Annotated in this window: 54 protein-coding genes and 1 pseudogene (2 of these 55 cut by a window edge); 24 read left to right on the forward strand and 31 right to left on the reverse strand. The window is 34.7% G+C overall.

What is annotated here, in order from left to right:
- On the forward strand, positions 1 to 447 hold the 3' portion of the coding sequence (locus ACTF54_RS02710) for a trimeric intracellular cation channel family protein (RefSeq protein WP_347195534.1). The gene continues 177 nt to the left of window position 1, outside the view; the window shows 447 of its 624 coding nt (coding positions 178-624); its start codon lies beyond the left edge, outside the window; the stop codon is at positions 445 to 447.
- A 99-nt stretch (positions 448 to 546) separates the two neighbouring features.
- Here the strand turns inward: ACTF54_RS02710 and ACTF54_RS02715 are convergent, their stop codons facing one another.
- The 5 genes from ACTF54_RS02715 to ACTF54_RS02735 form a co-directional block, all read right to left on the reverse strand.
- Positions 547 to 1,449: a rhomboid family intramembrane serine protease gene (locus tag ACTF54_RS02715; RefSeq protein ID WP_438968688.1), complete on the reverse strand. Its 903-nt coding sequence runs from the start codon at positions 1,447 to 1,449 to the stop codon at positions 547 to 549.
- 2 nt (positions 1,450 to 1,451) lie between these two features.
- On the reverse strand, positions 1,452 to 2,114 hold the full coding sequence (locus tag ACTF54_RS02720; RefSeq protein WP_347195536.1) for a rhomboid family intramembrane serine protease: 663 nt from the start codon (positions 2,112 to 2,114) through the stop codon (positions 1,452 to 1,454).
- The gene (mutL, locus tag ACTF54_RS02725; protein ID WP_438968689.1) at positions 2,115 to 3,947 is read right to left on the reverse strand and encodes a DNA mismatch repair endonuclease MutL; all 1,833 of its coding nucleotides are present in this window, start codon (positions 3,945 to 3,947) and stop codon (positions 2,115 to 2,117) included.
- Between the two features lie 8 nt (positions 3,948 to 3,955).
- The gene (locus ACTF54_RS02730) at positions 3,956 to 4,237 is read right to left on the reverse strand and encodes a riboflavin synthase subunit beta (protein WP_347195538.1); all 282 of its coding nucleotides are present in this window, start codon (positions 4,235 to 4,237) and stop codon (positions 3,956 to 3,958) included.
- A gap of 207 nt (positions 4,238 to 4,444) precedes the next feature.
- Positions 4,445 to 6,064 carry an ABC-F family ATP-binding cassette domain-containing protein gene (locus ACTF54_RS02735; RefSeq protein WP_438968690.1) on the reverse strand — a complete coding sequence of 540 codons (1,620 nt, stop codon included), beginning with the start codon at positions 6,062 to 6,064 and terminating at the stop codon, positions 4,445 to 4,447.
- 140 nt (positions 6,065 to 6,204) lie between these two features.
- Here ACTF54_RS02735 and ACTF54_RS02740 point away from each other — a divergent pair, with 140 nt between their 5' ends.
- Entirely contained in the window at positions 6,205 to 7,665 is a 1,461-nt protein-coding gene (locus ACTF54_RS02740; RefSeq protein WP_347195540.1) for a TlpA family protein disulfide reductase, read from the forward strand.
- 77 nt (positions 7,666 to 7,742) lie between these two features.
- Here the strand turns inward: ACTF54_RS02740 and fsa are convergent, their stop codons facing one another.
- Entirely contained in the window at positions 7,743 to 8,399 is a 657-nt protein-coding gene (gene fsa, locus ACTF54_RS02745; protein WP_347195541.1) for a fructose-6-phosphate aldolase, read from the reverse strand.
- Positions 8,400 to 8,514: 115 nt separating this feature from the next.
- Between fsa and ACTF54_RS02750 the strand changes: the two genes are divergently transcribed.
- The 7 genes from ACTF54_RS02750 to ACTF54_RS02780 all read left to right on the forward strand — a co-directional run bounded on the left by ACTF54_RS02750 (position 8,515) and on the right by ACTF54_RS02780 (position 16,699).
- Positions 8,515 to 9,336, forward strand: coding sequence for an SUMF1/EgtB/PvdO family nonheme iron enzyme (locus ACTF54_RS02750; protein WP_438968691.1), 822 nt, complete (start codon positions 8,515 to 8,517; stop codon positions 9,334 to 9,336).
- A 226-nt stretch (positions 9,337 to 9,562) separates the two neighbouring features.
- On the forward strand, positions 9,563 to 10,096 hold the full coding sequence (locus ACTF54_RS02755; RefSeq protein ID WP_438968692.1) for a DUF421 domain-containing protein: 534 nt from the start codon (positions 9,563 to 9,565) through the stop codon (positions 10,094 to 10,096).
- A 340-nt stretch (positions 10,097 to 10,436) separates the two neighbouring features.
- Positions 10,437 to 11,126, forward strand: a complete 690-nt coding sequence (locus ACTF54_RS02760; RefSeq protein ID WP_347195544.1) for a DUF2490 domain-containing protein — start codon at positions 10,437 to 10,439, stop codon at positions 11,124 to 11,126.
- A gap of 18 nt (positions 11,127 to 11,144) precedes the next feature.
- Positions 11,145 to 11,945 carry a carbonic anhydrase family protein gene (locus ACTF54_RS02765; RefSeq protein WP_347195545.1) on the forward strand — a complete coding sequence of 267 codons (801 nt, stop codon included), beginning with the start codon at positions 11,145 to 11,147 and terminating at the stop codon, positions 11,943 to 11,945.
- Between the two features lie 147 nt (positions 11,946 to 12,092).
- Positions 12,093 to 13,043 carry a calcium/sodium antiporter gene (locus ACTF54_RS02770; RefSeq protein ID WP_347195546.1) on the forward strand — a complete coding sequence of 317 codons (951 nt, stop codon included), beginning with the start codon at positions 12,093 to 12,095 and terminating at the stop codon, positions 13,041 to 13,043.
- A gap of 121 nt (positions 13,044 to 13,164) precedes the next feature.
- The gene (locus tag ACTF54_RS02775; RefSeq protein WP_347202115.1) at positions 13,165 to 15,351 is read left to right on the forward strand and encodes a glutamine synthetase III family protein; all 2,187 of its coding nucleotides are present in this window, start codon (positions 13,165 to 13,167) and stop codon (positions 15,349 to 15,351) included.
- A gap of 169 nt (positions 15,352 to 15,520) precedes the next feature.
- Positions 15,521 to 16,699: an AIR synthase related protein gene (locus ACTF54_RS02780; protein WP_438968693.1), complete on the forward strand. Its 1,179-nt coding sequence runs from the start codon at positions 15,521 to 15,523 to the stop codon at positions 16,697 to 16,699.
- A 191-nt stretch (positions 16,700 to 16,890) separates the two neighbouring features.
- Here ACTF54_RS02780 and ACTF54_RS02785 read toward each other — a convergent pair whose 3' ends face one another.
- Together ACTF54_RS02785 and ACTF54_RS02790 are read right to left on the reverse strand one after the other, a co-directional pair.
- Complete coding sequence (locus tag ACTF54_RS02785) at positions 16,891 to 17,106, reverse strand: GIY-YIG nuclease family protein (RefSeq protein WP_438968694.1); 216 nt, start codon at positions 17,104 to 17,106, stop codon at positions 16,891 to 16,893.
- Positions 17,107 to 17,195: 89 nt separating this feature from the next.
- On the reverse strand, positions 17,196 to 17,666 hold the full coding sequence (locus ACTF54_RS02790) for a peptide-methionine (S)-S-oxide reductase (protein WP_438968695.1): 471 nt from the start codon (positions 17,664 to 17,666) through the stop codon (positions 17,196 to 17,198).
- A 63-nt stretch (positions 17,667 to 17,729) separates the two neighbouring features.
- Between ACTF54_RS02790 and prfA the strand changes: the two genes are divergently transcribed.
- The 3 genes from prfA (at position 17,730) to pyrF (ending at position 20,815) form a co-directional block, all read left to right on the forward strand.
- Complete coding sequence (gene prfA, locus ACTF54_RS02795; protein WP_438968696.1) at positions 17,730 to 18,806, forward strand: peptide chain release factor 1; 1,077 nt, start codon at positions 17,730 to 17,732, stop codon at positions 18,804 to 18,806.
- Between the two features lie 96 nt (positions 18,807 to 18,902).
- Positions 18,903 to 19,976 (forward strand): acyltransferase family protein, encoded by a 1,074-nt coding sequence (locus ACTF54_RS02800; RefSeq protein ID WP_438968697.1) that lies wholly within the window; start codon positions 18,903 to 18,905, stop codon positions 19,974 to 19,976.
- Between the two features lie 29 nt (positions 19,977 to 20,005).
- Positions 20,006 to 20,815 (forward strand): orotidine-5'-phosphate decarboxylase, encoded by an 810-nt coding sequence (pyrF, locus tag ACTF54_RS02805; RefSeq protein ID WP_347195741.1) that lies wholly within the window; start codon positions 20,006 to 20,008, stop codon positions 20,813 to 20,815.
- Positions 20,816 to 21,253: 438 nt separating this feature from the next.
- Here the strand turns inward: pyrF and ACTF54_RS02810 are convergent, their stop codons facing one another.
- Positions 21,254 to 22,054, reverse strand: a complete 801-nt coding sequence (locus ACTF54_RS02810) for an SAM-dependent methyltransferase (protein ID WP_347195742.1) — start codon at positions 22,052 to 22,054, stop codon at positions 21,254 to 21,256.
- Positions 22,055 to 22,116: 62 nt separating this feature from the next.
- Between ACTF54_RS02810 and ACTF54_RS02815 the strand changes: the two genes are divergently transcribed.
- Together ACTF54_RS02815 and ACTF54_RS02820 are read left to right on the forward strand one after the other, a co-directional pair.
- Positions 22,117 to 23,268: a THUMP domain-containing class I SAM-dependent RNA methyltransferase gene (locus ACTF54_RS02815; protein WP_347195743.1), complete on the forward strand. Its 1,152-nt coding sequence runs from the start codon at positions 22,117 to 22,119 to the stop codon at positions 23,266 to 23,268.
- Between the two features lie 295 nt (positions 23,269 to 23,563).
- A complete protein-coding gene (locus ACTF54_RS02820) occupies positions 23,564 to 24,256 on the forward strand; it encodes a ZIP family metal transporter (RefSeq protein ID WP_438968698.1) in 693 nt (230 codons plus the stop codon).
- 52 nt (positions 24,257 to 24,308) lie between these two features.
- Here ACTF54_RS02820 and ACTF54_RS02825 read toward each other — a convergent pair.
- From ACTF54_RS02825 to mnmA, 5 genes and pseudogenes are all read right to left on the reverse strand, one after another.
- Positions 24,309 to 24,491, reverse strand: a pseudogene (locus tag ACTF54_RS02825) (type I phosphomannose isomerase catalytic subunit); the annotation flags it as partial.
- A gap of 109 nt (positions 24,492 to 24,600) precedes the next feature.
- On the reverse strand, positions 24,601 to 25,233 hold the full coding sequence (trhA, locus tag ACTF54_RS02830; RefSeq protein WP_438968699.1) for a PAQR family membrane homeostasis protein TrhA: 633 nt from the start codon (positions 25,231 to 25,233) through the stop codon (positions 24,601 to 24,603).
- Entirely contained in the window at positions 25,226 to 26,182 is a 957-nt protein-coding gene (locus tag ACTF54_RS02835; RefSeq protein ID WP_347195746.1) for an NAD(P)H-dependent flavin oxidoreductase, read from the reverse strand. Before ACTF54_RS02835 ends, trhA begins: the two co-directional genes overlap by 8 nt.
- 268 nt (positions 26,183 to 26,450) lie before the next feature.
- Positions 26,451 to 28,040 (reverse strand): S8 family serine peptidase, encoded by a 1,590-nt coding sequence (locus ACTF54_RS02840; RefSeq protein WP_438968700.1) that lies wholly within the window; start codon positions 28,038 to 28,040, stop codon positions 26,451 to 26,453.
- Positions 28,041 to 28,283: 243 nt separating this feature from the next.
- Positions 28,284 to 29,480, reverse strand: coding sequence for a tRNA 2-thiouridine(34) synthase MnmA (mnmA, locus tag ACTF54_RS02845; protein WP_438968701.1), 1,197 nt, complete (start codon positions 29,478 to 29,480; stop codon positions 28,284 to 28,286).
- 171 nt (positions 29,481 to 29,651) lie between these two features.
- Here mnmA and ACTF54_RS02850 point away from each other — a divergent pair, with 171 nt between their 5' ends.
- The 4 genes from ACTF54_RS02850 to ACTF54_RS02865 all read left to right on the forward strand — a co-directional run bounded on the left by ACTF54_RS02850 (position 29,652) and on the right by ACTF54_RS02865 (position 32,839).
- On the forward strand, positions 29,652 to 30,620 hold the full coding sequence (locus ACTF54_RS02850) for a fasciclin domain-containing protein (RefSeq protein WP_438968702.1): 969 nt from the start codon (positions 29,652 to 29,654) through the stop codon (positions 30,618 to 30,620).
- Between the two features lie 211 nt (positions 30,621 to 30,831).
- On the forward strand, positions 30,832 to 31,797 hold the full coding sequence (locus ACTF54_RS02855; protein WP_347195750.1) for a fasciclin domain-containing protein: 966 nt from the start codon (positions 30,832 to 30,834) through the stop codon (positions 31,795 to 31,797).
- A gap of 94 nt (positions 31,798 to 31,891) precedes the next feature.
- Positions 31,892 to 32,371, forward strand: a complete 480-nt coding sequence (locus tag ACTF54_RS02860; RefSeq protein ID WP_438968703.1) for a transcription elongation factor — start codon at positions 31,892 to 31,894, stop codon at positions 32,369 to 32,371.
- 12 nt (positions 32,372 to 32,383) lie between these two features.
- Positions 32,384 to 32,839 carry a DinB family protein gene (locus tag ACTF54_RS02865; protein ID WP_347195752.1) on the forward strand — a complete coding sequence of 152 codons (456 nt, stop codon included), beginning with the start codon at positions 32,384 to 32,386 and terminating at the stop codon, positions 32,837 to 32,839.
- Positions 32,840 to 32,894: 55 nt separating this feature from the next.
- On the opposite strand, the gene ACTF54_RS02870 is transcribed toward ACTF54_RS02865, so the two are convergent.
- On the reverse strand, positions 32,895 to 33,260 hold the full coding sequence (locus tag ACTF54_RS02870) for a hypothetical protein (RefSeq protein WP_438968704.1): 366 nt from the start codon (positions 33,258 to 33,260) through the stop codon (positions 32,895 to 32,897).
- A 117-nt stretch (positions 33,261 to 33,377) separates the two neighbouring features.
- A complete protein-coding gene (locus ACTF54_RS02875) occupies positions 33,378 to 33,869 on the reverse strand; it encodes a hypothetical protein (protein WP_347195754.1) in 492 nt (163 codons plus the stop codon).
- A 146-nt stretch (positions 33,870 to 34,015) separates the two neighbouring features.
- Between ACTF54_RS02875 and rluF the strand changes: the two genes are divergently transcribed.
- Both rluF and ACTF54_RS02885 read left to right on the forward strand, forming a co-directional pair.
- Positions 34,016 to 34,759 (forward strand): 23S rRNA pseudouridine(2604) synthase RluF, encoded by a 744-nt coding sequence (gene rluF, locus ACTF54_RS02880; protein WP_438968705.1) that lies wholly within the window; start codon positions 34,016 to 34,018, stop codon positions 34,757 to 34,759.
- Between the two features lie 121 nt (positions 34,760 to 34,880).
- Complete coding sequence (locus ACTF54_RS02885) at positions 34,881 to 36,266, forward strand: serine hydrolase domain-containing protein (RefSeq protein WP_438968706.1); 1,386 nt, start codon at positions 34,881 to 34,883, stop codon at positions 36,264 to 36,266.
- Between the two features lie 34 nt (positions 36,267 to 36,300).
- Here ACTF54_RS02885 and ACTF54_RS02890 read toward each other — a convergent pair whose 3' ends face one another.
- From ACTF54_RS02890 to ACTF54_RS02910, 5 genes are all read right to left on the reverse strand, one after another.
- Entirely contained in the window at positions 36,301 to 37,767 is a 1,467-nt protein-coding gene (locus tag ACTF54_RS02890; protein WP_438968707.1) for a TolC family protein, read from the reverse strand.
- Complete coding sequence (locus ACTF54_RS02895) at positions 37,751 to 39,112, reverse strand: HlyD family secretion protein (protein ID WP_438968708.1); 1,362 nt, start codon at positions 39,110 to 39,112, stop codon at positions 37,751 to 37,753. The genes ACTF54_RS02890 and ACTF54_RS02895 overlap by 17 nt, the downstream gene beginning before the upstream one ends.
- A 2-nt stretch (positions 39,113 to 39,114) precedes the next feature.
- Complete coding sequence (locus ACTF54_RS02900; protein ID WP_438968709.1) at positions 39,115 to 40,788, reverse strand: peptidase domain-containing ABC transporter; 1,674 nt, start codon at positions 40,786 to 40,788, stop codon at positions 39,115 to 39,117.
- On the reverse strand, positions 40,775 to 41,461 hold the full coding sequence (locus ACTF54_RS02905; protein ID WP_347197164.1) for a TetR/AcrR family transcriptional regulator: 687 nt from the start codon (positions 41,459 to 41,461) through the stop codon (positions 40,775 to 40,777). Before ACTF54_RS02905 ends, ACTF54_RS02900 begins: the two co-directional genes overlap by 14 nt.
- Before the next feature lie 158 nt (positions 41,462 to 41,619).
- Positions 41,620 to 45,225, reverse strand: coding sequence for a T9SS type A sorting domain-containing protein (locus ACTF54_RS02910; RefSeq protein ID WP_438968710.1), 3,606 nt, complete (start codon positions 45,223 to 45,225; stop codon positions 41,620 to 41,622).
- 194 nt (positions 45,226 to 45,419) lie between these two features.
- Between ACTF54_RS02910 and ACTF54_RS02915 the strand changes: the two genes are divergently transcribed.
- Positions 45,420 to 46,097 (forward strand): M24 family metallopeptidase, encoded by a 678-nt coding sequence (locus tag ACTF54_RS02915; protein WP_347197162.1) that lies wholly within the window; start codon positions 45,420 to 45,422, stop codon positions 46,095 to 46,097.
- A gap of 93 nt (positions 46,098 to 46,190) precedes the next feature.
- Here ACTF54_RS02915 and ACTF54_RS02920 read toward each other — a convergent pair whose 3' ends face one another.
- From ACTF54_RS02920 to ACTF54_RS02960, 9 genes are all read right to left on the reverse strand, one after another.
- The gene (locus ACTF54_RS02920; protein WP_347197161.1) at positions 46,191 to 46,466 is read right to left on the reverse strand and encodes an ATP-dependent Clp protease adaptor ClpS; all 276 of its coding nucleotides are present in this window, start codon (positions 46,464 to 46,466) and stop codon (positions 46,191 to 46,193) included.
- A 58-nt stretch (positions 46,467 to 46,524) separates the two neighbouring features.
- Positions 46,525 to 47,376: a 50S ribosomal protein L11 methyltransferase gene (prmA, locus tag ACTF54_RS02925; RefSeq protein ID WP_438968711.1), complete on the reverse strand. Its 852-nt coding sequence runs from the start codon at positions 47,374 to 47,376 to the stop codon at positions 46,525 to 46,527.
- Positions 47,366 to 47,950 (reverse strand): DUF1287 domain-containing protein, encoded by a 585-nt coding sequence (locus ACTF54_RS02930; protein ID WP_438968712.1) that lies wholly within the window; start codon positions 47,948 to 47,950, stop codon positions 47,366 to 47,368. Before ACTF54_RS02930 ends, prmA begins: the two co-directional genes overlap by 11 nt.
- Positions 47,940 to 48,692: a triose-phosphate isomerase gene (gene tpiA, locus ACTF54_RS02935; protein ID WP_347197158.1), complete on the reverse strand. Its 753-nt coding sequence runs from the start codon at positions 48,690 to 48,692 to the stop codon at positions 47,940 to 47,942. Before tpiA ends, ACTF54_RS02930 begins: the two co-directional genes overlap by 11 nt.
- 134 nt (positions 48,693 to 48,826) lie before the next feature.
- A complete protein-coding gene (locus ACTF54_RS02940) occupies positions 48,827 to 49,087 on the reverse strand; it encodes a Txe/YoeB family addiction module toxin (RefSeq protein ID WP_347197157.1) in 261 nt (86 codons plus the stop codon).
- A complete protein-coding gene (locus ACTF54_RS02945; protein WP_347197156.1) occupies positions 49,088 to 49,336 on the reverse strand; it encodes a type II toxin-antitoxin system Phd/YefM family antitoxin in 249 nt (82 codons plus the stop codon). It lies immediately after the preceding gene.
- 388 nt (positions 49,337 to 49,724) lie between these two features.
- Complete coding sequence (locus ACTF54_RS02950) at positions 49,725 to 50,798, reverse strand: ABC transporter permease (RefSeq protein WP_347197155.1); 1,074 nt, start codon at positions 50,796 to 50,798, stop codon at positions 49,725 to 49,727.
- Positions 50,795 to 51,886, reverse strand: coding sequence for a BT_3928 family protein (locus tag ACTF54_RS02955; RefSeq protein ID WP_347197154.1), 1,092 nt, complete (start codon positions 51,884 to 51,886; stop codon positions 50,795 to 50,797). Before ACTF54_RS02955 ends, ACTF54_RS02950 begins: the two co-directional genes overlap by 4 nt.
- 357 nt (positions 51,887 to 52,243) lie before the next feature.
- On the reverse strand, positions 52,244 to 53,176 hold the full coding sequence (locus tag ACTF54_RS02960) for a peptidylprolyl isomerase (RefSeq protein WP_347197153.1): 933 nt from the start codon (positions 53,174 to 53,176) through the stop codon (positions 52,244 to 52,246).
- A 176-nt stretch (positions 53,177 to 53,352) separates the two neighbouring features.
- On the opposite strand from ACTF54_RS02960, the gene ACTF54_RS02965 reads away from it, so the two are divergent.
- Positions 53,353 to 53,973 carry a hypothetical protein gene (locus tag ACTF54_RS02965; protein WP_438968713.1) on the forward strand — a complete coding sequence of 207 codons (621 nt, stop codon included), beginning with the start codon at positions 53,353 to 53,355 and terminating at the stop codon, positions 53,971 to 53,973.
- A 231-nt stretch (positions 53,974 to 54,204) separates the two neighbouring features.
- On the opposite strand, the gene recQ is transcribed toward ACTF54_RS02965, so the two are convergent.
- Complete coding sequence (gene recQ / locus ACTF54_RS02970) at positions 54,205 to 56,397, reverse strand: DNA helicase RecQ (protein WP_347197151.1); 2,193 nt, start codon at positions 56,395 to 56,397, stop codon at positions 54,205 to 54,207.
- 85 nt (positions 56,398 to 56,482) lie between these two features.
- Between recQ and ACTF54_RS02975 the strand changes: the two genes are divergently transcribed.
- Both ACTF54_RS02975 and tatC read left to right on the forward strand, forming a co-directional pair.
- On the forward strand, positions 56,483 to 57,448 hold the full coding sequence (locus ACTF54_RS02975; protein ID WP_347197150.1) for a KpsF/GutQ family sugar-phosphate isomerase: 966 nt from the start codon (positions 56,483 to 56,485) through the stop codon (positions 57,446 to 57,448).
- 2 nt (positions 57,449 to 57,450) lie between these two features.
- A protein-coding gene (tatC, locus tag ACTF54_RS02980; RefSeq protein ID WP_347197149.1) for a twin-arginine translocase subunit TatC crosses the window boundary here: on the forward strand, positions 57,451 to 57,671 show its beginning. It continues 619 nt past the right edge of the window; the window shows 221 of its 840 coding nt (coding positions 1-221); it begins with the start codon at positions 57,451 to 57,453; its stop codon lies off the right edge, out of view.

Below are 57,671 nucleotides of genomic sequence, written 5' to 3' on the forward strand. Positions count from 1 at the left end.
ATGCGCAATATGAATACTATTTACATTATTCTTGCTTGCGTTATCATCACTTTTATTTTTAAAACCAAACTATTAAAACTACGTAAGACGTTATTTTTATTTGACGCTATTGGGATAGGTTTATATACTGTGGTTGGTTTAGAAATGGGAATTGTCGCAGGTTTAAACCCTTTTATATGTATCATACTTGGCTGTATGACAGCCTGTTTTGGTGGTGTGATACGTGATATTTTGATCAATGAAATTCCTGTAATTTTCAGAAAAAATATTTATGCTACTGCTTGCATTGCTGGTGGTATGATTTACTTTTTGCTTTTAGAATTTAATTTATCTAACAATATTGTTTTCATCGTTTCAGCTATAACAGTAATTGCAACACGTGTTTTGGCTGTTATTTTTAAATTAAAGCTTCCTTCTCCGTATAGTGATGAAATTATAAAAGAATAAATCATGTGTGTTTTCGCTTTCGCGAAAGCGAAACAAAACAGCTATCTATGATGATAATTAATATTGTGCTTAATTTTCTAGTACTTAAGTAAGAGTATCTTATTCCTTTCCTGCTTTAAAGAGGTAATCTTTCTCTGCTTTTGATAGAGATTCATAACCGCTAGAAGAAATCTTATCTAGAATCGCGTCAATCTTTACTTGATCTGTAGACTTAGCTGAAGTAGTTTTTCTTGTAGTCGTTTTACCTTTGTATACCGTTTTCATTTTTGCTTTACGCTGGGATTTAGGTTGTTTAGGACTAGACTTAAAAAGGTTTGCAATGTAGTCTCCTATTTTTGCAAATCCTTCTAAAATATCGATACCAGATTTCATGCGAGTTGCGGCATAATAACCTACGGCTGCACCAGCAAGATGTGCCAGATTACCGCCTGCATTAACACCTAAAGCTGCTCCTACTATATTTATAGCAAGAAAAAAATAAGCAAAGTATTTTAATTTGATATTAACTATAATCAGTCGATACTCAGATTCTGGGAAGTAAGTACATGCAAAAAAGATAAGCGCAAATACACCTGCGCTAGCACCTATTAAACTTGTGCCTTTGAAAAAACTAGGCAATAGGTTTGTAGCTAAAGCGAAAGAAATTGCTCCTGCAAATACTCCTAAAAAGAACAACGTTAGAAACTGCCTACCTTTAAATATGTTTAGAATATATCTTCCTGCGATAAAAATACCGAAGGCATTACCTATAAAATGAAGTATACCATCGTGTAAAAAACCATAAGTAATCCAGCTCCATGGTTTTAAAAGCAGTTCAACAAAGGAACGGTTTGTTAAATCCTCAAAGGTGTAACCATAGGAAAGAGCTAATTGATGATAAGCTGGAGCGTACAAAAAACTTAAAATCCAACCTAAAATAGTGGTTCCTAATAGTACAGTTATAAGCTTTGCACTTCTATCAAAAGTGGCATACTTTAATTTAAACTGATCCCAAACATTCATAATTAATAGATTCTATATTTATCCATGTCATTTCTTTTCCAGTACCAAATCATGATAAATCCGAATAATGCGCCACCTATATGAGCCAGGTGAGCAACATTAGCGCTACTACCAATAATTCCCAAGGTAGCAAGTAATTCTTTGATCATATAGAACCCTATCAAATATTTAACTTTTACAGGAATAGGAATAGGAAACAGAACCATAGTACGATTAGGAAACAGCCATATAAAAGCAGCCATAACACCATAAACAGCACCACTGGCTCCTACTGAAGGTCGATAATAACCATCACGCATAAAAGCATTTGTATCAAACAAAAAACTATAATAATCTACCGCTGTTACGGTCAGAAATGCGCCAATACCGCACATCAAATAAAAGAATAAAAATCTTTTAGATCCCATCCAGTTTTCAATCGATGGTCCTAGAAATACTAAAAACAGCATATTATAGAGTATGTGCGTATAGCCATCTAGACTATGCATAAACATGTGCGTTACAGGTTGCCAAACTTGAAAATTAGGATTATCTATAAACCACAATGCAAAAGTATCAAATAGAAAAGGGGCTAAATCTCTGGCTAGAAAAGCCATTCCTAAGTATATGACGACGTTAAGAATCAACAAATTCTTAACCATGGGTGATAAATTAAAATTGATCATTTAATTAAATTTTGAATTTAAACTGTCACCAGATAAATTGATAAAAATTCTCTTTCCTGCAGCGGTTATTTCAGGTTCTTTACAGGCAAATAACTCGTCTACTAAGTTCTCCATTGCTTCATTAGTCAATGATTCTCCAGTTTTAATAGACATATTGGCTGCCATGGTTTGCGCCAGTCTATCTGCCGGAGAGTATGCGTTTTCAGGTAGATCTTGTTGTTCTTTTGCGATCACAGCTTCTAGAACAGCAGGAACATCCTTTTCCTTAAGTTCTAAAGGAAGGCCTTCTATTTCTACGACGTTATTTTCTAAACTTTTGAATTGAAAACCAGTATGCTCGAGCTCTTCCTGTAAATTGACGAGAACCGCTACTTCTTCTACAGGCAAATTTATTTTTATAGGAAAAAGCAATTGTTGACTCACTCCATTTTGTACAGTAAGCTGTCTCAATAGCTTTTCATATAAAATACGTTCATGAGCACGTTGTTGATTTACGACTAACAAGCCACTTTTCAAAGTGCTTATGACAAACTTGCGCTGCAACTGAAAAATATTGCGTTGCTCTACTTCATGTTGTTGAAAAATAGAAGTAGTAGACTCTTCTTGATGTGTTTCATCAAAGATTTGCGAAGTTTCTTCTAAACCTGTATACAGTGCTTCCCAAGGCTGTGATGGTGGTTTTTGATAAGAGGTTGTTTGAAATGACTTGCTTGAATTACTTTCTTGCTGAAACGGATTAAAATCTGGATTCACCTCTATTTTAGGAGCCTGAGTTTGATTGTTTTTGGCCACATCATAAGGAACTTCATATTGCTTTTCCTGCTGAAAATCAATCGAGTTTACAGAAAACTGACCTAATGCATGCTTAACACTTGCTCTTAAAATAGCGTACAAACTATGCTCATCATCAAATTTAACCTCGGTTTTTGTTGGGTGTATATTTATATCGACGCTATCTGTAGGAACTGTGAGGTATAAGAAGTATGCTGGATTTGATTTATCTTTTAAAAGACCTTCAAAAGCACTGACCACTGCGTGATTCAAATAATTATGCTTAATAAATCTATCATTCACAAAAAAATATTGAAGACCTCGAGTTTTTCTTGCAAATTCTGGTTTACCGATATAACCTTTAATGGTCATTAACTCTGTTTCTTCTTCTACAGGAACTAGTTTTTCATTAGTCTTTGCACCCATTATACTAACGATGCGCTGTCTATGTGTACTTCTTATGAGATTAAATAATGAAGTATCGTTATGAGTAAAACTGATCGCTACTTCTGGATGCACCATGGCTACACGATGAAACTCGTCCGTGATATTTCTTAATTCTACTTGATCAGATTTTAAGAATTTTCTTCTGGCTGGAACATTGTAGAATAGATTGCGTACACTAATCATAGTTCCTGGAGAAGTTACCACAGGCTCTTGTCTTGTAACTTTACTTCCTTCTATTTCAAGTAAAGTTCCTAGATCGTCTTCCAGTCTCTTGGACTTTACAACAATCTGAGCAATAGCAGCTACAGAGGCGAGAGCTTCTCCTCTAAAACCTTTAGTATAAAGATTAAAAAGATCATCTGCCGTAGATATTTTTGATGTTGCATGACGTTCAAATGCCATACGCGCATCTGTCATACTCATTCCTTTACCATTATCAATGACTTGGATGAGCGTTTTACCGGCATCTTTTATGATTAACTGTATTTGAGTAGCACCAGCATCTATAGAATTTTCAAGAAGTTCTTTTACAACACTAGATGGTCGTTGCACAACTTCACCAGCTGCAATCTGGTTTGCAACATGATCTGGTAATAATTTTATAATATCTGACATGAAGTCGGTTAGAATCTAAAAATGGATAAATCAAAATCAATAATCCAAAGGAAAATCAAAACAAGAATAGCGATAATGATTAGAAGTCTTCTTTTCACTAAAGCATCAGTTCCTTGTTTAAGGTCTTGAATTGCATTACCAAATTTTCCTTTGATACCTACATTTTGTACGGTAGAACGTTGATCATCAAATTTGTGTTTGATTTGAAAAGGTTTATCACCAGAACTATTTTTATAGTATCGTGGCTCATAATCGTACTTTTTATTTTTTCTGCGACCTATTATTCCCATAACCCTTGGTATTTTACAAATTTAACGAATACTCGTTAGAGATTATGCAAAGACTGTTCCTAATAAAAAGTAAAATCAAGAGATGCCATAAAGAATGACCAAATCCCTGAGAAATTGAGAATATGATCAATTCAATCAATCACAACACTGTCATCCCATTTTTTTTTGGAATAAATAGAATGGTATGTTAGGTTTCAAAACTACCTACTATACCGTATACATTTTATTCCTTAACTCTTTAATTTTCTTATCGTCCATATACTCTTCAAAAGTAGTGTAGCGATCAATCACACCATTAGGTGTTAATTCAATCACGCGATTACCTACAGTTTGAGCAAACTCATGATCATGAGTAGTTAACATCACAGTCCCTTTAAAATTCTTTAAACTGTTATTTAAAGCTTGGATAGATTCTAGATCTAAGTGATTAGTAGGTTCATCAACAATAAGAACATTTGCTCTCTTCATCATCATTTTAGATAGCATACAACGTACTTTTTCTCCTCCAGAAAGAACACGAGCACTTTTCAAAGCCTCTTCACCAGAAAAAATCATCTTCCCTAAGAAACCTCTAATGTGTACCTCTTCTCTTTCTTCTTCAGTTTGCGCATATTGTCTTAACCAATCTACTAAGTTCAAGTCTACATCAAAAAACTCTGCATTATCAACTGGTAAATAACTTTGTTCTGTAGTAACACCCCAATTGTATTTTCCGGCATCTGCAGTCGCACGACCCATTATAATGTCGTAAAATAAGGAAGTAGCACGACTGTCTTTAGAAAACACCACAACTTTATCTCCTTTTGCAAGATTGATATCTACATCTTTAAAAAGGACTTCTCCATCTACAGAAGCTGCTAACTTTTCAACATTCAAAATTTGATCTCCAGCTTCACGATCGCGCTCAAATATAATAGCAGGATAACGTCTAGAAGATGGTTTGATCTCAGATATATCTAATTTATCAATCATCTTCTTACGAGAAGTTGCTTGTTTAGATTTTGCCACGTTTGCACTAAATCGAGCAATAAACTCTTGAAGCTCTTTTTTCTTCTCTTCGGCCTTTTTATTTGCCTGCTGGCGTTGTCTGGCTGCTAATTGAGAAGACTCATACCAGAAAGTGTAGTTACCAGTGTATTGATTAATTTTACCAAAGTCAATATCTGCAATATTAGTACATACCGCATCTAGAAAGTGTCTATCGTGCGATACAACAATAACCGTATTTTCATAGTTAGCAAGAAAGTGCTCTAACCACGCGATAGTTTCATAATCCAGATCGTTAGTAGGCTCATCCATAACTAATACATCTGGTGTGCCAAAAAGCGCTTGGGTAAGAAGGACACGCACTTTTAATTTATTATCCATATCACCCATCAACGTGTGATGATATTCTTCACCTATACCCAGATTAGATAGTAAGGAAGCGGCAGCGCTGTCTGCATTCCAGCCGTCCATTTCTTCAAATGCCACTTGCAACTCGCCTATTCTGTCTGCATTTTCATCACTATAATCTGCATAAAGAGCGTCAATTTCTGACTTTAATTTATACAAAGGCTTGTTCCCTTTAAGCACCGTTTCTAAAACAGTATCACCATCATGTGCATTGTGATCTTGCTCTAGAACAGACATTCTCTTCCCAGCCTCTAGATTCACATGACCACTAGTGGGTTCCATTTTGCCAGTAAGGATTTTTAAGAAGGTAGATTTTCCAGCACCATTAGCACCTATTATACCGTAGCAATTACTACCACCAAATTTTGCATTTACCTCATCAAATAATACACGCTTACCGAATTGTACCGATAAATTAGAAACCGTTAACATAAATTCATTTTTGAATTTGCAAAAATACTCAATCTGTAGAGTTTTAGTAGAACTCTTTGCCATCAATTTAACAGTGTATTAACTCGATTTTTAGATCATTAAGCCGTTTTTTGTTGTTATCTATTATTATTGTTAATTTTATGCTTTTTTATTCCTCGCTTTCGCGAAAGCGTAACTATTATACAGCCCATGTTATCGCCCTACTAACATGCCTACTGATCATTTGCTCTTGTGAAAAAAAAGATGATGATTCTACATCTCTTTATGTTACTGGAAAAATTATTAATCCAAAAGGGGATTATGTAATTATTAAAAATTATTCTGGAATCAACGATACACTTGCATTAGATAAAAAAGGCGTTTTTATCAAAGAATATAAAGAGCTAAAACCAGGTCTTTACACATTCACACATCCGACAGAGTATCAATCTATTTATTTAGGTCATGGCGATACTTTGCGTTTAAGATTAAACACAAAGGCATTTGATGAATCCCTTGCTTTTACTGGTGCAGCAGCAAAAGAAAATAATTATTTAATTAATTTATTTCTAGAGATCGAGGAACAAAATAGATCTCTTTTGAGCGAATATCAAAGAGAGCCTAGTGACTTTAAAAAAATGATTGATAGCATTAATGAAATTAGAGTTAAAAAACTTAACAAGTTAGCTTCGGCAAATAAATTTCAAGATGAATTTGTGAAAAGCGCTATGAAAATACTCAATTTCAATTCGTGGTCCCGACTAGAACGCTATGCATCTGCACATTATGGGAAAAATGAAATTCTAAAAAGTGATGTTCTTCCTTCTAATTTTTATTCCTACAGACGTGATTTAGAAATATGCAGTACAGATTTATTAAACAATTATGCTTACCGCCCTTACATAACAGCACATTTATCTAATCTTGCTCTTTATAATTGTGCTCTCAAACATGGAACTGGAAAAACGGTGGATCGCAATGGCCTTGAATACCGTAAAGAAAAACTGAATGTTATAGACAGTCTTTTTACAGACGAAGAGTTAAAAGGTCTTTTTGCAGGTATTGAAACTAGAAATTTCATAAGAAGCAGAAAAAACGCTGTTGAAATTAATCAACTGGTTGCAAAATTTCTAGAAATTTCTCAAGATGAAGAATTGAATAATGAAATCACAAAAATGGCTGCCACCTACATCGACCTAGATCCAGGCAATAAGCTCCCTGATTTTGACCTTTACAAATTTAATAAAGAAATTACCACACTTTCTTCTCAAGTGAAAGGATTGAGCGTTCTTTTTTACTGGTCCAATAAGAATGAATCCTATGCATTGAGAATTCATAGAAAAGTAAATGATTTAAGGATAAAATATCCAGAAATCAATTTTATAGGTGTTAATCTAGACGATCCAAAAAGTAATGTATGGAGTGAAACCAGCCAGAAATTTGGTTTCAAAAAATCATCAGAATTTCAATTAGTAGATAATCAATCTATAAGTAAACAGCTGGCGTTAAGAAATGACAATCGCAGTATGGTTATCGCGCCAGAACTAGTCATATTAGACCCAAACATTAATTTGTTTCATTATCAAATAGAAACCACACTATTAGGTTATTTAAGTAGATAGTGAGCTTAATAAAAAAGGTCTTGATAAAAATCAAGACCTTTTTTGTTTCTCATTTATTACTGATAAGTAATTAAACATTAAGAATTTCCTTTCTTATAGTCTTCAAGAAATTTAGCAAGTCCTATATCTGTTAAAGGGTGTTTTAATAATCCTTCAATAGAAGAAAGTGGTCCCGTCATTACATCTGCACCTAATTTTGCACAATCAATAACGTGCATAGTATGTCTTACAGATGCGGCAAGAATTTCTGTTTCAAAACCATAATTATCAAAAATCATTCTAATCTCTGCAATAAGGTTCAAACCGTCTGTGCTGATGTCGTCTAATCTTCCAATAAATGGAGATACATAAGTAGCACCTGCTTTTGCAGCTAATAACGCCTGACCTGCGCTAAAAACAAGAGTAACATTAGTCTTGATTCCTTTATCAGAAAAATACTTACAAGCTTTAACACCATCCTTAATCATTGGTAATTTTACTACGATCTGATCATTAAGTGCTGCTAGAGCTTCTCCTTCTCTAACCATACCTTCAAAATCTGTAGAAATCACCTCTGCACTTACATCACCTTCAACAAGGTCACAAATCTTCTTGTAGTGATTGATAATATTTTCTTCACCAGTAATGCCTTCTTTGGCCATAAGTGAAGGGTTTGTAGTAACGCCATCAAGAATACCCATATCCTGAGCATCTGCAATTTGATCTAGGTTTGCTGTGTCAATAAAAAATTTCATCGTTTTTTTCTTTAAGGTAATAGTTATAAATATCTGCAAAAATGGAGTTTACCTTTGTTAATTAAGTATTTTTGCTAACCTAAATATGATTATTTTTTAACAAATCACTTTAGTTATGAATAGAATTACAAAGTACTCTATTGTAGCTCTTACCATATTACTTATTACTAGCAGCTGTAGTTTATTTAAACCAGTCAGCTCTACTGACCCATTTATAATAGATCCATCTACTCCGCCAGGGACTATAAAGCTGACAAATGATCTTTATATAGATCGCGTCCCTGTTACAAATTTAATGTATAACGAGTTTTTAGAGAATATTGAAAACTACTGGTCTTTAGAAAAGCATGAAAAGATGAAGGAATATCCACGTTTTGGATTAGAAAAAGATAGTGTTTTCACTCCATGGACTGGGAACACTCGTTTGTATATGCAGGTAAATCATCAAAATCCAGAAGAGATGATCACTACAAAATTAAATATGGAAAACTATGCCAATAGTCCATTTTTTCAATGGCATCCCGTAGTAAACATTTCTAGAAAACAGGCAGAATTATATTGTTTATGGCGCACTGATCTAGCAAATGCAGTTTATGCAATGAAAAGTAAGAATGCTTCAAGACGTTCTATATTCCCATATCAAGTAAAATTTAGATTACCAACGCAAAAAGAAATGATAGCTGCTCAAAACAAATTAGAGCGTGAATATAAATTGACTAAGTATCAGGAACAAATTTATGCCTACACCGGTGACTTTGGACTTTTTAGAAGAATGCAAGACAATAAAGGCCAGATGACTATCTTAGAAATTAAAGAAATTGCAAAAGACACCGTATTTAACGCTATGTTAGATAGACGTTTATCTTATTACGAGCAAGAAGAGCTTAAGACAGGTTTTAGGTGTATCTGTGAGGTTACTAAGGAACAGAAAAATTAGTATATTATTTCGCTTTCGCGAAAGCGACACAACAAAATCCTATCAAATAGGTTGAGCAATTATTGATGTTTCATAAATAGTAGAAACCTAATTTTCCCATTTCAAACGAGATTATATAGTTGATCTATACTGGATAAATTCTAATTCTAGATTTCATTTTTTTATTAAAACATTCAGAATCTTAAGCCGTCAGTTGCTTATTAATTGTACCTTAAGTAAAAAATAAATGGAAGTAGCTTGGGATCACTTTACAAAAGACCTAAACATCATGCCCGAAGTAATCGTAGGAACGGTCGTTTTGTACTTAGGCATTATAGTATATACTCGTATTTTTGGCCTGAAAAGTTTCAGTAAAATGACTGGCTTTGATTTTTTAAATACCGTTGCTATCGGTAATCTACTTGCCATGAGTGTCGCTACCAGTTCTCCATCTCTTTTTGTAGGTGCGTTGCTCATAGGTTTATTATATCTATTAAATTATTTAGTGACGCTACTAACTTACAGAAGTAAAATTGCTGAAAAGTTAATGGACAACTCACCTATTCTTCTAATGGAAAACGGAAAAGTTCTATACAACAATCTTAAAAAAACTAAGGTTACTGAAAACGAACTAAGAGGAAAATTGAGAGAAGCTAATGTCATTAGACTTACTGAAGTCAAAGCGGTTATTCTTGAATCTACTGGCGATGTAAGCGTTATGCATACTTCAAAAAATGAAGAATTAGAAGACTATATTATGAAAGATGTGAAGAGAGATTGACTTTTTAAATGACTTTTTCACATCGTGTGACACAGCTTCATATATTAAACATAACCTGTTACCGTTATCAGTTTAAAAATTATTTTACCACTTTAATTTGATATTACTTACAAAATTTATAGTTAGCAGATTCTTTCCTAAAAAATTCTGAATTTTACTTTTAAACATGATCTATAATGATATAACCTGCTCTACAAGGCTACTTTACATGTTTTTATAATTTTCTATACTTGATTCAACCTTCTTTAGAATAACACGGTAAACATTAATATTTAATTGTGATAGCAATACTATTAAAAAAGAAAGTATTACTATACATTTGTGGTGTCAAATTACTATTATGTTAAAAAAAATAAGTATTGCTTTATTAATTTTATTGTCTACTAATGTTTTTGCTCAAGTTGAGTCCTCTCAAACGGGCGCGTGGTACATGTACTTTTTTAATAAGAAATTTGAAAATTCTAACTGGGGTTTTCAAGGTGACATACAATATCGTGACTGGCAAGGTATCGGTGATATGGAACAACTATTATTAAGATCTGGTGTTACTTATAGTCCAGATAATTCTAATATCACTTTTACTGCTGGATATGCAAACATTACGACAGGAGAATTTGGTGAATCAAATGATTCCAGTGGAGAAAATAGAATTTATCAAGAAGCTTTAATACCCAATAAAATAGGAAAACGTTTTTATATCACGCACAGATTTAGATACGAGCAACGATTTGTAGAAGATCAAGATTTCAGAACTCGATATAGATATAATCTCTTTTTAAATGTACCCATTAATAAAAAAGAATTAACAAAAAACGCCATATACCTAGCACTTTATAACGAAATTTTCATCAATGGGCAAACGAATATAGGCGATGATCGAACGGTAGAATTATTTGATAGAAATAGAACCTATTTAGGCGCGGGATATGCTTTGACTAATAAAATAAGATTACAATTGGGCTGGATGAATCAAAAAACAGTAAACTGGGGCAAAGGCCAGCTGCAGTTCAGTTTACATCATACTTTTTAATAACTTAAATCAACAAAAATGAAAAAAACATTTCAATTAATTGCGACTGCATTAACAATAACTGGATTAATCGCTTGTAATGAAAACACAGAAAAAGAAGTAACAAAGGACGTTACACCTAATGTCGCTGTTCAAGAATTAGAGATGCCAGTAAAAAGCATTTTAACTGCAGAAGATCAAGCTGACATGTCTCCTTCTGAAATAATAGGAAGACTTAAAAAAGGAAATGAAAACTTTATGAATAACAATCTTACGAGGCGCGATCATTCTGCACAAAGAGTTGAAGCCATGTTAGGACAGTATCCAAAGGCTATAGTTTTATCTTGTGTGGATAGTCGTGTACCTGTAGAAGATGTATTTGATTTAGGAATAGGCGACATATTTGTTGCTCGTGTAGCAGGTAATATAGAGAATGAAGATATGGTAGGTAGCATGGAGTTTGCTACAGCTGTAGCAGGTTCTAAAGTTGTAATAGTTATGGGGCATACCTCTTGTGGTGCTGTTAAATCTAGTATAGATAAAGTTGACGCAAAGTCTCTAAATATGAATTCTTTGGCAGCCTTACTAACAAAAATTGAACCTTCCATGAATGGAGTTGAAACTGATGGCGAGCGTAAATCATCTAACGTTCAATTTACAAACGACGTTATTGAAAAAAATGCAATACGAACTGTTCAAGATATTAGAGATACTTCTCCTGTAATGGCACAAATGGAAGATAGAGGTGAAATCATTATCGTTTCAGCTGTTTACGACATGGAAACCGGAAAAGTTACCTTTCATGACCACAATGATCGTAATGGAAATCATTCGCTTTAATTTCTAGATATTACATAATCCTAAAACGCTCTAAACTGGGCGTTTTTTTAATTGATACCGTTGGACTGTTAAAGTATAAAAAAAGCTTCTATACTAAACACAGTATGTCAATTATTGATATTTTTACAACTCTAATAGTCGGAGCATATGAGTTTATTTTATCTAATGATCGGTTTAGTTCTTCTAGTAGTAGGAGGAGAATTCCTTGTACGCAGTTCAGTAGGCTTATCTTTAAAATTGAACTTATCTAGAATGATCATTGGTCTAACAGTGGTTTCATTTGCAACTAGCGCACCAGAGCTTTTAGTAAGTGTACAGTCAGCGTTGGATGGCTTATCTGGTCTAGCTTTAGGAAATGTTATAGGATCTAACATTGCAAACATAGCGTTGGTTTTAGGTGCCACAGCGCTTATTGCACCACTTGCAATTGATAAAGACTTTTTCAAGTTTAACTGGCCATGGATGATGGCTTTCAGTATTCTTCTTTATATTTTACTACTTACTGATAACAATCTAGTACGATGGGAAGGAGCTGTTTTACTTGGTTCTATTATTGTGTTCTTGGTTTTATTAATTAGAAGAGCAAGAAAAAACCCAGAAGCTGTTGAAGTTGAAGAGGAACTACAAGAATCAAAATGGTGGAAAATCATTATGTTTCTAGTCCTAGGTGGAATTGCTCTATGGCAAGGTAGTGAGTTACTAGTTCAAGGTGCCGTAGAAATAGCTGCAAACCTTGGAATTCCTGAAAGCATCATTGCTGTATCAATGGTAGCCATTGGCACATCAGTACCAGAGCTAGCTGCATCCATTATAGCTGCTTTGAAAAAAGAAAAAGCAATTTCATTAGGCAATTTAATTGGGTCCAATATTTTTAATATAGGCTCTGTCCTTGGAATTACTGCAATGATCCAACCTATCCAAATAGAAGAAAAGGGATTAGGATTATTAAATAATGACATTTATTGGATGTTAGGAATCGCATTTGCCCTTTTACCTCTAGCATTTTTACCTAAAGCCTACTATATTTCTAGATATAAAGGGATCATATACATATCTTCTTATGCTATTTTCTTGTATTTGACATTTTTTACCCTATAAAAAATAGGGCCTAACTGTTGTTATAACATAAATTACAAGATATAACCTTCTTTTTATTAGGGTTCAAACCATATAATTAGTTATTTTTGTAGCTATCTTATAATTAATAAATCCATTAAAAATGTCTACATTGAGATTTCAAGCTTTAAAAGAAACCCTTGATCGTAAAGAAATTACTGTTGAAGAGCCAGCAAGGAGAAGTACGATTTTTGGAAATCACGTATTTGGTAAAGATTCTATGCGTCAGCATCTGAATAAAGACGCTTACAAAAGCGTTCAAGATGCTATAATCAACGGTAGCAAAATAGAACGCAGCGTTGCAGATCACGTTTCTACAGGAATGAAAGAATGGGCTATCCAAAATGGGGCAACTCATTATACGCACTGGTTTCAACCATTAACAGGTGCTACGGCAGAGAAGCACGATGCTTTCTTTGAATTAGAAATGGATGGTACGGTTATAGAAAAATTTGGTGGCGGACAATTAGTACAACAAGAGCCAGATGCTTCTTCTTTTCCTAATGGTGGTATAAGAAATACCTTTGAAGCACGTGGATATACTGCATGGGATCCTACATCTCCAGCATTTATAATGGGAACCACTCTTTGTATCCCTACTGTATTTGTAGCTTATACAGGTGAAGCCCTAGATTATAAGACACCTCTTTTAAGATCATTGCAAGCTATCGATAGCGCAGCTACTGATGTTTGTAAATACTTTGATAAAAACGTTACTAAAACAGTTGCAACTCTAGGTTGGGAACAAGAATACTTCCTTATCGATAGCGCATTAGCAGACTCACGTCCAGATCTACAATTAGCTGGTCGTACTTTATTAGGTCATTCTTCTGCAAAAGGACAGCAATTAGATGACCATTATTTTGGTGCCATTCCTACTCGTGTATTGAATTACATGCGTGATATGGAAACAGAATGTATGCTTTTAGGTATACCTGTAAAAACTCGTCATAACGAGGTAGCTCCTAATCAATTTGAATTAGCACCTATTTTTGAAGAAGCAAATCTTGCAGTAGATCACAATTCCTTATTGATGGATGTGATGAGAAAAGTGGCAGCTAGACATTACTTTAAAGTATTGTTTCATGAAAAACCATTTGCAGGAGTAAATGGTTCTGGAAAACACAACAACTGGTCACTTGCCACTAATACCGGAGTCAACCTACTTTCTCCTGGCAGCACACCTATGAAGAACCTTCAGTTCTTAACTTTCTTTGTGAACACTATTAAAGCAGTTCATGATCATGAAGAATTAATTAGAGCTACTATTGCTAGTGCTTCAAATGACCATAGATTAGGTGCAAATGAAGCGCCACCTGCAATAATATCAGTATTTATTGGTTCTCAATTAACTCGAGTTCTCGATGAATTAGAAAAAGTAACTGATGGAAAACTTTCTCCAGAAGAGAAAACTGACCTAAAATTAAATGTTGTAGGTAAAATTCCAGAAGTAATACTTGATAATACAGACCGTAACCGTACTTCTCCTTTTGCTTTTACTGGTAATAAATTTGAATTGCGTGCTGTAGGATCTACAGCAAATTGCGCCAACCCAATGACCGTACTTAATGCAATAGTTGCACAGCAACTAATTGAATTCAAAGCAGAGGTTGACGCACTAGTAAAAGATAAAAAACTTAAAAAAGACGAGGCTATTTTCAACGTTTTACGTGAATACATCAAGCAGTCTAAGAAAATCCGTTTTGAAGGAGATGGATATGGAGAAGCCTGGGAAAAAGAAGCTAAAAAACGCGGACTAAGTAATAACAAAACTACTCCTGAAGCTTTAAAAGCAAAAGTTTCTAAAAAAACCATCGATCTTTTTGAAGGACTCAACATCATGAGCAAGGTGGAAACAGAGCTGCGTTATGAAATTGAAGTAGAAGAATATGCGCTGCGCATTCAGATTGAAGGACGTATTTTAGGTGATATTGCTCGTAATCATGTGATACCAACCGCTGTGAAATATCAAAATAGACTGATAGAAAACGTAGTAGGGTTAAAAGAAATCTATGGAAAAGATTTCAAGAAAATGGCCAAAGAACAAATGATTCTTATTGAAGAAATCTCTAATCACATCGAGAACATCAACAAAGGAATCAACGAAATGACGGAAGCCCGTAAAAAAGCAAACAATGCAAAAGATGCAGAAAAAACAGCCGCTCTTTATTGTGATGAAGTGAAGCCATTCTTTGACGAGATACGCTACCACTGCGATAAATTAGAGCTTTTAGTGGACGATGAAATGTGGCCGCTAACTAAATATCGTGAATTATTATTTACTAGATAATTTACTATTACCATTACAAAGCCTTAGAATTTATTTTCTAAGGCTTTTTTTATAAACTTGCTTTCGCGAAAGCATGACTGTTATATTTCTTAACAACCTTTTCATACTTTTTCTTAAATACTATCAACTCCATACCAACTACTTCATACTAACTCAGTAAATTTGTCACATGAGCCAAGATATTTCCAAAAGATATGCGCAGCGCGGTGTGAGTGCTGGCAAAGAAGATGTACATAACGCGATTAAAAACGTAGATAAAGGATTGTTTCCACAAGCCTTTTGTAAAATTGTACCTGATTCTCTAACAGGTTCTGAAGATCATTGCTTAATCATGCATGCAGATGGTGCTGGGACTAAATCCAGTCTTGCGTACATGTATTGGAAAGAAACAGGCGATATTTCGGTTTGGAAAGGCATCGCTCAAGATGCATTAATCATGAATATAGACGACTTACTTTGTGTAGGTGCCACAGATAATATTCTGCTTTCTAGCACTATAGGAAGGAACAAAAACTTGATTCCAGGCGAGGTGATTTCTGCCATTATCAATGGAACCGAAGAACTCATTGCAGATCTCAAATCTCATGGCGTAGAAATCATCTCTACCGGTGGAGAAACGGCAGATGTTGGTGATCTTGTACGCACGATCATCGTAGACTCAACAGTGACCGCTCGTATGAAACGCAGCGATGTGGTGGACAATGCAAACATACAATCAGGCGACGTGATTGTTGGTCTTTCCAGCTCAGGACAAGCTACCTATGAAACAGAGTACAATGGTGGTATGGGTTCTAACGGTCTTACCAGCGCTAGACACGACGTATTCAATAAGAGTTTGAAAGAAAAGTATCCAGCTAGTTATGATGCTGCGGTACCTGAAGATCTGGTGTATTCTGGTTCAAAAAATTTGACTGATACTGTAGAAGGAAGCGTTCTTGATGCTGGTAAACTAGTACTATCTCCTACTCGTACGTATGCGCCTATTATTAAAAAGATTTTAAGTGATGTAAACCGTGCAGATTTACATGGTATGGTACATTGCTCTGGTGGCGCACAAACTAAAATCTTACACTTTGTAAAAGACTTGCATATTATAAAAGATAATATGTTTGAATTACCACCGCTTTTTAAAATGATCCAAGAAGAATCTGGTACCGACTGGAAAGAAATGTATCAAGTATTTAATATGGGACATCGCATGGAACTTTATGTGAATGAATCTATCGCTCAAGAAATTATTGATATCTCAAAATCCTTTAATGTAGATGCCAAAATCATAGGTCGTGTTAAGGCAGCCGATACTAAGAAGTTGACGATCAACAGTGAGTTTGGGGTTTTTGAGTTTTAAAACAAATTGACTGTCAAGCTGAATTTAGTTCAGCTTCTCATAGATAGGTACGATAAAACAATTTTCTCACGCAAACTAATCGATGCTTGATAAAGGTTTCAATCGATAATCCAATTTTCAGATAAATCTTTCCATTCTGGATTTTCTTTTTCAATCAAATTGATTTTCCATTCTCGATGCCAGTTTTTCATTTACTTTTCCCTTGCAATTGCATCATTTATATACTGAAATTCTTCAAAATGGACTAATTTATAAGCATTGTATTTTTTCGTAAAAACCGATCCTTCTCCTGAACGATGTCTTCTCAATCTATCCTCTATTCCGCCAGTAACTCCTATATACAGAACACCGTGTTTCTTATTTGTTAAGATATAAATCCAGTAAAGATGTAACGATTTAAAAGCCATCAGCTCAAGTTAGTATATTTTTTTTTTTCGACTCCAATGAGCAGATGCTGTAATAAATTCAGGATGACAGATTACGTTAAGTTTTTTTATCAACTCATTCGTTTCACTATGGTTAACTTCGGCTCAATATAACGTTTACAAAAAGGCGCATTTGGTCTGGTTTTATAATAATTCTGGATGTTCTCCCATGATTTCTCAAAAGAGACAAATGGTAATAGTTGAGTAATGTATTTTTGATTCCGCTTTCGCGAAAGCGTATTCATCACTACCTCTACTCTACTTTTCATTTCTTCATCAAAATAATAAATAGCACTTCTGTATTCTTTACGACGACTGTGCTGTTTTGTAGACGCATGGGTTTGTAAATGAATATCAATAATTCTTTCTAAAAGTTTTAAATCACTAAATTCAATAATAATTGCCTCACTTCTATGATCTTGAGGAGCAACACTTTTAATGTAACCTTGCTTCACATTTTCTACACCAGTCACTTCTTGAAAAACAGCCTCAGTACACCAGTGACAGCCACCGCCTAAACCTAGTTTTGATTTTACTTTCATAAGCCAGAATATACTTCAAAAATAACTGTAAATTCCGTATTTTCGCAGCAGTTCACAAAGACCATGATAGATAAATTAAATATAGTAAAAAATCGTTTTGACGAGGTAAATGACCTAATCATACAACCAGATATTATAGCTGATCAAAAACGATATGTATCTCTTACTAAAGAATATAAAGATCTAAAAGCGCTTATAGATAAGCGTGAGATTTATATAGAATTGACTGCAAATCTGGATGAAGCAAAAGAGATCATCGCTGATGGATCTGATGCAGATATGGTAGAAATGGCTCAAATGCAACTAGAAGAAGCAAAAGAAGCTATTCCTGCACTGGAAGAAGAAATACGCATGATGCTGGTTCCTAAAGATCCAGAAGATGCTAAAAATGCCGTGATGGAAATACGTGCTGGTGCTGGTGGTGATGAAGCAAGTATTTTTGCAGGTGACCTTTTTAGAATGTATGAGAAATATTGTTCATCAAAAGGCTGGAGCACAAGTGTAGTAGATACCAGTCATGGAACTAGTGGTGGTTATAAAGAAATCATCATGGAAGTAAATGGTGAAGACGTTTATGGAACCTTAAAGTTTGAAGCAGGAGTACATCGCGTGCAGCGTGTACCACAAACAGAAACACAAGGTCGTGTGCATACCAGTGCTGCAACCGTTATGGTTTTACCAGAAGCAGAAGAATTTGACGTAGAACTGGACATGACTGAAGTACGTATTGAACGCACCACTTCTACTGGTCCTGGTGGACAATCGGTAAACACAACTTACTCTGCCATTAAATTACACCACGAGCCTACGGGAATGATCGTAAGTTGTCAGGATCAAAAGTCTTCTCATAAAAACTTAGAAAAAGCTTTAAAGGTTTTACGTTCTCGCTTATACGATATGGAACTGGCAAAGAAGATGGCAGCCGATTCTGAAAAGCGTAAGAGCATGGTAAGTACCGGTGACCGTAGTGCAAAAATTAGAACCTATAATTACTCACAAGGTCGTGTTACCGATCACAGAATTAATTTGACCCTATACGACCTAGATAATATCATTAATGGTGATATTCAAAAAATCATAGACGAACTTCAACTAGTAGATAATACAGAGAAGTTACAAATGAATGATGATGGGATATAACGGTTCATTAAGTTAAACCCTTATCAGTTTTCTAAATTAGATTTTTAAATGATAATATCTATTTTATAACGCACGTGCTAGCAGACAGGCCTTATTATGGGAAAAACCAGAAGACATTTTCACACCTTTGATGCCTTGCGGTTTTTCTCATTTTTACTTGTTTTCTTACATCATATTCCAGTACCAGAATCTCATTTTGCATCATTTTTTTCAAAAAGTGGTGGTGTAGGAGTCATCTTTTTCTTCGTTTTAAGTGGTTTCTTAATCACATACATCTTATTAGAAGAAAAATCAAAAACAGGAAAAATTTTACTTAAGAAATTTTTCGTACGTAGAGTTTTAAGAATATGGCCACTGTTTTATGGGATGATTCTTTTTGCCTATTTAACACCGTATATTCTACAATTTTTAAACCTATCTTCTTCTAATCAAGGTTACAATCCTAACTGGCTTATGTCATTATTCTTTTTAGAGAATTATCAAATGATGTTGACCAATAGTTTCCCTAACGTATCTCCATTACGATTAATGTGGACCCTTTGTATTGAAGAACATTTTTATATTTTTTGGGGTATTATCATGTATTACATTCCTATAAAAAAAGTACCACATTTAATATTGGGATCCATTATCACTGCTTCTGTTTTTAGAATCGTTTACCTGTACTTAGGATTATCGACTTTAGATCTGTTAACTAACTTAGACTACTTTGCATTTGGTGCTATACCAGCCTATTTATTAATAGAAAAAAATGAGGTCATCCATAAAATATCTTCTATTTCTATTTCTATAAAATATGGAATTGCTACTATTATTTTAGTGCTTAGTTTTATGATCCCTAATTTATCATATTCCTTACTCTATAATATCGCACCTGTATTATACGGTATTTGTTTTACATGCCTAATTCTGTTCACACTTTGTTATAGAAATGAACTTAAAATACCTGATAACTACTGGATAAGTAAGTTAGGTATTTATACTTATGGCCTTTATTTATTTCATATCATTATTATTAATTTATTATTACGTTTAGGAGATAAGCTTGAATTAGGTATAGCCTGGTATAGCTTTTCCATTATAGCATTAACTTGCACGATATTAATAAGTATGACTTCTTACTACGTATTTGAAAAACCTTTTCTTAGACTTAAAAAACACTTTTATTAAAATTATTTTTCAGATTTAAACTTCCTTCCATGACATTATCACACCTCACCACTCAAATAAAAAACAAAAAATCATTCCTATGTGTAGGTCTAGATATTGATCTTGAAAAGATTCCAGTTCATTTATTGCAAGAGGAAGATCCTATTTTCGCTTTCGCGAAAGCGATCATAGACGCCACTCATGATCTTTGTGTGGCTTATAAACCTAATACCGCTTTCTTTGAAGCTTATGGTGTAAAAGGCTGGCAAGCACTTGAAAAAACGATACAATATCTCAACGAGAATTATCCTAACCATTTCACAATTGCAGATGCTAAACGTGGCGATATAGGAAATACATCGACACGTTATGCAAAAGCGTTTTATGAAGACTTAAATTTTGACAGCGTCACTATTGCTCCTTATATGGGCAAAGATTCTGTAGAGCCGTTTCTTGAGTTTAAAGATAAATTTGCTATCCTTTTAGCACTTACTTCTAATCAAGGTGCTTATGATTTTCAAACCCAAACTATAGATGGAAAACCTTTGTATCAAGAAGTACTGAAAACTGCTTCAAAATACAAAAACAATGAGCGCTTGATGTACGTAGTAGGCGCCACAAAAGCAGAATACTTAAAAGAAATACGTGAGATAGTTCCCAATTCATTCTTACTTGTTCCAGGAGTAGGCGCTCAAGGTGGTAGTCTTAAAGAAGTGGTGAAATATGGTAAAAACGATCAAATAGGTTTATTAGTCAACTCTTCTCGCGGCATAATCTACGCATCCAACGGGACTGACTTTGCCGACGCTGCAAGAACAAAAGCTTTAGAATTACAACAACAAATGGCTGGGTTGATTTAACCCTGTTTTGGGGATAGTTCTAACATCACAGCCCCATTGTCCTGCGGACATTTCCCTAAAGGGGAAACATATTTAAGACTCCTTTCGGATACCTGATAATTTGCTCAGGCAATTTTCCAGTAGCGTAAACATCCTTTTTCCTGTGAACGTTTCTCTCAAGAGTAAACCAACTTTAAAATTCCTTTCCTTAGAAAAGGAAAGGTGCGCAAAGTGGGCGATAGCGAGCTTTGGTCGGAAAGGTTGAAAGATGCTGGAAATTGTTCTACTTAACTTTTATAAAGTGATAAACTAATATTTCTGCGCTTTAGGGTCGGGAAATGAAACGCTGTATTAAAATCGAGAAAGATTATAGCAGATCCTGAATAAATTTTGGAACTAATTTTCTTGTTTTAATTCTAAATTATCACAACCATAATTTTTCAGGATGACAGTGAATACTCAATTCCTAAAAATCATAATCAATCGATCCGAAGTTTCCTGATCGTAATCTCCTAACTTATAATTACCATAAACATCTAATAATTCTAGTTCAGCAGCTTTGAAATAGCTTTTAAAATCTTCTAGAGTAAGGGCGCTTACTCGTTCTGTAAAATGGTAATCGTGATCGTTGTCCCTAAATTTGATGTCTTTAAAAATGAAACCATCTTCAAAACGTCTTGTGTTGTGAAATGTAATTCCTTCTTCGGTTTTTGAATTTTGGGCCACCAGATTTTTAATCACATAATGATAATTCATAAAATCTATAACTCCATATCCGCCAGGTTTTAAATTGGCCTTTATCGCTTTTACCGTCTTTAAATTATCTGCTGCATCATCAAAATACCCAAAACTGGTAAATAAATTGAAAACCGCATCAAAAGTTTGATGATAAGGAACGGTCATGTTGTGCACATGGAACTCGATGCGAGAAGCATCGATAGGATTTAATCCAGTATGTTCTTGATTATTTGTTACTCGATTAGTAGATTTTCTTAATTCCGCTTTCGCGAAAGCGATACTACTATCTGACAAGTCAACACCAGTCACACGATATCCCAGCTGGTTTAAATACATACTGTGGCGTCCACGACCGCAAGCTAAATCCATGATATGAGCCTCTTTATCTAATTCTAGACGTTGTGTCAATCGCTGCATAAACTGTCCAGCCTCTGTATAATCACGATCGCGATATAGGATGTGATAGTAAGGTGTGTCAAACCAACTTGCGTACCACTGATCTGATGTATTTTGATTGCTCATAGACCGCAAAAATACCGTAATTTTGCCGATCAAATCTCATGATGATGTCCCAAAATTTTAAGATGATTGCCAAAACGCTTTTTGGCCTAGAAGAAGTCCTTGAACAAGAGCTGAAACAATTAGGCGCTATGAACATAAAACGTGGTGTGCGCATGGTAGAATTTACTGGTGACCAAGGTTTTATGTATAAGGCAAATATGATGCTGCGTACTGCTATTAGAATTTTAAAACCTATTTATAGTTTTAGAGCACGTAATGAGACAGATCTTTATGATGGGATTTTTCAATACGACTGGACCCAGCATTTAACGCATCATGATACACTCGCTGTTCATGGAACGATTGCGTCTCAATATTTTAATCACAGTCAATATGTTGCGTTAAAAACAAAGGATGCGATTGTAGATCAAATACGTCGCAATACTGGACAACGTCCCGATGTAGATACAAAACATCCTGATTTGCGTATATCTGTGCATATAAATGATCAAAATGTGGATGTATCGCTAGATACAAGTGGTGAACCTTTATACAAGCGTGGTTATAGAGATAAAACAAATGTAGCACCTATAAATGAAGTGCTTGCTGCTGGACTTATTTTATTAAGTAATTGGGATCAACGATCTACCTTTATTGATCCTATGTGTGGTAGTGGAACGATAGCTATAGAGGCAGCAATGATAGGTGCTAATATTGCTCCTAACATCAACAGACCAGAATTTGGCTTTGAAAAATGGCCTGATTATAACAACGAGCTTTTTGAAAACATTCAGGCGAGTTGTTTGAAGAAAATGCGCGAATTTGACGGTAAAATTATCGCCCGTGATGCAGACGGTTATACGGTAGAGAAAGCGATAGAAAACGTGAAGAATGCTAATCTTTCTGATTTTATATCAGTAGAAAAAGGAGATTTCTTTAGAGATCATCAAAGTGCAAGTGCTTTCTTAATGTTCAATCCACCATATGATGAGCGTATTTCTGTAGATGTGGAAGAATTTTATAAGTCTATAGGTGATACGTTGAAACAACGTTATGCTGGTTCTACGGCATGGATGATTACTGGTAATCTAGAGGCTTTAAAATTTGTCGGTTTGCGTCCATCGCGCAAAATTCAATTGTACAACGGTAAGATAGAAGCTAAATTGGTAAAATACGAAATGTATAAAGGGACAAAGAAATTACATAAAGTTAGAGCTCGTGAAGAGGAAGAATAGGTTTTAGGTATTTGGTATGTGGTATGAGGTTTTTTACTCATGCGCAAGACCCATTGTCCTAGCGGACATTTTGCAATCCTCTCGTGACACTCGTCAGATGCAATAAGGGGAAACATTAAATGACTAAATTTGCGTAAGAACCAGCCGATCCCTGATAAATTTGGAATTGGTTTTTGAAATAAATTATAACGCCTGGAGCTAAATTTTCTGGGATGACTTTACTCTTTAAACTAGCAATGCTTGAATCAAATATTATTTACTCTGAACTCCTAACTCTGAACTCTGCACCTGTAAAATGAATTTACTTTTACCTTTTATAGCTGTTCTCATAGGTTTTGCGGCGGTATTGCTTTTAAAACCTCAGTCTGCTTTTCGTATGAAATTGTTACTAGCTTTTTCTGGTGCATTTTTATTAAGTGCCGTTGCAAGTGAGTTTTTGCCAGAAATCTACGGAACTGGAGAAAGTACTTATGCTGCCTATCTTATGGGCGGTGTATTTTTACAAATCATTTTAGAGTTTTTTTCTAAAGGTGCAGAGCATGGCCATTTACATGTGAATAAAGATGTGGCGACCTTTCCAGTTTTATTATTCGGTAGTTTGTGTTTGCATGCTTTTCTGGAAGGAATGCCACTGCAGGATAGTCATGGACATGATCATATTCATGGAATGGGAATGCTATATGGTATAGCTGTCCACAAAATCCCTATTGCTTTTATTTTGACATCATTTTTACTGAATAGCAAGTTTAAAACTTATAAAACGGTCTTGATCATATTGTTTTTTGCTGCGATGTCTCCGTTAGGAAGTCTTGCTGCTGGAAACATTGAATTTCTTCAAGAGGTGATGTTACCTATTAAAGCGATAGTCGCAGGGATTGTACTTCATGTATCTACGACTTTGATTCTAGAAGCTAGTGAGAATCATAAGTTTAATCTAGCTAAAATTGTGGTGATGGTTTTGGGTGGTGTTTTAGGGTTTTTGTTGTAGGTCATTAGTGTTTTTACCCCTCATAAACCTCAATTACCTTAGCAGCTTGAGTTTATAGGAAAACTTGCGTGGCATTTGCCGGTATAAGAACCGTTTCTCCTTTACTTACTTTTTCTATACTACCGTTGATCTTGATTTCAAAAGAGCCTTCTACACACATATAAATAACAAAAGAATCTTGAGAACTATAATCTACAGATGTAGGTTGATCTAAATCCATAACTGTGGATGTAAAATAGGCACAACTAGCAAGGACTTAAGAATTGTTAGTAGACATTTGATTTACATTGAGTCTGATTAACATCTTATAAATTAAATATTAGTCATCACTTTTGTGAAACAACTTATGCAACCACCACAAACCAAACCATAGCGGCGTGGCTTAAACTACCACCTAAGACAAATAAATGCCATATAACATGATTAAAGTATAATTTATTCCAAACGTAGAATACAATCCCTAATGTAAAAAATAGACCACCAGCAATGAGTAAATTCATTTGTAGACTGGTAAATGCGTTGCTCAATGTTTCTAAATCAAATACGACCAACCATCCCATCACTAAATAAAGAATACTTGAAAAAGCTTCAAATCTACCTGTGAAAAAGAGTTTCCAGACCGTGCCGAACAAGGCGATTCCCCAAACTGCCGCGAGTATATACCATCCACTACTTTGTTCTAAGGTGATTAAACAAATAGGCGTATATGTCCCTGCAATAGAACCGTAAATAGAAATGTGATCAAGCTTGCGTAACTTAAATTTTAAAGCACCTTCTTTTGCTTTATGATAAGCAGTTGAAGAAAAATAGAGAAACAACTGTGAAAGGCAATAAACAACAAGTCCTATGACCATGTAGTCTAATGATAAATCTGCATTTGTAAACAACGCCATCGTGATGGCAATAAATAATAAGAAACCTAAACCATGGGTGATTACATTCCAGGTTTCTTCTAACGGAGTTTGAACTCTAGCCATTTAATGAAATATTAGATAATTCTTTTCTGGCTTGCTCAAATTCATCTACCATATCCTCAACTATTTGGGCAGCTGGAAGAATATCGTTTATCAATCCTGAAACCTGCCCTATTTCTAATTCTCCATCGTTTAAGTCTCCTTCAAACATTCCTTTTTTAGCACGCGCTCTTCCTAAAAGGTTTTTTAATTCTTCTGGCGTTGGTGCTGTTTTGTAAAGTTCTTGAACTTCATTCCAAAACTTGTTGCGCATCATACGTACCGGCGCTAATTCTTTTAGGGTCAAATGTGTAGCACCTTCTCCAGCTTCTACTACGGCATTTTTAAAATTGATGTGACTACTAGCTTCATTACTAGCTACAAAACGACTTCCTACTTGTACAGCATCTGCTCCTAACGTCATTGCTGCTAACATCGCGCGACCGGTTGCAATGCCTCCAGCAGCGATTAATGGAATATCTATTGCTTTTGCCACCTGCGGAATCAAAGTAAGTGTTGTGGACTCTTCTCTACCGTTGTGTCCGCCAGCTTCAAAACCTTCTGCAACTACCGCATCAACTCCAGCTTCTTGACATTTTAATGCAAACTTTACAGAACTCACTACATGAACTACTGTTATTCCTGCGTCTTTTAATCTTTTTGTATACGTTTTTGGATTTCCTGCACTAGTAAAAACGATAGGTACTTTTTCTTCTATTATGATTTCTAAAATTTCTTCTAGATCTGTATATAATAAGGGAACATTTACACCATAAGGCTTGTTTGTCCCAGCTTTAGTTTTTTGAATATGTTCTCTCAATACTTCTGGATACATAGATCCAGCTCCTATCAATCCTAAGCCACCTGCATTACTTACCGCAGTAACTAATTTATATCCACTTGCCCATATCATTCCACCTTGAATGATGGGATACTTAATATTAAAAAGTTGAGTGATTTTGTTTTGAGACATTTCTTAGCTTTTATACTTTGTGCAAATTTAAGTAAGAATAGATAGGTAAAGGCATCGCGTCAAACCCTTTTGGTTCTCAGCATAGCTGAGTAACCTGTTTTCCCTTCGGCTGAAGGGAAATGACTAAATCGAGATAAGTTTAGATTTCATTTTTAGATCAAATTTGATATGCTAAATTTTTACATAAGTATTTTTTAAATCTAATTTAAAAGTGAAAAATGTTATTCATATATGAACTTAAATCCACATCTATGGATAAATTTGAAAACTATCGTACAAGTACTTTATAACTCTTATCCATTTGATCAACTTTAAAAAAGTATAATCCGTTGGAGACTTGGTTAAGATCTACAAAGCTATCTTGTGTTGCTGCTTTTTCAATAATCAATTGCCCTTGTAAATTATAGAGTTGGAAAGAATTCAAGTTTTCGCCTTGAGCGGAATCAAAAAACAAAATTTTATCCTTTACATAATAACTAAAATCAGCTGCTGTATAATTACTCGAACTTAAGATTTGTTGTGCCGCGCCAAAATCAGGAATTCCATACCCTAACAAATTATCTGGTCGTATAGACTGACTACCACTGTCACGCACCGCATCTAATATTTCTTGTGGTGTTAAATTAGGAAAAGCTTGCATTAAACAGGCTATTGCGCCACTTATCATGGGCGCACTAAAACTGGTACCGCTGCTTCCTACGATGTTACCTGCCTCATCAATGGTCGCTGTTCCACTACCACGAGCGGCAATATCTGGACGTATTCTACCGTCAAAAGTAGGACCGATACTGGAAAAGCTAGACTTTACCTCGGTAGCAGTTACTGAACCTATGGAAAAAGCACCAAGAGCATCTGCTGGAGCAGCATTATACGGATGTGAAGTGCTGTTTCCAGAGTTTCCAGCGCTTGTGACTACTATCATTCCTTTTTCAAAGGCTACATTAGTTCCTTGTGAAATAAAAGCGGTTGTACCATTCATATCTTGATAACTGAGACTTTCTGCTGGATTATCAAATCCCAAATAACCTAAAGAAACATTGATGACATCTACGCCTAGAGAATCTGCACGCTCTGCAGCTTGCACCCAATAAGACATTTCGGCCGGAGTTTCTTGTGCAGCTTCTTCTGTACGGAATAAATAATAACGAGCGTCTGGTGCCGTACCTTCAAAATTACCAGGATCGTTACCTGCCATAACGCTCAATACTCGTGATCCATGAAAATGATCTTCATAAATAGTAGCGTCGCGATCTACAAAATCCCAGCCACCAGCAATACCATTATTATTTCGCAACTGTGTGAAACCTGTATTTATATATACATTAGGAAAACCAGAATCAGTCACAGCAATTAACATTCCGTCGCCTGTATTTCCTGTGTTGTGCAAATCATCAAGGCCTATCATCTGTATTTGATTTGCAGCGGTTCCATAAGTAAGTGGTGTAGTAACAAGATCTGCATACTTGTTGTCGCTTGATTCATTGCTCCTGGAGGCAACAGTACTAGAATCTGTATAACTAATGTTTGATACAAAGCTTAAATTTAATAATGCGTTGATATCTACCACTGCGCCTACCACATGCACACAATTGAACCACTTAGATTGTGCCTTATAAGTAATGCCTGGTTGTATTTTTATTTGGGACACATAAGCTTGATTCATGGGCATATCACGATCATCAATAGGAATATTGTGCCTTGTCTTGCGATCTATAGCGCGCTGTGTCAATATCGTTTGCAAGTTAGATAGTGAAGCAGCGGTATTAGGTTTATCGTTAAAGAAAACTAGGGCATGAAAATCTTGAGTGTAAGCAGATATTGTTGTAAAGACAAATAGAATAAACGTTAATTTTTTCATAGGCTTAAAGTTACGTAATTTGAACGGAAGTAGTTCTTAATAAGGCAACCGCAAAACCCTTTTAGTTGCTCTGTCGGCTGTACCGAAATGGTCGCCATATCGATATTCATCAGCACAAGCTCTGTTTTCCCTTTTGAAAAGGGAAACGCTTTTGTCTGTCTTAAAATCGGATTTTGAGTTCTAATTAAATTTGTAATTCGAATTCAAATTCAGGTTCAAATTCGAGTTCAGATTCAAATTCTACTAACTTATCACTCCACTTCCCAAGCAATCATTATCTTGATACCAGGCAACAAATTGACCTGGTGAGATCGCGCTTTGCTCTTTCTCAAAAATGACGTACAGTCCATTTTCTACTCGATATAGCTTCGCTTTTTCAAGTGTCTGCCTGTAACGTATGCGCGCCATGACATCTAGTGTTGTACCTATTCCTATTTCTAGATCTTCTCTAATCCAGTGCATTTCTGCAGCACTAACAAAAAGTCCACGTCGGTAAAGTCCCGGATGATTTTTTCCTTGACCTACATAAATGGTATTGGTATTTACATCGGTTTCTATTACAAAAAGCGGCTCTGGTGTTCCTCCTACAGCAAGACCTTTGCGCTGGCCACGCGTAAAATAATGTGCGCCCTGATGTTGCCCGACTACTTTTCCTTCTGTCGGATGGTATTTCCGCTTTCGCGAAAGCGTAACCAATTCATTTTCTATGCCCAATTCTCCTGCTGGAACTAGTTCTAGCATTTTCTCACGACTGGTTTCTGCAGCAATCTCTACGATATCGCCAGCCTTAGGTTGTAATTGTTGTTGTAAAAAATCTGGCAATCTCACTTTACCTATAAAACATAAACCTTGTGAATCTTTTTTTCCTGCGGTAATTAAATCCTGTGCTGCGGCAATTTCCCTTACCTCAGGTTTTTGAAGGTGACCGATAGGGAAAAGTGTTTTTGCAAGCTGTCCTTGCGATACCTGACACAAGAAATAGCTTTGGTCTTTATTGGCATCTGCGCCACCTATTAAGTGGTGAATTTCTTTTCCATTTTTTATAGTTGTCGTTTTCTGGCAATAATGACCTGTTGCTACAAAGTCTGCTCCTAATTCAAGAGCAATATCCATAAAAACATCAAACTTGATCTCGCGATTACAAAGTACATCTGGATTAGGTGTGCGTCCTCGAGCGTACTCGTCAAACATATAGTCTACAATACGTTCTTTGTATTGATTACTTAAATCTACGGTCTGAAAAGGAATCCCCAATTTATCTGCAACGAGCATGGCATCGTTAGAATCTTCTAACCATGGACATTCATCGCTTATGGTAACGGTGTCATCATGCCAGTTTTTCATAAACAGACCTATCACCTCATGACCTTGTTCTTTTAATAAATATGCAGCAACGCTAGAATCCACGCCACCAGAAAGTCCTACTACTACTTTTGCCATGCTGCAAAAATACGATAAGCAAAACCGTTTATTAATTTGATTGTATTAGATTTTTCTTATCATTGAAAGTAAAATAACTATCAAACTTTCACATCTTAGTATTTGAACAGTATTGAAACAATTTTAATAGTTTGTTTTCGTTATTTTGCAAGCCAAAAAGAAGAAGAAATAATGACAATTTTAAATAAAAGATGGATTGTGATTTTTGCAATGATAAGCGTTCTATTTATCTCTTGTGAAGATGCAGATGATAACGATAATATAATTCCAGGAATCAACTCTATTCTCAATCAAACAGAAAATAATACAGAATTGAGTTTGCTTAATGCTGCATTTATAAGAACTGGTCTTAACGACACATTTAATACGGGAAGAAATTACACTTTTTTTGCACCTAACAATACTGCTTTTAACAACTACTTGTCAACTAATGGTTACATTGATATAGATGATGTTCCTTTAGTAGAATTAAGAGCTATGTTACTCTATCATGCCTTGAATACTGAAGTAGTTACTACATCACTTTCTAATGGATATTTAAAAACTCTGGGTAAAGATGATGAATTAGAGTCTCTTGATTTATTTATTGAAGCTTCCAGTCCTGTCGTATTGAATGGTGGTTCTACAATAATTGATGAAAACATTGAAGCAGACAATGGTATTGTACATATTATTGATACTGTATTAGAATTACCTTCTATCGCTACTTTAATCGCTGCAAATCCAGAATTTGATAATTTGGAAAATGCTCTTATGAATACAGGCTTAAATAATAATTTATCAAATCTTGATCCCTTGCAAAATCCGTTTACTGTTTTCGCACCAAATAATGATGCTTTTACAGCTTTAGTAAATACAGATGCTATGGATGGATTAAATGATGTTGCTGATATACTGGCACTACCCAACCTTAATGATATACTATTATATCACTTAGTAGGAAATGACCGCATACGCTCTGGAGATATAAACAATGGTTTTAGTATTACACCTTTGTTGGGTTCTCCTTATACTATTGATACGACTACTGGTGTTCAATTTACCGATGGATCAGGAACAACAGTAAGTATCACTTCTACAGATGTTACCGCATTAAATGGTATTATACATACTATCGACATTGTGGCGAGACCGATGTAATTAAGGATAAAATATATAAGAATTAAGAAGCATCTCATAAGAGGTGCTTCTTTTGTTTATTAAATAGCTACTAAAAGACCTAAAATTTAAACAGCTTGCAACATAAAGGTTAATTATTTCCTATTTTAGTATTTTGTTTTATCTATTTAACAAATAGTTAAACAAAATATTAATGATACGTTCGTTAATTTGATGGAACTAAAAAATCAAAATGATGAAGAATCTAATGAAATTTCCCGCTTATTTATTTTTGGCTTTATTAAGTCTGGCTGTCATATCTTGTGATGATGATGACGATGCCGGTGATTTAGGACTGACAAGTTCTGCTTATGACCTAACAAGAAACAATCCTAATTTTTCAAGTCTAGCTGCCGCTATTGAAAGAGCAGATTTAGTTTCTGTATTAGATGCTCCAGGAGCATTCACTGTATTTGCACCTACCAATACTGCTTTTTCAGAATTTTTAACTGATAACAATTTTGCCTCTTTAGATGCGGTACCTGTAGACGTATTAAGAGCTACCTTACTTTATCACGTATTAGGTAGTGAAGTAAGAAGTAGTGGTCTAGCAGATGGTTATGTTAAAACAGCCTCTGCTAACGCAGATGGTGACGCCTATGATGCTTATATCGATGTTGATACTGAGGTATTCATTAATGACGCAAAAATTGATCTTACTATGGTTGATATTGAGGTAGACAACGGTGTTGTACATGTGATTGATGAAGTGTTAACTTTACCATCTGTTGCAGACCTTGCTATTTACAATCCAATCTTTTCAAATTTAGTAACTGCAGTTGTTCAAGAAAACCTTGCTGAAACTTTAAGTGATCCAACAGCTACTTATACAGTGTTTGCACCAACAAATGATGCATTTCAAGCGCTTGTAGATGCAGATCCTAACGACGGAATCGATTCTATAGGAGATATTCTAGCCTTAAGTAACTTATCTGATATATTACTATATCACGTTGTTAATGGAGCAGCTGTAAGAGCAGAAGACATTATGAATGGACAGATTGTAGATCCTATAACTATGGGAACTTTTACAATTGATACTACAAATGGTGTAGTGATCACAGATGGTTCTGGAACAGAAATCAATGTGATTGTTACTAATGTAACCGCTGCTAATGGTGTAGTGCATGCCATTGATTTTGTATTAAGACCAGCTTAATCATTTCAATTACTTATTAAAAAGCCTTATCACATGATAAGGCTTTTTTTTATGCGCTTAAAGTACATTTCAATCTCCTATCTTTACTTTTTTATTGACTTTAAAAACGACTCACATCAATTATTCAAAACTTAAAAAAGCCATCAATACACATTGTCTTGAAATCGTAGGCAATCGATTATCCACTATTGAGAAAAATCTGGATTCTTTAATGCATGCAAAACACAACGAAACTAAGAGCAGCGCTGGTGATAAATATGAAACTGGTCGCGCAATGATTCAAAACGAAGAAGAATTATACAAGAGACAACGTGCAGAAACTTCAAAAATACTTGATCAACTATTGCGTATTGATCCAGATAAAGCATGTAATCATATTGAACCAGGAGCGCTAGTAGTCCTACCATCTGGTTATTTTTATGTAGGTGCTGGAATGGGCAAATTAACCGTCCAAGAAAAGGACTTCTTTGCCATCTCTCTTTCCTCACCGATAGGTCAAGCTTTAAAAAACAAAAAAGAAGGTGAAGTCATTAATTTTCAAGAAAGAGAAATAATGATTTTAAAAATCTACTGAAAAATGATAATGATGCAAAAACTACTCAATCAAATAGATCAATTACACTCTTTTATTCTAAAAGGTAATCAGCATAAAAGTAAGGTTTCAGAAAAGGGAACCTACTGGCAAATCGATCATAGTTTACAAGTATTAGATGGTGTTGCAGAAGTAGTTGAAAACTCTAATCCAACAGATTATCAACCAACATTTTCCTTTACTAAATTGATAATTATGAGCACTGGATATATTCCTAGAGGAAAAGGTAGAGCACCAAAGCAGACCGTTCCTCAAAATGAACTTTCCCAAGAAGAATTGTTAGAACAATTAAAAAAAGTCAGATCAAAAATCACTGATCTTAATAAACTAGATAAAAACAAAACCTTCAAACATCCTTTATTTGGATGGTTAAATCTTAAAGACACGATAAAATTTATGGGGATTCACACACATCATCATATAAAAATCATCAATGATATTTTAAAGTAAGCAAAACAAAAAATCCAGCCTTGAGAGCTGGATTTAAAAATAGTACAAAGTAATTTTATTCTTCTTCGTCGTGTTTTGTTTTAACCTTAGGCACATAAAGTGCGGCGCGTTGTAAAAGCTTTTCAGATACTTTAAACTCTCCACTAAATTCATAATCCTCATCTAATCTGGCATGTTTAAAATAAGCTGTTTTTGCCCACCTTAAATCAGTTGCTTTTTTTAGAAACTGCTCGTGAGTAAGTAAGTGCTCCACCTCATCTTTCTTCCATACCAGTACTTTATAGATTCCTACGCCGTTTTTTATTCCGCGCTCGATCACTTCTTTAAAAGCATCTCCAGAAAATATTTGAACACCTTCTTCTGTAACTCTGTATTTCAGGTCATTGAATAAGATATCTGTTAAGAATTGTTCTTGTGTCATTATCAATTTGATTTCAAGTTGCAAAGGTACTGCTATCCTAATGAAAATGGATCAATAGCACTTTTATTTATAGGATGTAGATGTGAATTCCGCTTTCGCGAAAGCGGAACAATTATCCTACTTACGATAACCTAATGGATCTTGTGGATTATAATCAGGTTCAAACTGGGCTTTAACATGAGGTTTGTTCAAATCTAAAATGGTAAAAATACCGAGCAAGATTCCCAAAACACCTGCTAAACAGTTCAAAATAGCTATGGCAAATATGAATTTATAGTTACGTCGTTCTTTAATATATTTTGAAGCGAGCAACGTAAGTATACCGATACTTACCGTTATTATAAAACCAACTGTACCTATAGTGATGATAATAATGGAAGGGTTAAATGGCATATGTGGATCTTGATCAAAAACAGACAAATTCATCGCCGCTCCAATGAAGATATAAAATAAAAAGAATAATGAGAATAAGATAGTAAGAATTCCCTTGACTAAATGTAAAGTGGCAAACGTATCCATATTATCTGTGGGAATATATTGATAATAATGTTGCTGACCTTGATTAGGATTATTAGGCTGATTGGTGTTTTGACTTTCATTCGTTTCCATGGTCGTTTGATTTAGTTATAGGTGTATAAAATGTGAATTTTGTTACATAGTTATGAATGCTTTAAAATGCTTTAGAGAAGAATGGACACCTTAGAAATTTATGAAATGAAAATATAAAATAGCAATCAAAATCCTACCTTTGCAGCATGTCAGATACCACAGGAATACGCATCAATAAATACCTAAGTGAACAAGGATTTTGCTCACGTCGTGCCGCAGATAAACTTATCGAGCAAGAAAGGGTAACGATAAATGGTACAGTACCAGCAATGGGAACTAAAGTGTTGCCTAATGATGAAGTCGCTGTAGATGGCGAAGCTGTTTCTAAGAAAAAAGAAAAACCTGTTTACATCGCTTTTAACAAGCCGACAGGTATTGTTTGTACAACAGATACTCGTGTTGAAAAAGATAACATTATTGATTTTATCAATTACCCAACGCGCATATTTCCGATAGGAAGATTAGATAAGATGAGTGAAGGATTGATCTTTCTCACTAATGACGGCGACATCGTTAATAAGATCCTGCGTTCTCGTAATAATCACGGGAAAGAATACATCGTTACTGTGGATCGCAGTATCACTGAAAGTTTCATTGAAAAAATGAGATCAGGAATTCCTATTCTAGATACAGTAACTAAAGAATGTGAAGTAGAACAAATAGGTCGTAAAACCTTTAAAATTATACTTACACAAGGTCTTAATAGACAGATACGTCGTATGTGCGAATATCTAGATTATAGAGTTACTAAATTAAAGCGCGTGCGTATTATGAATGTAAAACTAGATATTCCTCATGGAACTTACAGAGACCTAACTAAAGAAGAACTGGACGAACTAGATAGACTAACAGCCGAAAGCGATAAAATTTATAGAGCAGAGAATCCTTAAAAACTTGTTGTTGTCGCTTTTATCTAGATCAACTATTTAAAACGCTAAATAGCGTTAATAAAGTACATTTAAAACTTGTAACCTTTATATCTTTATGACTTCTTATCAATAAAAAGAGGTTATGAAAAATGTATTTTCTGTAGTTATTTTATTTTTTACGGTTATAAGTTTTGCTCAAGATGAGAAAGCCAAAAGAATAGACAGTCTTTTTACCGCCATGAATGTAAACAATGAATTCAATGGTGTGGTTCTATTTGCAGAAGAAGGCAAAATCATTCACAAAAAAGCATACGGCAAGGCAGACTTTAGTAAAGACATTGCACTTACTACAGCTTCTGTTTTTGATCTTGCTTCTGTATCAAAGCAATTTACCGCAATGGGAATTGTCTTGTTACATGATGAAAGAAAGTTAGCCTACAAGGACCCTATTTCTAAGTACATTCCAGAACTAGCTTTTTATCCAGAAATTACCATAGAAAATTTATTAACGCATACTTCTGGATTAACAGATTATATGGAGTTGATGGATGCCTCTTGGGATCATTCTAAAATTGCTACTAATAAAGATGTAATTAAAACACTAGCTACTCAAAAACCAGAATTATTATTTAAGACGAATAGTCAGTACGAATATTCTAATACTGGATACCTTTTACTGGCTAGTATTATAGAAAAGGCCTCTGGAATGAGTTATGGGGATTTTCTTAAAAAGAACATTTTTGATCCTTTAAAAATGACTTCTACTGCAGTAAATAGGCCAAGATTTGCTCCTAAAGATATACCTAATCTAACAAAAGGTCATGTTAATGGAGTCGATGGCAGTCCTGTACCTATTGATAGTTATGGTACAGATCAGGTAGCCTATTTTTTAGATGGAATAGTCGGTGATGGTATGGTAAACTCTACTGTAGACGATTTATTTAAATGGGATCGCGCTTTGTATACAGATCAATTGGTTTCAAAAAGAGATATAGAAAAAATTTTTACACCACATACTTTGAGCAATGGTACATTAACTAATTATGGATTTGGCTGGCAATTGAAAGACCATCCTACTTATGGAAGAGTTACGGGACATTCTGGTGCGTGGGCAGGATACCTAACGTATATAGAAAGACATGTTTCAAATGATAAAGTCTTTATCTTTTTACAAAACACATCTTTAATGACTACTGGAAATCCAGTATTAAACAGTCGCAAATTACTTTATAACGAGCCTATAGAAATTATCTCATTTATACCTAAACAATATTCTATAGAAGAATTAAAGTCGTATACAGGCGTCTATAAAAATGAATACATAGGTATGGACATTACCATAGAGATAGACGATAATAATACATTAACAGGTCAGGCTACTGGTCAAGGAGCTTTTCCATTAGAAAGCTTTGAAGATCATAAATTTAAATTTGATCCAGCAGGAATATCCATTGTTTTTAGTGAAGATAAAAACTCCTTTAAAATCAAACAAGGTGGCAGCATTACCTTATTTAAAAAATCAAAGTAATACGACCACCTGAATTATTTACTGTCAGGATTTCTTACAAATTCTCTGGAACTAACGCTAGACTATTAAAAAGTCTCGCTTTAGAATTAAGTAACTTTACACCTACTTCAAGCCTTTTTAGGCTTGATTCAATAAGTTTAGTCTCTCTAGAATTTATTAAAAACAAAGAACTATCACCTAATTGAAACTTGCGCTCTTCTGCAATGAGCATGGCTCGAGAATCTTGTACTATTTCCTGAGTAATATCATTTTGAATTGTATAGGATTCAATCTCACTGAAAATAGCCTTTACCTTGTTTTCAATAGCTAACGAGGTGGCTAGTAAATCATATTCGGCATCTTGTAATTTAATTTCTGCAAGTTTTTTATCACCTCGTTCTTTTCTCAAAAACAACGGCATTGAAAAAGAGATTCCAGCTTTAAAATCGTCTAAATTATAGGTTCCAGCATCACCCCATTGTGGCGATATTGCATCATAACTAGCCTCTATTTTAGGTAACAGCTTATTGGCTTTTAATTGTCTATCTACTTCTAGTTGATCCATTTTAAGACGCATCGCTAGAATCTTTGGGTGGTTTTCTATTGTAAAAAGATCTAGTGATTGCCCCATAATTTCTAATGCAGCGTCTATTTCTGATAGTAAATCTTCTTCTGGTATTACGGTTTCTTGTAGTTCTACAGGAACACCATCTATCCATAAAAAGTTAGACAATTCCAGACGTTTTTTAATGAAATCTATTTTTGCCTGCTCAAAGCCTAGCAATCTTTTCTTTACTGCAATACGAGCTTCTACCGAATCAATTACAGCTTTATCGCCTACCTCCACACTACGTTTAATACCTCTTAAACGCACCTGCGCATTTTGCAAAATATTCTTAAAAAGGACTCTTTCTTGAGCAGCTTGCCACCATTGAAAGTACACTTCTGTGGCATCAAATAAAACCGCGTTAACCAAAAGGTCTCTTTCAGACTGTGTTTGTTGTCTAAAAAATTTAGCTTTTCTCAAAGTAGCCATACGTTCATTGATCCACAAACCTTGACCCAATTGTAAGCTAACACCAGCACTGTAAAGTCCATCTTCTGGAACTGTAAGTGAAGGATCTAGAAAAGCACCTTCATTGCGCTCTGCTCCAGCTTTAAACTCTACACCATACCAGGTAGGGATTTTAAATGCACCACGCAACTCGTCATAATATTCTGTTCCTTTAAAATCTTTACGGTTGTAATCTACTTCAATCTTAGGATCAAATCCTCCACGAGCTTTCAATAATTGAGCTTGTCCTTGATCAACAACTAATCCTGCTTGCTTTACTATCGGATGATGTTTTTTAACGTAGCCTAAGAATTCTCTTAAACTCATTATAGTCGTATCTTGAGCCAAAGTTGCAAGGTCTGATTGTAGGTTTTGCTTTCGCGAAAGCGGAACAGCCAACAAATTCAAAGAAATTACAAACATCAAGGCTGAAAGCCAGTATGAGAATAATCTATTTCTTTTTCTCATCCTTGCCTTTTTTAGTCGTTTCTGGAGTATAGTAGTTTGCTGGGAAACCATTTAATCTACGCCATAATTCATACCAGATAGGAACGTCTTCTAACAAAGCAATAGTGCGCGCTCCTGATCCTGGGCGCAACGCATCTGGCCACGTATGATCTTCTTCATCTGGAGCAAGTAAAACGCGATACTTACCAGTTCCTTCTGTAATAAAGGTTTCTACTGCGAGTACCTTTGCACCATAAGTACCATAAGAAGCATTGGGCCATCCTGAGAAAACAATTGCTGGCCAACCGTCAAATTGTATTCTAACATGCTCACCTTTATGCATTAACGGTAAATCAATTGGTTCTACAAAGGTTTCTACCGCAAGGTCATAATTTATAGGCATAATATTGATTAGTGGCTCACCTTCTTTAAAAGTAACACCTAAACCACCTACAATGGCCTTGTTAAGAAAACCATCTTGTGGCGCTGTAACGTAGTACAAATCAGTTCTTATTTGATAATTGGTACGATCTGTCTCTAGCTTACTCACTTGGGCTTCTACATCCAGTTGACTGGACTGTGCGGTAAATTGATCACCACGTGCCTTTGCAATTTTCTCTACATATTCTTGTTGTATGCGACCTAATTCAATTTCGGCATTAATAACATCATTCCTAGTTTGTAATAGCTTTTGCTCTTGAGAATTGGCCTTGGCCATGGTTGTTCTAGCCTTTAGGTTCTTATCCTCAACATCTGCCGGAGATTTAAAACCATCTTTCTCTAACAACTCTGTACGTTCTAATTGTATTTGAGCAATGCGCTCATCGTTTTTTGCTGCTATCAAATCTATACTATCTTGAACAATTTTTAATTTGGCCTGCAACAATTTATTTTTTGCTTGATCCAGTTTTAGACGTCTTTCTTCTTGTAGAGCTACTATTTGATTACCAAGCTGTGCTATCTTTTCTCTATACGATAAAGCACTAGCAGACTTTGCATCTATTTGTTGACCTGTTCGAGCAACTAAATTAGGATCCATATATTCACTTTTCACCTCACTAATTCTGAGAATAGTGTCCCCTTTCCTAACTCGATCGCCTTCTCTTACATACCATTCTTCTATCTGACCTGCGATAGGTGATTGCAAAGTAAGCGGTCTTTGCGCTGGAGTCAAGGTAGTAACAAAACCATTACCACTAATATTCTGTGTCCATGGTAAAAACAACAGTATGATAGTAAATATAGCAAAACCTCCTAAAAACCTATTAAAGTATTTAAAATGCTTGCGCTTCATCACCTTTTTACCTGCATTGAATCGATCTAAATCAAGAGGCTTATTGAGTTTATTTTGAGAAATATTAAGCATAATTATTGATCTAAAATTAATTTACCTTGATGCAGTGTTATCAATCTACCACATCGCTTCCTCCATTGATTGTTTTGACTTACCACGACTAGTGACCAGCCGTTTGATGGATCTGTCAAAAAATCCATGATTCTTGTCGTTTCCTCTTCTTCAAATTGATCTAAAGGATCTTTAAGAATAAGCATTTTAGGCTGTCTAACAATACTGCGAGCAAGAACTATTTTCTTCCCTACGGTATAGCTTAACTCTTGACCTTCTGGAAAGATGATTGTTTCTAAGCCTTTAGGTAGTTTTTTAAGAAAGTTGTTCAGTCCTACTTTTTCTAATGCCCAATATATACGTTCATCTGTAATGTTAGCATCTCCAAAAGTGATGTTATTTCTAAGTGTTCCTTCAAAAGGGCTTTCTTCAGTTAATGATTGTCCCAGACTAGCCCTGTAATAATTAAGATCAAGACCTCTTAAATCTGAATTGTTTACATAAATACTACCTTGTGTAGGCTCTATGATACCAGCAATTAATCTTAATAACGTAGCTTTTCCACTACCGTTAGCTCCATTTATTAAAATGGTGCAAGTTTCTGATATTTTTAAAGAAACATCTTCAAGAATAGGCTGCATTCTTTCAGGAACCCGATAAGTAACCTGATCCAGTTCTACACTAAAGTTATCATCTTTCTCAAAAGGATGTTCTCCTGTTTGAGGCTCTAATTCCTTATCTACTACTTGTGCTAGTTTCTCAAGGGATGTAAGCATATCATAAAAAGATTCTAATCCAGAAATAATTTTCTCTACCGCACCAATGATGATTAATATAATCAACTCAGCCGCTACGAACTGACCTATATTCATTTCTTGACTAAGAACTAATAATCCACCGATTAATAAGAGACCAGCAGTAATCAGTACCTTAAAACCTATAAATTGTGCCGCTTGAACAATCAATACCTTGAAGTGTTGCTCTCTATAATTAAGGTAACCAGAAACCAACTCGTCATTTTTATCTACAGCATGAGTCGTTACACCAGATAATTTAAAACTAACTAATGATCTAGCAATTTCTTGTAACCAATGCGCTACTTTATATTTACTTTTTGACTCTAGCAAACTGGTTTTCAAACCTTTTTCTGCAGTATACTTAAAAAGCACAAAAGCTAGTCCAACAAGTAAAACTCCATATACAATGAAGAATGGATGGTAAAAGGAGAGTAATAATAATCCAAATATAATTTGCAATATAGCAGTAGGATAATCAACCAGTAGTTTAGATAAACTTTTTTGAATCGTTAACGTATCAAAAAATCTGTTTGCTAATTCTGGTGGGTAAAAGCCTCTCAACTCGCTCATTTTGATTTTAGGAAATCTGAATGAAAAGTCAAATGAAGATCGTATAAAAATCTTTTGCTGTATGTTCTCTGTAATTCTAATTTGCATAATTTGTAGAACACCACCAAAAGCGACTCCTAAGGTTACCAAAACGACTAATAAGATCCATGAGGTACTTATTTGTGCTCCTTGAATTAAATTGATAATCGCTTGAATACCTAGTGGTAAAGAAAGACCAACTATACCTGCAAAAATTGCATAGTAGAAAATCTGTCTTATATCTTTTTTATCAACTTCTAGCATACGTATCAAACGCTGCCATGCCGTTAGTATATTTTTATTGTTTTCCATTTGTAATAATAAGTTGATCGATTAAATCTAAAAAGTAAGATGTAGGCGTTACCTTTTTACTACAATCTGTGATTGCTGTAAAATGATCTTTTAAATAATGCTGATGCAATGCACCTTCTATAACCATACTACTTAAAGAAGTAGGATACATATAGTCTGGATGAACTTCAATAATCATGTCCTTAAGACGTAAAACAAGGCGTTTATATATAGCAAAATAACCTTCTTTATTTTCGACGTCTACTTCTTTAGTCAGATAAGATTTTGAATATTCTGAAATCACAATTTTATTTAAAACCACCTCATTAATATGGCTAAAATTAGAATCTTGTATTACTTCTTGAGTCAATATTTCGATAGCTTTAACTAATTTACCTTTATGTGAAGAAATAATCATGGTTTGCAAAACTAATTGATACTCTAACCAACTCCAGTACCATGATGTTAAGTACAGCAATAATTTGTGCTTATTTTCAAAATACCTATATATAGAGCTTTCATTTGATTTTATGGAAACACCTAGTTTTTTAAACGTAAATTGTTCAAAGCCTAAGTCATAAATCATCTCAATGCTTTGACTAATAATTCTTTTACCTAAATCAGAACTTTCTGGATCCTTTACATATAGTTTATCGTTAATTTCTACTTTGAGATTTTTGAGTAGTGTTTGCATATTCTCTAATTATTCCACGAATATAATAGTAACACTATTGATACTCGATAAGGCATATATTAATTAACAATAATTTTGCTTTTTAAATAATTAAAATTAAGTTGTTGCAAAAAAAACCTCAGCTTTCGCTGAGGTTTTAAATCTATTTGATTTCACTTCTATTTCTTAACGAGTTTAGAGGTAAAAACTTTACTACCGTTGGTAAATTTTGCCAAGTAAATACCTTGATCTAAATTAGAAATATCAATTTGAAGATTATCAGGTGTAAGCTTTCGCGAAAGCGTAACACGTCCTCTAACATCATAGAGTGTTAGATTAGCTTCCTGGATGACGTTACTGAAATTAACTGTAAATTCATTACTTGCCGGATTAGGCGTAAGACTAAACACTACTTCTTCCACATCTGGATTACTTAAAGGAGTGCGAAATGTGCTTCTAAATGTATTGGTAATGATAGGTGGATTGAAATCAAAATAAATTTCGGCTGTGTTAGGAATCACTGTTCCTTCTGAACTCGCTAAAGGTTTTATTTTAAAATATACATGTCCGTTTGCTCCAATAGGATCTGAAGTAGAATCTGGTAGCATAATATTATCAAACCTCCATACTACCTGATTTTCCATGCGCTCCATAATATAATTATGACTAGAATTAATCATTTCAATACTATTCCAATCTAGTTGCGCATCTAGAGTATCTTCAATTCTCACATTAATAGCGCTTGCCGTTCCTGTATTTTCAAATCTAATCGTGTAATAAAAATAATCTTCTGTAGTAAATGTGGAAGGATTTATAAACTCACCTCTAGATTCCATTTTATCATTAGGATCATAACTACCTATTATTATTTGTGCTGACGTATTGGTATTATTTGTAGGAGTTAAATCTGTCGCCACTGGTGATATGGTAGCTATATTTGTCAAAATATCTCCAAGGCTAACAGTAGGAATAACTGGGATTTGCATTTCTACATCAAATGATCCTATAGCAAATGGAGCTAGATTAGAATAAGGTAAGGTAACCGACGTAGGAGTAACAACTGCGTTAGGATCTGAAACATTAACAACACTTACCGTTGGGTCATAATCAAAAACAACCTGACCTACCGGAACCGTAGAAGTTCCTAAATTTGTATAATAAACAGTCTCTGTATATGTAAATCCTGGTCTAGGCTGCTGTTGTGGCACGATATAAACAACTACATCATCATAAACAGCAACTGGAGTGACAAGAAAATCTTTATTCACAATACCACTATTATTAGGAACAGTTACACCAGAATAGGTAGCAGGAGAAACTGTATAATTTACATTATAAGCTGGCAATATATTGTATGCCAAATCATAAGAGTTTGTTGCATCAATATCATAAATATTATAGCTGCCTAATGGGGTAGCTACTTGCATCACATTACCACTACTGTTTTTCTCCCATTCAAACACTCCAAGGGGAAAAGAAGGGTCAGAAGCATCTACCATTCCATTAAGATTTGCATCAAGAAAGGACTGCATTCTTATTCCATCACAATTTATGGATGCTGTACTATTAGCTCCTAATTCTACTTTCAAGAATCCTGAAGTTGATGAGAAATTTGATGTCAATATCAAATAATATTCTCCTGATTGAGCATTTGATATTTGTGCGATTTCCGGCATTTGCACAGAAAAACTATGATCTACATAATCTGCTTGGGTAAGATTTCCACATTGTGATGTCGGATTAGTAAAAGGTCCGTAAACAGCAAAATCTATATCTAAATCCTGGCCCATAAAATCTGGTTGTGTATTTTGATACACTTCTAGAGTTAAGTCTCCAGAAGTTTCAATAGGTATATAAAACCAAGTAGGGTTTCTAGGTCCAGTAGTTGATGAAAATGGATAATAATTTCCTTGTTCTGCGTTTGAACCATCAAAGACATTCACAAACGGTTGTCCTATTCTTTCGCACAAGGATTGCGCTTGATCACAAGTATAAGCGTTATTACAATTCACTTGCGATCTCAAGGTTCCATTATAAATTACATTACAAGAACCAGGGATCGTTTCTAAAATAAAAACCTGATCAAATCCATTGGCTGTTGGCACATCAATACTTGTTGGTGTTACTATAGCATTGGTACCGTTTTGAGCATCCTGAGATGTTAAATAATACGTTAATGGATTACTGCTGTTTATTTGAATTTCAAAATCTGTTAAATCAAAAGTGACAATACCATCTAAATCTGCATCACAATCGCTTATATCACTTAACGTATCAAATTGAAATTGATTTGATCTAACTATTAAATCAAAAGAAACTATTTGATAAGCTCCTGTTGCATTTTCCTCTAATCTGGCATAAACATCTTGACTAAAACCTACACAATAATTAGTTGCATTTGAAATGGCATTAATAGCAGAATTTGCATCTGAGCTGTTTGTGTAATAAGTAATTGTAAAATTTGCAGCGTTATTTACATCAAGTATTGCCGCATCGTTTTGAGTTAGATCAAAACAAGCTACTGTATTAGGAGTTTGCAAGCATTCTTCAAGAAATATAGGATTACCTACAATAAGGCAATTTATGTCTTCCACAAGTTGAAGAGGCGATACACTAGCACAACTAGTAGGAAAGAAAGTAGTGCGCACATAAACCATCGGTGTGTTTACTGCCGTAACAAAATTTGCTACAAAACCAATAGGATTTACTTGATTTTGGGCATCTAGTTCTGACAAATAATACTCTGTTGAAAAATTGAAAACGTTATTAGGTACATTTGTTATTTCGTTCAAAACACTACTTGACTCCCATTCTATAAAGCCATCACCATCATCATCACAACCTGCAATAGGAGTGAAAGAATAGGAACCTGGAACAGCGTTAACAGTTAATTGAAAAGATTGTGTTGTATCTGTGTTTCCCGTAACTATTTCTTCCACCCTAACAAAGATTTGTTGATTAGAAGAAGTACAATAAGTAACAGGTAAAATATTAGTATTATTAACAGCATCTATTTGTGTAGAGTGATAGCTCACAGAATGTGTGTTTATAGAATTAACACCTAATGCTGCAAGTGTGTTTATATTCAAATCAAAACATGCATTATTACTTACCTCGTCCATGCATGCTGCTAAATCTGTTAATTGTGAAACCTGATTACAATTCGTTAAAGTGGCAACTATATTTATCACTTCAAAACAATTGGTTGAAGTCTGTACTCTAATAAATAAATCTATAGGAGAATTTGCTAGAGAAGTAAAAGTTGTTGACAGTGGATTAGAATTAGTATCAGCGTCTTGTTGACTTGTAAAATAAGTAAAAAGTAAATTATTCTGTCCATTAGCAAGAAAAGGTTCAATTTCAAAAAGATCTACTTGAATTTCTCCAGTTGCAGTAATAGAACCACAATAAGTAAACACTTGAGGATTATTGACTATTGGTAAAGCCTCAACGATTAAATTACTAGTGGTAATATTAAAGTTTCCTGTGGTAGTATCGTTAACTCTTATAAAAATGAGTTGTGGATTGACAGTATTCAAAAAATTAGATGGTGTCAATGCATTTAAATCATTTACCGCGTCAAATTGAGAAGAAAAATAAGCCACAGTATGTGTAGCTGGATCTTGATTTCCTATAGCAGTGGCGTCCCAAAAGTTTAAATCAAATTGCTCAATTCCGTCATTTGAGAAATCATCACATAAAATATAATCTGGTACTGGACCGGCAGTAACTTGTGCTTTAACTGCTGCAGTAAATAATAACAGGATAAGTAAAATTTTATTCATGGTTTATTTATTTGGCGTGAATTTAATTAAAACTTATGGTTTCTAGACTAAGATACTGACTGTGAGTGTTCAATAGTACAATTTTAACAGTAAAAAGTAACTTATGATAATTACACCTCATTTTTTATTTCGTTCAGCAACAGGTTTAACCTATCGAATTATTTTGAATAGTTCGTGTTTAGTACTTTTACTTTATGACAAATGCCATATTAGAACTTCAAAAAGCCGAGAGAAAAGCAGCTGTTTTGTTTCAAGAAATTGAAAAAAGAAATATCATTCGAGCAGGTGCCACTGAAAAACAAATCAATAAAGAAATCTTTCAACTGGCTGATGAATTGTTAGATATCAAAAAATACTGGCACAAACGTATTGTAAGAGCTGGAGAGAATACACTGTATCCCTATGATGAAAATCCACCCAACCTAGAAGTTGTTGAAGACGATATAGTATTTATAGATTTTGGACCTATTCTTGAAGATTGGGAGGCAGATTATGGTAGAACTTATGTACTAGGTCATGATCCATACAAACAAAAACTCGCAGCCGATTCAGAGAAATTATGGCACATTGTAAATAATTATTATAGGAAGAATCCTAGTGTAACAGGTGCGCACTTATACGAATACTGTAAACAACTGGCAATAAATAATGGATGGGAATTTGGTGGACCTATAGCAGGTCATTTGATAGGTCATTTTCCTCATGAAAATTTAGAGTCAGAAGTTAAATCTAATTACATCCATCCTGATAACGATAAACCAATGAATGAAAAAGATGGAAAAGGCAATGTGCGCCATTGGATTATAGAGATACACTTAATCGATACATCAAAAAAAATAGGATCGTTTTTTGAACAGTTAGCTGGTTTCTAATTTTGAATAATTGACCATAAACACAAAATGCCTGCAAGAAGCAGGCATTTATGTTTTTATTCAAAACTGAATAAAAAAGGGGAAAGCAAGTTTTTATTGAATTTCTGCCGTTAAACCAGCTTCTAATAAAGCAGTACAACGTGGTTCTAAATCTTTATATTCTCCTGATTTTACATTACACTTTCCTTTATAATGAACAATAAGAGAACACTGTTCTGCCTGTACCGGTGTATGATCACAGGCTGCTACTAACATGTCGATCACATGATCAAACGTATTTACCTCATCATTGAAAAGAACTATTTTATTTTCCTTTTTTTCTAAAACTTCCAGATCTAATTCTGGAAGCACCTGCTCTTGTGTACTCATTTTCATCTGGTTAAATTTAAAACAAATCTTATTAAAACAATGGACTACAACGTTAAAGTTATTTTTTGGTCATCTTTGCCGCTATCCAGCTATCTTTCTCAATATGTGAGTCGTAATAGATGCCAGACTCATTACATTTGCTTGTTATATGTTCTAGATCTTCTTTATAAAAACCGCTGAACAAAATGGTGCCGCCGCTTTTTAAAGTACTAGCATAAACAGGTATGTCTTGAAGTAGGATATTCCGATTAATGTTAGCTATGATAAAATCATAATTTTTCCCATCAAGAACTTCCGCACCACCTAAAATCACATTTACTTTATCGGTATTATTGCGCTCTACATTTTCTAACGCATTTTCAAAACACCAAGTATCAATATCCACGGCATCAACTAATGCAGCACCTCTCATCTGTGCTAAAATTCCCAAAACACCTGTTCCACTTCCCATATCCAGTACATCTAGACCAGTTACATCTTCTTCTAACAAATGTTCAATCATCATGTGTGTAGTTTGATGATGTCCCGTACCAAAACTCATTTTAGGTTCGATCACTATATCATATTCTACACCGCTAGCTTTATGAAACGGTGCGCGTACTTCACAACGATTTTTCACTGTAATGGGATCAAAATTCTTTTCCCATTCTGCATTCCAATTTGTTGGTGGCACAACCGCTTTCGCGAAAGCGAGATCACAAAGTTCATTCTCCATCATGTTTACACCATCGAGTAGTGAGTCGCTATCAAGAGATTGTAGTAGGTATGCCTTAACTCCTTTTTCTGTTTCTATAAAACTTTCAAATCCTACCTCACCTAGTTGTGCCATGAGCACATCATTCCATGGTTGCTGTGGCTCTACCTTAAAGTCGTACTCTACATAAATCAAATTAGTAATCTTATTTTCCATAACGGTAATGTCCTGTAATTTTAAAACGGAATAGACAGTCTTCAAAAACTTGCCCAGCTCCTATATTGTGCACTATTAAATAGCGTTTTTTATCTTTTGATAGGGTTTTTGAAACCATTCCTATATGTGTAAGCCCATTGTTTAAGGTCCAGCTAACTATATCTCCTGGTAAATAATCTCTAGCCTGGTTTGTTTCCGCTATACTTTTACCTTTCCTTTGAAAGAAGGTTCTTAAATTAGGAACACGTCTATGATCAATGTTAGTATCTGTCTTTTTCAGCCCCCAATTTTTAGGGTACTCAGAAAAATGAGCTTTCATATCTTCATGAACTTCCTTTTGTAGATCAATGCCCAATTTTCTATAGGTTCTTATGATAACATCGGTACACACGCCATATGGCTTTGGCACATCACCATTGGGATAGGGAATGCGAAAATAAGTGCCATTATAAATGACTTGATCTTTTGTAAGATCTTCTGCAGCTGCAGCTACTCTTAAACCAAAATCTGTCTGACCTACAACCGATAAGGTAGCAAATAGAAATACTGTTAAAATTAATTTATTAAAATGCATTTGCAATATTGAGGAAGGATTGAGCATCAAGGGATGCGCCTCCTACAAGTCCACCATCTACGTCTGGCTTTGCAAAAATTTCTGCAGCATTTGCAGGCTTTACACTGCCTCCATAAAGAATACTTGTATTATTGGCCGTTTCTGATCCAAATTTAGTTTCAATAAAAGAACGCAAATGTGCGTGCATTTCTTGTGCTTGCTCTGGACTGGCAGTTTCTCCGGTTCCTATTGCCCATACTGGTTCATATGCAATAACAACTTTTTCCATTTGTTTTGAGGTAAGATCAAACAATCCCTTTTCTATTTGTGCGGTAACCGTGTCAAAGTGATTTCCTGCTTTGCGTTCTTCTAGATGCTCACCACAACAAAAAATAACTGTCATGCCTTTTTCTAAAGCTGTTTTAGTTTTGGCAGCGAGCAATTCGTCTGTTTCTCCATAAGTATCTCTACGTTCAGAATGACCTATGATTACAGTTTTAATACCTATACTATCCAACATATCCACTGAAATCTCACCTGTATACGCGCCACTTTGTGCTTCACAAACATTTTGCGCTACTACTTCAATAATGGTATCGCAAGTACTATTAAAAGCATTGTATAAAAAAGGATGCGATGGTGCGATCATTAATTCACAATTAAATTCTTTTACTAATCCTGTTTTCAAGTCGGTTATCAATCCTTGTGTCTGTGCAAGATCACAATTCATTTTCCAGTTTCCAGCTACTATATTTTTTCTCATGGTATGTTCTTTAGATGCTTATGCAATCGATAATTTCAAAATTGCCGTTTTTAATTTTGTTATGCAAATGTTTGATAAGGTATTGAGTCCAAATCAATGAAAATCGATTGCGTTAATTAATAGTTTTTGAAAGCCTATTTATTATAGTGATATCGACAAGCAGCGATCCATAATTGGTCATTAATATATTTGTAGACCAATCGATGTTCTGATGTTATGCGTCTAGACCAATAACCTTGTAGATCACCTTTTAAAGCTTCAGGTTTTCCTATGCCTTCAAAAGGTGTGCGCATACAACTTTTGATAAGTTCATTTATTCGTTTCACTATTTTTTTATCGGCCTTTTGCCAATACAAATAATCTTCCCAAGAGGACGTAGACCAAATTAATTTCATCTATTCAACAAGATCTTTGTTAAAACCTTTTCCTGTCTCAAGTTGTTTAATAGAGTCTAATAAAACATCTCTATTTTTTCCGGTTAACAGGTAAGTTGTTTCTTTTAAAGAATTGTACTCATCTAATGATATTAAAACAAGGTCTTTACCGTTCTTGCGTTTGATGATTATATCACTGACATCATTTACGACCTTATCAAACCAATGCTTTAAATTAGAGCGAAAATCTGTATAATTTACTGTTTCCATAAAGCAAATATAAATAAACGTACTTAATTAAGTACTCTTTAAAAAATTATTAGTCATTTATAATAATCATAAGAATTTAGTTTTATTATCACAAAACCTGAGTTCGAACTGAAGAAACGGTTAAATTTATTCAATTCAACGAAATAAGAAACAAAGAGTTTAGAGGTCAGATTTAGAATTTCGGCAATCGCTCAATGTGAACTTAAATCAAAAACGATTAAATAGAGTAAAGCAATAAAAAATATCGACTTTGTAATCTTATTAAAATTTGAAAATCAACACATTATTTACATTATTTGATCACACTTACATTGAGGAATATTTATACGTTTAGATTTGAAACTTCGATATTAGTTTTTCCTTGATCGGCATTTAGCATTCTAGTTCATCACTCCAACTTCACTCTAGGATCCAACCATACATATATAAAATCCACCAGAATATTAATCAATATAAATAAAGTGGCAATGACCAAAACAGCTCCAGTAATCACTGGCAAGTCTTTTGTGTTTAAAGCTTCAACTATCTCCTTGCCTATCCCATTCCAGTTGAAAATATATTCCACAAAAACAGCACCAGCTAATAAACTAGCAAACCAGCCGCTTACAGCTGTAATCACTGGATTTAAAGCGTTCTTAAACGCATGTCTTTTAATCACTTGTAAAGTAGTAAGCCCTTTTGCATAAGCTGTGGTAATATACTCTTGACCCATAACTTCTAGCAAACTATTTCTCATTAGTTGCGATATCACAGCTAGTGGACGTATTCCTAAAACAATTGCTGGCAGTATCAAATTGCGCCATTGCAATTGCATTCCTTCACCATAATCGTCCATTTCATATAAACTACCACTCATTTTGAGACCAGTATATTCATTCAAAACGTATCCAAAAATAAAAGCAAAAATGATCGCACTAAAAAAACTAGGAATACTCATTCCCATCGTACTTACTAATTGTATGATTTGGTCTATCCAACTGTTTTTATATAAAGCAGATATTACTCCTAAAACCAGACCTAAAACTAAAGCAATACTAATAGCAGCAAGCGCTAAGATCATCGTGTTAGGTAAAGTTTCTCCTATGATATAACTTACTTTTTTACCTGTTTTCTGGAAAGATTCTCTCAAATAAGGCCATTTTAAATACGTAGATGTTTCCCCAAAGGTGAAAAGATTCAGTCCTGTATATTTTCCATTATCATGAGTAAAATCCTCAAGTTTTGTACTGTGAAAAGAAACTGGAGATAGATCGTTCAAAAAATACAGGTATTGCGTTCCTAGAGATTGGTCCAATCCATACTTTGCTTTAACATTTGCTAGTTGTTCTGGACTTTCATTTTGTCCCATCATCATTTGGGCTGGATCTCCAGGTAACAAATAGAATAACAAAAAAATGACAGTTACCACTCCATAAAGAGTAAGTATCGCATATCCTATTTTCTTAAAAAGATAAGAAATCACAAAGACAACTGCTCAAAATCATTCCAGTGTGACTTACCAGTAATCACACCGTTTTCAATAGTCATTACAGATGGTGTGGAACGCACAGCTGTTTTAAGTTGTGTACCATCAGTAGTATAAAAAGGAATACTTATATTATTTATTTTCAGTAAAGGCTCTAACTGATCCTCACTATTAGCACTTAAACCTATTACTTCAAAGCCAGATTTTTGGGCTCTTTCTATAAAGCTAGCTAGTTTTGTCATTCCTTCATCTTCTGCTTTAGTCATGTCGTAAATCATCACAAAAGCAACTTTATCCTCATCTAGAATTTCTTGTGTAAAATCTTCACCATTTCGCTCAATGGAAAAGTCATGTATTTTAGGCAATGCCGCTTCTTGTATTACACGCGTTTCTACTTTATCATAATTAGGACGTCCTTCTGGCGGTAATCCATCTGTGGTTACAATTTCCTCTACACCATTTACTGTATAATACCAGTCATAACCATAAACTTCTTTCTGATTAGGATCCTCTTTCATGGCTTCTTCAATATCAGTTCCGATTTTATAAGCTCTGAAATCAATAATAGGCAAATGCATCAATACATAGTATGCGATTATAAAACATATGATAGTAGTTACCAAAATGATTATGGATGACTTCGCTTTCGCGAAAGCGGAATTCCATTTATCCATATTGAAAAATAAGATCAATATCATGACCAGTAGAATCACGTCTTTAATAAAAGATTCCCATGGCACAAGTGGTATCGCATCGCCAAAACAGCCACAATCCGTCACCTTATCAAAATAAGCAGAATAGAAAGTCAAAAACGTAAAGAATCCGATCATGAGAAGTAGCGACCAGATGGTAAACTTTTTCTGAAAACCGATCAACAACATAATCCCTAAAATCACTTCAAAAATGACTAGAAAAATTGCCATCGGTAAGGCTAAAGGCTGTAAAAACTCTAAACCTAAAACAGCTGCACTAAAATATTCATCTAACTTATAAGAAAACCCTAAAGGATCATTCAACTTTATTAAACCACTAAATATGAACAATATACCGACGAACCAACGGCAAAATACAACTAATGCTTTCATGCTATTTTATTTGAAGGGTAAAGATAAGAATTAGGAGTGAGGAAAATAAACTTGAAAACAGATTTGAGAGTAAAGATTATACCGATTACCTATAATTTTTTTCAAAATATTCAATTTATGTTTCAGCACTTTCACTTATCGACTTCCCTTAAATTAATGACTAGCTAGTCTTTCTCCTTTTCCAATGAAAAAACAGAGCTTGTGCCGATGAATAACGGTATTGGCGACGAGCATAGCGAGCAACCAAATGGGTTTTACGGTTGATAATAAATAATCAACTATAAATCCTCATACTCGTACACAAAAAAAGCCCTATTCAGTAAAGAACAGGGCTTTTCTTATAAAAATTAAAATTTATTACTTCACAGCAACAAGCTCTACATCAAATACTAAAGTAGCATTTGGTGGAATAACGCCACCTGCACCAGCGCTTCCATAAGCGATATGCGACGGTATTACTAAACGTGCTTTATCACCTACTTGTAATAACTGGATTCCTTCATCCCAACCAGCAATAACCTGTCCCATTCCTAAAGCAAAATCAATAGGCTGCTTGCGATCATAACTAGAATCAAATACTTTACCATTAGGCAACATTCCTTTATAATGCACACTTACAGTTTGACCTTTCTGTGCTTGCGCTCCATCACCTTTATTGATGATTTTATAACGTAAACCACTTTCTGTCTTATCAAAACCCATAGCGATCTCATCGATCTCCTGATCAGCTTGTTTCCTAGCCTGCTCTTCTCTTGCTTTTCCAGCACCTTCAAACTGACGAAATTCTTCTACAGCATTAAATGCTTTTGCTGCATCTCCTTCTCTTAGGATGGTAAGTGTTTTTAACTCATCTCCTTGTCCGATAGCATCTACCACATCTTGACCTTCTACTACTTTACCAAAAACAGTATGCTTATTATCTAACCAATCTGTCGCGATGTGCGTTATGAAAAATTGAGAACCGTTTGTTCCAGGTCCTGCATTTGCCATACTTAAAACTCCAGGTCCATCATGACGTAATTCTGGATGAAATTCATCATCAAATTTATAACCAGGTCCACCAGCACCAGTTCCTTGTGGATCGCCACCTTGAATCATAAAATCTGGTATCACTCTATGAAATTTTAAACCATTATAATAAGGAACACCTTGATCTTTTGCTTTGTTTTCTAAATTACCTTCGGCAAGAGCAACAAAGTTACCTACTGTTCCAGGTGTTTTATCATGGTGTAATTTCACTAGGATTTCTCCTTTAGTCGTGTCAAATTTTGCGTAAATTCCTTCTTGCATTGTTCTTATTTTTTAAGGCTGCAAAGATAATTGATTAGAATTGAGGGCAAATAAGATTTAAGACTCTTTTTTTAAAGACTTTATTTTCTTTAATTTTCAAAAATTAATACATATTCCAACCACCTATGACTAGAGCTGAACATTTGACATTCTGTGAAAAATGCACTCATCGCAAAATGGATCTTAAACAAGGTATATTATGTGCTTTAACAGATAGAAAAGCCGATTTTGAAGTTTCTTGCAATTCTTTTTCAAAAGATGAAACCCTAGTAAAGTCGGTAAATATGGAAAGAGATGGAACCGTAAACCTTCACAGACTTTCTGAAACTACCAATGAAAAATTAAGAGAGGAACAAAATCTTGCTGGCGGTATTGTAGCGGGAACAGCAGCTGGTGTTGTAGGTGCCGTAATTTGGGCTGTCATAACCGTAACAACAGAATATCAAATAGGTTTTATGGCTATAGGAATAGGTTTTATAGTCGGTCATGCAGTACGCCTGGGCGGTAAAGGGATTGATATGGTTTTTGGCCTTGCAGGTGCGGTGATCGCTATTCTTAGTTGCTTTTTAGGAAATTTCTTAAGCACCATTGGTTTTTTAGCAAATTATAATGATATGGGATATCTGGATACTTTCTTAAGCTTTGACTACTCTCAGTTTATTCCTGTGATGAAAGAAACATTTGGATTTATGGACATCTTATTTTACGGTTTTGCAGGTTATGAAGGCTTTAAATTAGCATTTAGAGTCATTACAAACCCAGAAGAAATCTCTAAATTAGAAAATAGAAGTTTTTAAGAAATATAGTTTACCTGATCAACTTTAATAGCTATACTTATCGATAAAGGTTTTATTTCAAACACATATCAAAACATTTAACTAATTGTTACTATTTATGTTGATTCCGCTTTCGCGAAAGCGGAATATTCAAAAAAATATTTACCATAAAGAACTATTGATATGTAAAAATAGAGAAGCCTGTAACAAGTATGTTACAGGCTTCTCTATTTTAATAAGAATTTGATGTATCTAATTTGCCACCTCACTGATAAATTTCAATCTATATAATCGAATTTCTTCTTCTTCATAATCACCATCAAACTCTTCTACCGCAGCATCAATTTTATCGGTTTCTGATTCAATGAAATATTCATGTAATTCTTCTTGTTGCTCATCATCCAGCATTTCATCTACCCAGTAACCTACATTTAATTTAGTACCACTGTAAACAATGCTTTCTAACTCATTAATAAGTTGTGGGACATCCATTCCTTTAGCACTTGCTATGTCATCAAAACTTAGCTTGCGATCTATGCTTGTAATGAAATACAGTTTATTTCCAGATTTTGCACCAGTACTTTTAATGATTAGATCATCTGGTCTGGTAATGTCATTATCATCAACATACCTAGCGATTAATTCTACAAAAGACTTTCCATATTTTTTTGCTTTCCCTTCTCCTACACCATGAATATTTGCCATCTCTTCCATGGTAATAGGATACTTAGTCGCCATATCATCCAGTGATGGATCTTGAAATACAATATAAGGAGGCACATTTTTTTGTGTTGCGACCTTTTTACGCAAATCTTTTAAAAACTTAACCAACTGTGCATCGACAGCACCACCTTTTGCAGCACCTACTATTTGATCTGCAGATTCATTATAAGTATGATCATCACTCATCATAAAAGATGTACCTGACTTTACATACTCCCGACCAGCATCAAGAACTTTTAAAGTTCCATAGGTTTCAATGTCTTTTTTGATCAAACGGGCAACAAGTACCTGACGAATTAGTGCTGTCCAGAAGGCTTTCTCCTTATACTTACCACTACCGAAATAATTGTGCTGATCTAACTTATGACTAGAAATCATTGCATTATTTTTACCCATCAAGATATTAACAATGTCCTTTGATTTATAACGTTCTCCAGCCGCTTCAATAACCTTTATCAATCGCTTTACCTCTTCTACAGATTCTCTTTGAGGTTTTGGGTTGCGCATATTATCATCCATATCGCCACCAGCTCCAGTTGCAGGATCAAATTCTTCTCCAAAATAATGAAGAATAAATTGTCTTCTACTCATACTCGTCTCTGCATAGCCTACCATTTCTTGAAGCAACGCATGTCCTATTTCTTGCTCGGCAATAGGTTTTCCTGACATGAATTTCTCTAACTTCTCTATATCTTTATAAGAATAATAAGCTAGACAGTGTCCTTCTCCTCCATCACGACCAGCGCGACCTGTCTCTTGATAATAAGACTCTATACTTTTAGGTATATCATGATGTATTACAAAACGTACATCTGGCTTATCGATTCCCATACCAAATGCGATGGTAGCTACTACCACATCAGTATCTTCCATCAAAAACATATCTTGATGTTTCACTCTAGTTTTTGCGTCTAGACCTGCATGATAAGGAACGGCCTTAATGCCGTTAACTTGCAAAACTTGGGCTAGTGCCTCTACTCTTTTACGTGATAGACAATAAACAATACCAGATTTACCTTCATTTTGCTTTATGAAGCGAGTAATATCTGCATCTACATTTTCTGTTTTAGGACGTACCTCATAATACAGGTTGGGTCTATTAAAAGATGCCTTGAATGTTGTTGCATCTGTAATCTGTAGATTTTTCAGAATATCTTCTTGAACCTTAGGTGTTGCCGTGGCGGTAAGTCCTATGATAGGAATATCAGATCCTATGCGATCAATAATCCTACGTAAATTTCTATATTCTGGACGGAAATCATGTCCCCATTCACTAATACAATGTGCTTCATCAACAGCAAGAAAAGATATCTTTTGTTGTTTTAAAAAATCGACATACTCTTCTTTAGTAAGTGATTCTGGTGCGACATAAAGTAATTTTGTAATACCACTTTCAATGTCTTCTTTTACTTTTTGCACATCTCCTTTTGAGAGGGAAGAGTTCAAGACATGTGCTACACCATCGTGATCTGACACACCTCTGATAGCGTCTACCTGATTTTTCATTAATGCGATTAAAGGAGATACCACAATGGCAGTTCCTTCTTGCATCAAAGCAGGTAATTGATAACAAAGTGATTTACCACCGCCGGTAGGCATGATAACAAAACAATCTTCTTTATTAAGTAGCGATGTAATTACCTTTTTTTGCAATCCTCTAAATTGCCCAAATCCAAAATATTTCTTTAGATTATCTTCTAATCCTATTTGCGTATCTGCCATGCGGCTGTTGCGTTTTGTTTATCTTTGTAAGCTAAATTTACGATATAATTTCATTATCACAAATTATACTTAAAAGTAATCTTTTTTGGAACAGGAAAATAAAGTACTAGAAGTTGCGAGAAGAACAGTTCGCATTGAGGCACAAGCCATTACAGACCTTGTAGATGGTATTGATTCCGCTTTCGCGAAAGCGGTATTACACATACACCATGCTAATGGACGAGTGATCATCACTGGAATAGGTAAAAGTGCGATTATAGCACAGAAAATTGTTGCCACTATGAATTCCACTGGAACACCTGCTATCTTCATGCATGCTGCAGATGCCATACATGGAGACCTAGGAATCGTACAAACGAATGATGTAGTCATTTGCATTTCTAAAAGTGGAAATACTCCAGAAATAAAGGTGTTAGTACCGTTAATTAAAAACTTTGAAAATAAATTAATCGCCATTACTAGCAATAGAGATTCTTTTCTGGGTCAAGCGGCAGATTTTATTTTACACGCAGCTATTAAAGAAGAAGCCTGTCCCAATGGTCTAGCACCTACAACAAGTACCACTGCACAGCTAGTTTTAGGTGATGCACTTGCTGTAAGCTTGTTAGAATTAAAAGGTTTTACTGATAAAGATTTTGCAAGATATCATCCAGGAGGAGCGTTAGGTAAAAAATTATACCTGCGCGTTCAGGATATTATTGAAAAAAACAATAAGCCAGAAGTGCACGCAAGCACTACCTTGAGAGATGTAATTGTAAACATTTCTGAAAACATGCTAGGAATGACTGTTGTGACAGAAGATTCTAAAGCAATAGGTATTATAACAGATGGTGATTTAAGGCGTATGCTTTCTAGTGGTAAAAACATCGATGACCTGGTGGCTGGCGATATAATGAGTAGCTATCCTAAAACTATTACAGCAGATTCTATGGCGATACAAGCACGAGAATTAATGGAAGAGATGAATATATCTCAATTAATAGCAGTGGACGATGAAGCATATGCTGGTGTAGTACATATTCATGATTTAATTAGAGAAGGAATCGTTTAATTATGGCTCGTAAAAAAGTAGATCCTAATAACATGTCATTTCTAGACCACGTAGAAGAACTGCGCTGGACCTTGATACGTATTATTTTAGGAATTTTAATAGGTGCTGTTATTGCGGCTTTTTTTACTGATTTTATTTTTGACACGATCATTTTTGGCCCTAAAAGAGGAACGTTTGTTACGTATGAGTTCTTCTGCGAATTTGGAAATTATTTTGGAATAGT

The organism is Nonlabens sp. (assembly GCF_965657255.1).
In the GTDB taxonomy this organism is placed as follows: Bacteria; Bacteroidota; Bacteroidia; order Flavobacteriales; family Flavobacteriaceae; genus Nonlabens.

Bases quoted from the DNA above. Each gene is read 5' to 3' on its own strand.
- ACTF54_RS02715 (WP_438968688.1), bottom strand. From the start codon at position 1,449: ATGAATGTTTGGGATCAGTTTAAATTAAAGTATGCCACTTTTGATAGA.
- ACTF54_RS02720 (WP_347195536.1), bottom strand. From the start codon at position 2,114: ATGATCAATTTTAATTTATCACCCATGGTTAAGAATTTGTTGATTCTT.
- mutL (WP_438968689.1), bottom strand. From the start codon at position 3,947: ATGTCAGATATTATAAAATTATTACCAGATCATGTTGCAAACCAGATT.
- ACTF54_RS02730 (WP_347195538.1), bottom strand. From the start codon at position 4,237: ATGGGAATAATAGGTCGCAGAAAAAATAAAAAGTACGATTATGAGCCA.
- ACTF54_RS02735 (WP_438968690.1), bottom strand. From the start codon at position 6,064: ATGTTAACGGTTTCTAATTTATCGGTACAATTCGGTAAGCGTGTATTA.
- ACTF54_RS02740 (WP_347195540.1), top strand. From the start codon at position 6,205: ATGCTTTTTTATTCCTCGCTTTCGCGAAAGCGTAACTATTATACAGCC.
- fsa (WP_347195541.1), bottom strand. From the start codon at position 8,399: ATGAAATTTTTTATTGACACAGCAAACCTAGATCAAATTGCAGATGCT.
- ACTF54_RS02750 (WP_438968691.1), top strand. From the start codon at position 8,515: ATGAATAGAATTACAAAGTACTCTATTGTAGCTCTTACCATATTACTT.
- ACTF54_RS02755 (WP_438968692.1), top strand. From the start codon at position 9,563: ATGGAAGTAGCTTGGGATCACTTTACAAAAGACCTAAACATCATGCCC.
- ACTF54_RS02760 (WP_347195544.1), top strand. From the start codon at position 10,437: ATGTTAAAAAAAATAAGTATTGCTTTATTAATTTTATTGTCTACTAAT.
- ACTF54_RS02765 (WP_347195545.1), top strand. From the start codon at position 11,145: ATGAAAAAAACATTTCAATTAATTGCGACTGCATTAACAATAACTGGA.
- ACTF54_RS02770 (WP_347195546.1), top strand. From the start codon at position 12,093: ATGAGTTTATTTTATCTAATGATCGGTTTAGTTCTTCTAGTAGTAGGA.
- ACTF54_RS02775 (WP_347202115.1), top strand. From the start codon at position 13,165: ATGTCTACATTGAGATTTCAAGCTTTAAAAGAAACCCTTGATCGTAAA.
- ACTF54_RS02780 (WP_438968693.1), top strand. From the start codon at position 15,521: ATGAGCCAAGATATTTCCAAAAGATATGCGCAGCGCGGTGTGAGTGCT.
- ACTF54_RS02785 (WP_438968694.1), bottom strand. From the start codon at position 17,106: ATGGCTTTTAAATCGTTACATCTTTACTGGATTTATATCTTAACAAAT.
- ACTF54_RS02790 (WP_438968695.1), bottom strand. From the start codon at position 17,666: ATGAAAGTAAAATCAAAACTAGGTTTAGGCGGTGGCTGTCACTGGTGT.
- prfA (WP_438968696.1), top strand. From the start codon at position 17,730: ATGATAGATAAATTAAATATAGTAAAAAATCGTTTTGACGAGGTAAAT.
- ACTF54_RS02800 (WP_438968697.1), top strand. From the start codon at position 18,903: ATGGGAAAAACCAGAAGACATTTTCACACCTTTGATGCCTTGCGGTTT.
- pyrF (WP_347195741.1), top strand. From the start codon at position 20,006: ATGACATTATCACACCTCACCACTCAAATAAAAAACAAAAAATCATTC.
- ACTF54_RS02810 (WP_347195742.1), bottom strand. From the start codon at position 22,054: ATGAGCAATCAAAATACATCAGATCAGTGGTACGCAAGTTGGTTTGAC.
- ACTF54_RS02815 (WP_347195743.1), top strand. From the start codon at position 22,117: ATGATTGCCAAAACGCTTTTTGGCCTAGAAGAAGTCCTTGAACAAGAG.
- ACTF54_RS02820 (WP_438968698.1), top strand. From the start codon at position 23,564: ATGAATTTACTTTTACCTTTTATAGCTGTTCTCATAGGTTTTGCGGCG.
- trhA (WP_438968699.1), bottom strand. From the start codon at position 25,233: ATGGCTAGAGTTCAAACTCCGTTAGAAGAAACCTGGAATGTAATCACC.
- ACTF54_RS02835 (WP_347195746.1), bottom strand. From the start codon at position 26,182: ATGTCTCAAAACAAAATCACTCAACTTTTTAATATTAAGTATCCCATC.
- ACTF54_RS02840 (WP_438968700.1), bottom strand. From the start codon at position 28,040: ATGAAAAAATTAACGTTTATTCTATTTGTCTTTACAACAATATCTGCT.
- mnmA (WP_438968701.1), bottom strand. From the start codon at position 29,480: ATGGCAAAAGTAGTAGTAGGACTTTCTGGTGGCGTGGATTCTAGCGTT.
- ACTF54_RS02850 (WP_438968702.1), top strand. From the start codon at position 29,652: ATGACAATTTTAAATAAAAGATGGATTGTGATTTTTGCAATGATAAGC.
- ACTF54_RS02855 (WP_347195750.1), top strand. From the start codon at position 30,832: ATGATGAAGAATCTAATGAAATTTCCCGCTTATTTATTTTTGGCTTTA.
- ACTF54_RS02865 (WP_347195752.1), top strand. From the start codon at position 32,384: ATGCAAAAACTACTCAATCAAATAGATCAATTACACTCTTTTATTCTA.
- ACTF54_RS02870 (WP_438968704.1), bottom strand. From the start codon at position 33,260: ATGACACAAGAACAATTCTTAACAGATATCTTATTCAATGACCTGAAA.
- ACTF54_RS02875 (WP_347195754.1), bottom strand. From the start codon at position 33,869: ATGGAAACGAATGAAAGTCAAAACACCAATCAGCCTAATAATCCTAAT.
- rluF (WP_438968705.1), top strand. From the start codon at position 34,016: ATGTCAGATACCACAGGAATACGCATCAATAAATACCTAAGTGAACAA.
- ACTF54_RS02885 (WP_438968706.1), top strand. From the start codon at position 34,881: ATGAAAAATGTATTTTCTGTAGTTATTTTATTTTTTACGGTTATAAGT.
- ACTF54_RS02890 (WP_438968707.1), bottom strand. From the start codon at position 37,767: ATGAGAAAAAGAAATAGATTATTCTCATACTGGCTTTCAGCCTTGATG.
- ACTF54_RS02895 (WP_438968708.1), bottom strand. From the start codon at position 39,112: ATGCTTAATATTTCTCAAAATAAACTCAATAAGCCTCTTGATTTAGAT.
- ACTF54_RS02900 (WP_438968709.1), bottom strand. From the start codon at position 40,788: ATGGAAAACAATAAAAATATACTAACGGCATGGCAGCGTTTGATACGT.
- ACTF54_RS02905 (WP_347197164.1), bottom strand. From the start codon at position 41,461: ATGCAAACACTACTCAAAAATCTCAAAGTAGAAATTAACGATAAACTA.
- ACTF54_RS02910 (WP_438968710.1), bottom strand. From the start codon at position 45,225: ATGAATAAAATTTTACTTATCCTGTTATTATTTACTGCAGCAGTTAAA.
- ACTF54_RS02915 (WP_347197162.1), top strand. From the start codon at position 45,420: ATGACAAATGCCATATTAGAACTTCAAAAAGCCGAGAGAAAAGCAGCT.
- ACTF54_RS02920 (WP_347197161.1), bottom strand. From the start codon at position 46,466: ATGAGTACACAAGAGCAGGTGCTTCCAGAATTAGATCTGGAAGTTTTA.
- prmA (WP_438968711.1), bottom strand. From the start codon at position 47,376: ATGGAAAATAAGATTACTAATTTGATTTATGTAGAGTACGACTTTAAG.
- ACTF54_RS02930 (WP_438968712.1), bottom strand. From the start codon at position 47,950: ATGCATTTTAATAAATTAATTTTAACAGTATTTCTATTTGCTACCTTA.
- tpiA (WP_347197158.1), bottom strand. From the start codon at position 48,692: ATGAGAAAAAATATAGTAGCTGGAAACTGGAAAATGAATTGTGATCTT.
- ACTF54_RS02940 (WP_347197157.1), bottom strand. From the start codon at position 49,087: ATGAAATTAATTTGGTCTACGTCCTCTTGGGAAGATTATTTGTATTGG.
- ACTF54_RS02945 (WP_347197156.1), bottom strand. From the start codon at position 49,336: ATGGAAACAGTAAATTATACAGATTTTCGCTCTAATTTAAAGCATTGG.
- ACTF54_RS02955 (WP_347197154.1), bottom strand. From the start codon at position 51,886: ATGAAAGCATTAGTTGTATTTTGCCGTTGGTTCGTCGGTATATTGTTC.
- ACTF54_RS02960 (WP_347197153.1), bottom strand. From the start codon at position 53,176: ATGCAAGAAGGAATTTACGCAAAATTTGACACGACTAAAGGAGAAATC.
- ACTF54_RS02965 (WP_438968713.1), top strand. From the start codon at position 53,353: ATGGATCTTAAACAAGGTATATTATGTGCTTTAACAGATAGAAAAGCC.
- recQ (WP_347197151.1), bottom strand. From the start codon at position 56,397: ATGGCAGATACGCAAATAGGATTAGAAGATAATCTAAAGAAATATTTT.